Here is a 51,140-nt window from a genome sequence, read left to right on the forward strand (position 1 = left end):
GGGCCGGCTGCTGGTGTCGTGCGCGCTCAGGCGTCCTTGTCGCTCTGCCAGGTGTAGAACTGCGTGGCCATCGCGTCCTTCGGGCTCCGCCAGGTCTGCGGATCGTAGGGACTGACGAAGGCCGCAAGGCGTTCGCTGACGTCCCGGAACGCGGCGTGCTCGGTCACCTTGGCGATCGCCGGCCCGGGGGGCCGGTCGGCCTCGATGAGGTGGAGGTACACGTCGCCGAACTGGAACAGGCTGCGCCGCCGGACGCCGACGAGGTGCGGCAGTTCACCGCTGTCGGAGGCCGCGAACACCTCGGCGATGTCCGGCGCGGACCCGGGTGCCATACGGGCGACGATCAGTGCTTGGTGCATCGGGGGCGTCCCTTCGGATGCCGTCGGGGGGAAAGGGCCGTCAGTTCGGCGTGACCGGAGCGGTCTCGCGGACGCGGGCACGCTGCTCGATGCGGTCCCGGATCAGAGCCATCTGGATGCGGGAGTTGCGGTTGATGTTGTCGGTCATCCACGCGTCGTCCACGGGAGCGTCCGGCTTCATCGCGAAGTCCTGCGTCCAGTGCATCCGGACGCCCTGCGGCGTCTCGGCGTACGTCCACAGGATGTTCATGAACTCGAACGGTCCGGTCTCCACGCGCTTGGCGCGCACCGTGAGAGCCGCCCGGTCCGCCTCGCGCTCCGAGACCCAGCTCCAGACCTTGCCGTTCTCGTCCGGGTACATGGTCAGCCGGAACACCGTCCGGTTGCCGTCCCGTTCGAGCACCTCCACGGAGGCGTACTCGGTGAACAGCTGTGGCCAGTGGTCCACGTCGTTGGTCACCTCCCAGACCAGGTCCAGGGGCGCGTCGATGACGATCTCGTTCTCGGTGTGCCCGGCCATTTCAGGCTCCTGCCATCAGAGTGTCGTTGACGAGGTCGAGGAACTCGCGCGGTGTCTTGCAGCGGTCGGCCTCCACCGGGAGCGCCCGGCCGTACCGGTTCTCCAGCTCGCCGACGATGCCGAGCAGGCCGAGCGAGTCGAGGCCGTACGCCTCGAACGGGATGTCCGGGTTGCTGTCCATCTGGGCCGGGTCGACGGATATGCCGGCGCCCTTCTTCATCAGCGCGGACAGCTCCTCGACGGTCAGTTGTGCGGTCATGCGATCCTCCTTCACGAGAGGTTGTCGGCGTCGCGCCGGAGCACGAGCGCCGCGTTGGAACCCATCAGTCCCCGGCTCAGCACCAGTGCCGTGCGCAGCGCGGCGGGCCGTGCCGTGCCCGTCACCAGAGAGATGTCGTGACAGACGTCGAACACATGGGGGGTGGGCGGGACCAGGCCGTGCTCCAGTGAGAGCACCGCGGCGGCGACGTCGAGCACCGGCGCTCCGCAGTAGGCCCGGCCGGTGCCGGTCTTGGGCGCCGTCACCGGCACCCTGCTGCCGTGCGGGCCGAGGGCGTCGACGAGGGCCAGCGCCTCGGCGCGGTCCGCGTCCGGCAGCCCCAGCGCGTCCGCGAAGACCACGTCGATCTCCTCCGGCGCGCAGCCCGCCTCGTCGAGCGCCCCGCGGATCGCCCGGGCGAGCCCCTCGCGGGACTCCTCCCAGCGCGAGGCGCCGGTGAACGTCGCGCAGTGCCCGGCCACCTCGGCGCGCACGACCGCGCCGCGCGCGACGGCGGCGGCCTCGTCCTCGACGACGAGCATGGCGCCGCCCTCCGCGGGCACGAACCCGCACGCGTGCGCCGTGAACGGGCGGTACGCCCGATCCGGTTCGTCGGACGTGCTGAGCTCCCGGTAGCCGAGCTGGCAGACGACCGAGTACGGCGCGAGCGGCGCCTCGGCCGCGCCGACGACCACGCTGTCGGTGCCGCGCCGTACGGCCCCGGCGGCGTGCGCCAGGGCGTCGAGCCCGCCGGCCTCGTCACTGGCGACGACACCGCACGGCCCCTTGAAGCCGCCGCGAATCGAGATCTGGCCGGTGCTCGCCGCGTAGAACCAGGCGATGGACTGGTACGGGCCCACGTACGTCGAGCCCTGGCCCCACAGCCGCTGCAGCTCGCGCTGGCCGAACTCGCCTCCGCCCGACCCGGCCGCCGTGACGACCCCGACGGCGAACGGCTCCTCCTGACTCCCGGGGTTCAGCCGCGCGTCCGCCAGCGCCATGTCGGCGGCCGCCATCGCGAAGTGGGTGAACCGGTCCGTCTGGACCAGGAACCGCTGCTCGACCAGCGCCTGCGGGTCGAAACCCCGCACCTCGCCCGCGACGCGCAGCGGCAGGTGTTCGCAGCCCTCGCGGGTGACGCGGTCGAGCGCGCTGATCCCCTCGCGCGTGGCCTTCCAGAAGGCGTCGGTGCCCACGCCGCCGGGGGCGACGACTCCGATGCCGCTGATGACGGGGCGACGGCTCTGACGAGGGCTCATGGTGTCCTCCCACCTGGCCTGGTGAGCACCACCGCGGACTGGAATCCGCCGAACCCGCTGCCGACCGACAGCACGGTGCGCAGCTTCGCCTCGCGTGCCGTGCGTGGCACGTAGTCCAGGTCGCACTCGGGGTCGGGCGTCTCGTAGTTCGCTGTGGGCGGCACCGTCTGGTGGACGAGTGCCAGGACGCAGGCGACGACCTCGATCGCGCCGATCGCGCCCAGCGAGTGGCCCACCATGGATTTGATGGAGCTCATCGGCACCTCGTACGCGTGCTGCCCGAGCGACCTCTTGACCGCGGCGGTCTCGTGCCGGTCGTTCTGCTGCGTCCCGGAACCGTGGGCGTTGACGTAGTCGACGTCCGACCCGCCCAGCCGGGCGTGGTCCAGGGCGTGGTTGATGGCGCGCGCCATCTCCAGGCCCTCGCGAGTGAGACCGGTCATGTGGTGGGCGTTGCCGAAGGTGGCGTAGCCGCCGATCTCGCAGTAGACGCGGGCACCGCGGGCACGGGCGTGCTCGAGCTCCTCAAGTACGAGGACCGCGCCGCCCTCGCCCATCACGAACCCGTCGCGGTGGGCGTCGAACGGGCGCGATGCGTGCGTCGGGTCGTCGTTGTTCGGCGACGTCGCCTTGATCGCGTCGAAGCACGCCACGGTGATCGGGGAGATCGGCGAGTCCGAGGCGCCGGCGACACAGATGTCGACCCGGCCGTCCTCGATGGCGTGGAACGCGTAACCCACCGCGTCCAGCCCCGACGTGCAGCCCGTGGACACGGTCTGCACCGGTCCGTGCGCGCCTGTCAGTTCGGCTATCTCCGAGGCGAGGGCACTGGGTGAGAACGCCCGGTGGAGATGCGGCCCCGCCTCGCTGTGGTCGACGTCCCAGCGGCGGCCCGTGCTGCTGACCGCCACATAGTCGTGCTCCAGCCGGGTGGTGCCGCCGACCGCGGTGCCCATGGACACCCCGATCCGCCACGGATCCTCCCGTCCCATGTCCAGACCGGCGTCGGCGAGCGCCTCGCGCGCGGCGACCATGGCGAACTGCACGTACCGGTCGGCCCGTTGCACCTGCTGGGCGTCGAGGCCGTGGACCGCGGGATCGAAGTCGACCTCCGCGGCGATACGGGACCTGAAGCCCGCCGGGTCGAACAGGGTGATGCCCCGCGTCGCGGTCCGGCCGTCCGCGAGCAGGCCCCAGAACGCCGGGGCGCCCACGCCTCCGGGTGCGACGATGCCGACACCGGTCACCGCCACACGTCGGTTCACGAAACCGCTCCCGTGGGCTCGGAGGGCCGTCCCGCCGCGGTGCCCTCCGCGGCGGGGGTCTCCTCCGTGTCGACGTGCCCGAGCTCCGGGCGCGGGGCCAGCGGCCCCAGGTGGAAGACCATGCGGGCCTCGGTGCGGCCCACGTTGCGGAACCGGTGGCGCACGTACGGGGGGATCATCAGCCCCTGGTCGGTCCGGATCGGGTGCGTCTCGCCGTCCAGATCGACCTCGAGATCGCCGGCGACCACGTACACGAACTCCTCCGAGTACGGGTGGTAGTGCTCGCCGATGCGGTCTCCGGGTTCGACGATCGCGAGACCCATGAAGCCGCTCGTCGCCCCCACCACGGTGGGCGTGAGCATGGCGCGCAGGTCACCACCGCGCCGGCGGTTGGGCTGGGTCTCGCTGAGGTCGACGATGCGGTGCTTTGTGCTCATGACTGTTTCCTCCACAGGGCCGGAAGTCGGGAGCCGCGGTCTGCGGCGCCCGGCTCCGCTCGGACGGGCGCGGTTCAGGAAGCGTGGCGGTCGGTGATCAGACGCATGTCGGCGCTTTCCAGGAGGCGCGCCGCCACCTTCTCGTCGGTGAGCGACCCGTCCACACCGAGAACTTCGAGATCGAGCAGGCGCGCCAGCACGTCGGCCTTGCGGGGGCCGCGCGCGCCGAGGGCGAGCAGCGGGTCGGTGTCCAGCGGACCGCGTGCGTCGACGAGCCGTACGACGATGTCGTCGCGCTGGAAGACGGTGCTGCTGTCGATGAGCCCTGCGGGAACGTCCGCGGCGGCCTCGTCCTGCTGGGCCAGCAGCTTGGCCAGCGCCATGCCGCACCCCTTCTTGGCCGGGTAGTACAGGCCGTGCCGCACGACGTCCTGCGGCCTGCCGCCGGTCGTGGCCAGGTGGTGGACGGCAGGGAGAGCCGCGCGCGTGAAGAACACGCGTGCCGACTTCGGGTCGTCGAGGTCGCGGTCCTGCTCCAGATACGGGTTGATGGCCTCTTCCACCGCCCGCACCTCGGGCTGGCGGGCCACGTGCCGCAGTGCCGCCAGCAGGTCACCCTGCACCTCCACGGTCCGCACGACGCGGTTGCCGTGCATGAAGAGGGAGGTGCGGCGCAGCCGGGTGGTGTCGTCGACCCGGGCCTCGGGCGAGGTGTATCCCGCGAGGATCTCGGCGACCTTGTGCTCGCAGTCCGGCCTGACCGTGAAGGTGAGGGCGTGGCGTACCACGCCGTCACCGACGCGGGGCGCCGGCTGCGTGCCCGTGCGGCGCTTTTGCGAGACCGGGGTGCGTGCCCCGTCCGTCTCGCGCAGCACGCTGTAACGGAAGGACCGGGTATCGCGCACACAGTCGTGGAGCGGCTGGACGGTCTCCAGGTGCTCCTCGCTGTTCACCCAGGCGAGGAACGGCGGAGCGCTCTCCCATTCGCTGGTGATCAGCCATTGGGACGGGTTCTCTATGGACTGGCACAGTTGGTCGGAGATGTGGCCGGGGACGGACGCCACCTGGTGCCGCATGTGCTCGTAGGCGGCGAGGAACTGCTGCTGTGCCCCGTCGTAAAGATCGAGCATCAGTACCACGCGCAGCCGGGAGCCGTCGAAGGCCGACTGGGATATACGTTCGGACAGCGTCGTCATGGTCACGCCTCTCCTTGGACAGTGAGCCCGCCACACCCGCGTACGACATCGGTCCTCGGAAGATCCCGAGCATGAGATCCGGTGCGTACGGTCCGTCGATCGCCGTCAACGGCTGTGGCGGTCCGGTCTCGATCCTCGCCACGTACCACCGGTGGCGCGAGATGTGTGAACCAGGTGGGTGAAGCGGCGACCCGAAGCGCCTTCCCGCGGGCATGGAAACGTCGTTACTTCCCGGCGGCCGCAGCAGGAGCTGATCGATGCAACAACAGGCTGAAGTACGCGTCCCTGTCCTCGTCGTGGGCGGCTCCCTGGTGGGCCTGTCCACGTCCCTCTTCCTCGGCCGGCTCGGCATCGAGCACATGCTGGTCGAGCGACATGCGGGCACCTCGATGCACCCACGCGGCCGCGGCAACAACGTGCGCACCATGGAGCTGTTCCGCACGGCCGGCGTGGACGATCCCATCCGTGAAGCCGGCCGGGTCCTCGCCGAGAACCACGGCATCCTCCAGACGCCCTCGCTGACCGGCGGTGGCGGCGAATGGCTGATCAAGGAGGTGCAGCACAGCAGCGGCGCGTCCCGCTTCAGCCCGGCCCCCTGGTGCGTGTGCAGCCAGAACGACCTGGAGCCGGTGCTCCTGGAGTACGCCACGAAGTACGGCGGCGATCTGCGGTTCTCCACCGAACTGCGCTCCTTCGAACAGGACGACGGGGGCGTCACGGCGGTCGTCGAGGACCGGATGACGGGCCGGCTCGGCACCGTGCGCGCGGACTACCTCGTCGCCGCCGACGGGCCGCGCAGCCCGGTGCGCGAACGGCTCGGCATCGGCCGGTCGGGGCCGGGCGACCTGTTCCACAACGTGAGCATCACATTCCGCTCGCGCGGCCTCGCGGCCGTGGTCGGGGACCGCCGCTTCATCGTCTGCTACCTCACCGACCCGGCGGCCGACGGCGCCCTGCTGCCGGTGGACAACGCCGAGAGCTGGGTGTTCCACGCGCCGTGGCAGCCCCAGACCGGCGAGACGCTCGAGGACTTCACCGACGAGCGCTGCATCGCGCACATCCGCCGCGCCACCGGCGCCCTCGACCTGGACGTCGAGATCACCGGCAAGGCGCCCTGGCACGCCGCCGAGCGGGTCGCCGAACGGTACGCCGACCGCCGTGTCTTCCTCGCGGGCGACTCCGCGCACGAGATGTCCCCGACCGGCGCGTTCGGCTCCAACACCGGTATCCAGGACGCCCACAACCTCGCCTGGAAACTCGCCGCCGTCCTGCGCGGCCACGCGGGCCCCGGCCTGCTGGACACCTACGACGCCGAGCGCCGGCCGGTCGCGGTGGCCACCAGCAAGCGGGCCTCCGTCCGCTCCGAGGAGCACAGCCACCCCGGCTACGCGCCCGCCCCCGGCGGCGGCGGAAAGCAGAGCGGAATGCTGACGGTCGCCCTCGGCTACCGCTACCGCAGCGGTGCGGTCCTGGGCGCCGACCCCGAAGTGCCCATCGTTCCCCAGGGGCTGCAGCTCACGGGTGAACCCGGCAGCCGCGCACCGCACCTGTGGGTGCGCCGCGGCGGCGAGAGCGGCATGGTGTCCACCCTCGACCTCTACGAGCGCTCCTTCGTCCTGCTGACGGACGCGGGCCCCGGCGGCGGCGCCTGGCACGCGGCCGGGGTGGACGCCGCCGCCCGGCTGCGCGTCCCGCTCGACGTGTACCGCATCGGCGAGGGCCCCGGTGCCGACCTGGTGCCCGAGACCGGCGTCGACTGGCGGGCCGCGCACGGTACGACCGGCGAAGGAGCCCTCCTCGTACGGCCGGACGGCTTCGTCGCCTGGCGCTCGCCGGGCTCCGTACCCGACCCCGAAGCCGTGCTGTCCGACGTGCTGGAGTCGGTGCTCCACCGTTCGCCGACGGGGCGTGGCTGAGCCGCGCACGCCTGATAGCGTCCGAGGGGAGGCGGCTTGCCGCCTCCCCTTTCCCGTGCCGGAGCCCGGCCGGAAGGGCACCCGGCAAGGAGCCGGGGACTGTTCCGCGGGTCCCGCCCGCGTGAACACCCGGGGCCGTACGGCCGTACTCCTCGCCGGCAACGACACCGGACCACCGTCCCGGCCGGGCACCGACCGCGCCGGCCGGGCAGGAAGGGACACGCTGTGACAGCTTCACCCGCGAAGGACCGGCAGGCCGCCCTCCGCACCGAACTGGAACGCCGCAACCCGGGCGAGCCCGAGTTCCACCAGGCGGCCCGGGAGGTTCTGGAGAGCCTGGACCCCGTGTTCGCCGCGCGTCCCGAGTGCGCGGAGCCGGGGCTCGTCGAGCGGCTCTGCGAGCCCGAGCGGCAGATCATGTTCCGGGTGCCCTGGCAGGACGATCACGGCGCGGTCCACGTGAACCGGGGATTCCGGGTGGAGTTCAACAGCGCGCTCGGCCCGTACAAGGGCGGGCTGCGCTTCCACCCCTCGGTCAACCTCGGTGTCGTGAAGTTCCTCGGCTTCGAGCAGATCTTCAAGAACGCCCTCACCGGACTCGGCATCGGCGGCGGCAAGGGCGGCAGCGACTTCGACCCGCGCGGCCGCTCGGACGCCGAAGTCATGCGCTTCTGTCAGTCGTTCATGACGGAACTCCACCGGCACATCGGCGAGCACACCGATGTGCCGGCGGGTGACATCGGGGTGGGCACCCGCGAGATCGGCTACCTCTTCGGCCAGTACCGGCGCATCACCAACCGCTGGGAGGCGGGGGTGCTCACCGGCAAGGGACTCGCGTGGGGCGGCTCCGCGTTCCGCACCGAGGCGACCGGCTACGGCAGCGTGCTGTTCGCCGCCGAGATGCTGAGCCTGCGCGGCGAGGAACTCGCGGGCCTGACGGCTGTGGTCTCCGGCTCCGGCAACGTCGCCGTCCACACGATCGAGAAGCTGACGAGCAGCGGCGCGCACCCGGTCACCTGCTCCGACTCCCAGGGCTGCGTCGTCGACGAGAAGGGCATCGACGTCGAACTCCTCAAGCAGGTCAAGGAGGTCGAACGGGGACGCGTCAGCGACTACGCGGACCGCCGCGGGTCCTCCGCCCGCTATGTGCCCGGCGGCAGCGTGTGGGACGTGCCGGCCGACATCGCGTTCCCCTCGGCCACCCAGAACGAACTGGACGCGCAGCACGCCCTCACGCTCGTCCGCAACGGCGTGCGCGCGGTCTCCGAAGGCGCCAACATGCCCTGCACCCCCGAGGCGGTGCGCATCCTCCAGGACGCGGGTGTCGCCCTCGGCCCCGGCAAGGCGGCCAACGCCGGCGGCGTCGCGGTCAGCGCCCTGGAGATGCGCCAGAACGCCTCCCGCGACTCCTGGACGCCCGCGCGCATGGAGAAGGAACTCGGCCTGATCATGAGCGACATCCACCGCATCTGCTACGAGACGTCCGAGCGCTATGGCGTCCCCGGCGACTACGTGACCGGCGCGAACATCGCGGGCTTCGAGCGCGTCGCGGACGCGATGCTGGCCCAGGGCCTGGTCTGATCCGTCCGGGGCTCGGCCCCCGGCCCGCCAGATGCAGGAGGCGGGCCTGGGGCGGAGCACCCGGTTCGGCGGAGTTCAGCAGGTTTCGCGGACGTGACCCGGCTCGCCCGCGGGGTGCACGTCGCGGTCGCGCAGCACGACGGACAGGCGCGGCCATGTGCGGCACGCGGTGGCGAAGTCCTCCTGCTCGTACTCGACGTCGAACACGCGACCGTCGTACGCGCGCGTGAAGCGGGGGCACTCCTCGTAGCGCGCGCACTCCTCCACGAGCGCGAAGTCGAAGCCGATGTCCTCGTGCCCATCGAGCAGTTCGGCGGTGTTCTTCTGGGCGATCGCGAGCCCCCGCGCGTGGGCCCGGTCCGCCAGCAGCCGGGCGAAGGCGATGGCGTCGGCCTCGCTGAGGAGGCCGTCCGAGCGGGTGTACGAGTCGAGGTTGTCGGGCTCGACCGCGTCGAATCCGCGCTCTGCGCAACCGTCGATCCACGGCCCCACGACACCGAGCAGCGAGCGGCGCTTGGCGGCCGAGGAGAGGTCGAGCAGCGGCTCGTCCCAGTCCTCGTCGACGACCAACTCGCCGTCGCGCCCGTGCAGCAGCAGGTCCGGGTGCTTCTTCCGCCACCAGGCGACGGCGGCCCCGGGTTGTGTCTGGAAGGCGTTGACGTAGCAGATGTTGTACAGGCCCGGCACGGGCTCGGCGCCCCGGTCGCGGGAGACGGCCTCGACGTCGTCGGTCGGCCGATAGGCGCCGCCCAACTGGTAGTCGAACACCGCGCCCGCCGCCGGACGGCGGACGCCGTCCTCGTCGGGACCGGGCGCCGTGGGACGCGGACGGGGGTCCGTGGTCGCGGAGCACGCGCTCAGCAGCATCAGCAGGACGGCGGCGGTGGCCGCGGCGCGGGTCCTGGGCAACGGGCGCATCAGTTCCCTGCTCCGGGGTCCGCGGCTCGACCAGCGGGCATGATCCCCGGCTGCGCGACGAGCGCGAGCACCTCGGCCTCCGCCTGCCCTGCGGGCACTCCCGCCGCGATGAGCGTCGTGACGGCGGTCGCCCGCCCGTCGTCCTTCCAGGCACCGGTGTTGACGCTCTCCAGCAGCGAGAGTGTCAGGGACTCGAGGGCCGCGCTCAGCGCGGGCGCCGGGACGGGGGAGGGGAACACCCCGGCCGCCCGGCCACGTTCCAGGATCGTCTGCACCGTCGTGCGCGTGGGGGACAGGATCCCGGTGACACGCTCGACGCCCAGGTCACGCCGTGCCAGGGCGATCAGCATGCGGTAGCGGTCGCCGACCGGCCACATCGTCAGCACGAAACGGGCGAGCGCGCGCTCCGCGGTCTCGCCCGGGGCGCTCGTCGCCGCGAACGTACCGACCGCCTCCCGCAGTGCCGCGGCGGCCTCGTCGGCGAGCGCCTCGAGCAGCGCCCGGCGGCCGGGGAAGTGGCCGTAGACGGTGCGGCGCACGACACCCGCGGCCCGCGCGATCTCCTCGAGCGTGGTGTCCGGGCTGAAGCCCAGTTCGCTGCGTGCGACGGCGAGGATGCGGGCGCGGTTGGAGCGGGAATTGCGCCTCAGCGGCTCGCGGGCGGCGGGCTTCGTCACAGCAGTACCTCGGGGCCAAGGTCGCGCGGCGGGTCCCGCGGACGGATCTTCATGGTGGCACGGGCGGGGCGGCCGCCCAAGAAGCCCACCGCCGCCCGCAGACGGTTCCGGCGCATGCGGCGGCCGGCCGGCACCGGGCCACGGAGATGTCCGGGCGGCCCGTGATCGTCACGGTCTTCCGGCGGACGGCAAACGGCGGCCGGACGACGGGCGTCGCCGGCGTTGTCGGAGTCGACGTGGGAGACCGGCTCGTCGGGGGCCGGAGCCGTACACGAGGCCGCGCGCCGCCCTCGGGCGGGGCCGCTCACCGGTCGGAGCCGGACCTCTTCGTTCCGGACGCCGTCGAACCGCGGACCACCAGCTCGGGCATGAACACGAACTCGCTGTGGGGAGCCGGCGTCCCGCCGACCTCCTCCAGCAGCGCACGGACCGCGGCCTGGCCCATGGCCTGAACGGGCTGGCGGATCGTGGTCAGCGGGGGATCGGTGAACGCTATGAGCGGCGAGTCGTCGAAGCCGACCACCGAGATGTCCTTCGGCACGTGCAGCCCCTGCTGCCGCGCCGCTCGGATCGCGCCGAGCGCCATCATGTCGCTCGCGCACACGATGGCCGTGCAGCCGCGCGCGATGAGCCCGGAGGCAGCCGCCTGGCCGCCCTCCAGCGTGTAGAGCGAGTGCTGGATCAGCTCCTGCGACTCCTCGGGGGACAGGCCCAGCCGCTCCTTCATCGCCGTCTGGAAGCCCTCTATCTTGCGCAGCACGGGCACGAACCGCCTGGGGCCGAGGGCCAGGCCGATCCGGGTGTGGCCGAGCGAGACGAGGTGGGTGACCGCCAGCTGCATGGCGGCCCGGTCGTCGGGAGAGACGAAGGGCGCCTGCACCTTGGAGGAGAAGCCGTTTACCAGGACGTACGGCACGCCCTGGGCGCGCAGCCGGTCGTAGCGCTCCATGTCGGCGGTGGTGTCGGCGTGCAGGCCGGAGACGAAGATGATCCCGGAGACGCCCCGGTCGACCAGCATCTCGGTCAGCTCGTCCTCGGTGGAGCCGCCGGGCGTCTGGGTGGCGAGGACGGGGGTGTACCCCTGGCGGGTCAGCGCCTGGCCGATCACCTGCGCCAGGGCGGGGAAGATGGGGTTGTCCAGCTCGGGGGTTATCAGGCCGACCAGGCCCGCGCTGCGCTGGCGCAGCCGCACGGGCCGTTCGTAGCCGAGCACGTCGAGTGCGGCAAGGACGGACTCACGGGTGGCCGCGGCCACACCGGGCTTGCCGTTGAGCACGCGGCTGACTGTGGCTTCACTGACCCCCGCCTGGGCTGCGATGTCGGCGAGCCGCGCGGTCATGTCAGGACTGTACCGGTCGTATGGAGGATTGCCCACCACGCACGGGATTCAGTCGGTTCCGGGGCGACGACGCAAGAACCGGATCAGGGACCTGCAAAGCCTTGCGGGCCCCTTGCGGATGCCTTGCAGTGGGGCGCACCCTGTGTCGGGACCGGCGTCAAGCGATCCGACGGCAACTCTCCGGACACGCGAATGTAACGATCACCCGTCCTTGCAGAAATTTGCCGCAAGGTCTTTCCGATGCTTTTCAGCCCTGTTACGTTCCTGGCAACCCGGCGCCGCGAGGGAGCGGTCGGCGGGAGGCGCGACATCGCCTCCGCCCTTCCCGGGCAGAGTTGAAGGAGTTCACATGCGGCGTGGCATAGCGGCCACCGCGCTGGTAGCGGCACTGGCCCTCTCGGCGACGGCGTGCGGCGGGGGCAGCGGAGAGAGCAAGGCAGAGGGCCCGGTCACCATCACATGGTGGGACACCTCGAACGCGACCAACGAGGCGCCCAACTACAAGGCCCTCATCAAGGAGTTCGAGGCGGCCAACAAGGACATCACGGTCAAGTACGTGAACGTCCCCTTCGACCAGGCCCAGAACAAGTTCCAGACCGCTGCCGGCAGCAAGGGCGCCCCCGACATCATCCGTGCCGACGTCGGCTGGACCGGTGCGTGGGCGAAGCAGCAGTTCCTCGCCCCGCTCGACGGCACCGAGGCCCTGAAGAACTCCGAGGACATCACGCCCGCCCTGCTGAAGCAGGCGCAGTACGAGGGCAAGACCTACGGCGCGCCGATCGTCACCGACACCCTCGCGCTCATGTGGAACAAGGACCTCCTCAAGAAGGCGGGCTTCGAGGCGGCGCCCACCACCTGGGACGAGCTGAAGAAGGTCTCCAAGGCGGTCGCCGCCAAGACCGACGCCGACGGCTTCTGGCTGAACAAGGCCGGTTACTACCAGATGCCGTTCCTCTACGGCGAGGGCGTCGACCTCATCGACTCCGAGGGCAAGAAGATCACCGTCAACTCGGACAAGGCCGCCAAGGCCGTCGAGACGAGCAAGAGCCTGCTGGCCTCCGACGGTGTGGCCAAGCTCGACGTCTCCGCCGACGCCTACGCGCACATGCAGGACGCCTTCACGACCGGCAAGGTCGCGATGATCGTCCAGGGCCCGTGGGAACTCACCAACATCTACAAGGGCGCCGCGTTCAAGGACGCCGCGAACCTGGGCATCTCCAAGGTGCCCGCCGGCTCGACCGGCACCGCGGGCGCCCCGATCGGCGGTCACAACCTGGCGCTCTACGCCGGTTCCGACGCCGCCCACCAGAAGGCCGCGCAGAAGTTCATCGGATTCATGACCTCCGGTGAGACCCAGGCGAAGACCGCGCTGAAGAACAGCACCCTGCCCACCCGTACCTCCGCCTACACCGCCGAGGTCAAGGCGCTGCCCGGCTTCGCCGACATGCAGACCGTCCTGGCCGAGAGCGGCAAGGCGCGCGGCTCCGACCCGAGCTACAGCTCCCTGTACACCGACTTCGAGACCAACGTCACCAAGATCCTCCAGGACAAGGTGAGCGTGCAGAAGGGCCTGGACGACACCGCCGCGGCCTACAAGAAGCTGCTCCAGGACTACTCCTGAGCCCAGCGGCCGGCCCGCCCTCCTGACGGGGCGGGCCGGCCGCACAGCCGCGTCCCGACCGACTCCCGCAGTCAACTGCCGAGAAGAACGCCGAGAAGGTGCCGAAGATGACCGTCGCCGCTGAGGGCGCAACCGCCGCCGAGCGCGGGCGCGCCCCGCGCCCCGGGCGCCCCGGGCTCTTTGCCCGTATGAAGCTGTCGTACGAGAAGAACTGGTACGCCTGGGCCATGGTGGCCCCGGTCGTCCTCGTGCTCGGCGTGCTGGTGCTGTATCCGCTCGTCCGCGGCATCTACCTGTCGATGACGAACGCCGACAGCACGAACATCGGCCGCACCATCGGCGTCAACAAGATCCCGGACTCGTTCTCGTGGGTCGGCCCGGACAACTACACGGAGATCCTCTCGGGCGCCGACGGCCAGTTCTGGCCGCACTTCGTCTGGACGATCGTGTGGACCGTCGTCTGCGTCGCCTTCCACTACGGCATCGGGCTCGGCCTCGCGCTGCTGCTCAACCGCAAGCTGCGCGGCCGCACGTTCTACCGGCTCGTCCTGATCCTGCCGTGGGCCGTGCCCACCTTCGTCACCGTCTTCTCCTGGCGGCTGATCCTCGCCGACGAGGGCGGCATCCTGAACACCGCGCTCGGCTGGCTCGATCTGCCGCAGCCCGGCTGGCTCAGCGACGTCTTCTGGCAGCGGACCTCCGCCGTCATGGTCAACGTCTGGGTCGGCGTGCCCTTCATGATGGTCTCGCTGCTCGGCGGACTCCAGTCCATCAACGGCGACCTGTACGAGGCGGCCGAGATGGACGGCGCGAGCGCCTGGCAGCGCTTCCGCCACGTCACGCTGCCCGGTCTGCGCTCGGTCAGCTCCACCGTGATCCTGCTCGGCGTCATCTGGACCTTCAACCAGTTCGTCGTGATCTTCCTGCTCTTCGGCGCGACCGGCGCGCCCGAGGCGCAGATCCTCGTCACCTGGGCGTACCGCCTCGGCTTCGGTCAGGACCCGCGCGACTACGCCGGCTCGGCCGCGTACGGCGTGATCATCCTGTCGATGCTCATCGTCTTCGCCTCCTTCTACCGGCGCTGGCTCGCTCGCCACGAGCAGTCCGCCGCCTGATGCCGACAAGGACACCACCGACATGAGCACCCTCACCGAACGCCCCGCCGCAGCCCCGTCGAAGCGCCCCGCCCGTCCCGCCGACCGGGCGGGCGCCCGCCGCCGCGGCGAGCGCAGCCGCGGCGCCTCGATCGCCGTCCACGCCACGCTGATCGTCGCGAGCTTCATCGCCTTCTTCCCGGTCGGCTGGATCGCCTGGATCTCGCTCGGCCCGGACAAGACCGACTTCCTGCACCCCGACGAGATCGCCGGGAAGATCAGCTTCGAGAACTACTCGGCCGTGCTCGCCGACACCCAGTTCCTCACCTGGTTCGGCAACTCGATGATCGTGGCCCTCGGGACCTGCGTACTGGGCGTGTTCATCGCCGCCAGCTCCGGATACGCCGTCTCCCGCATGCGCTTCCCCGGCTACCGCCAGCTGATGTGGACCTTCCTGGTCACCCAGATGTTCCCCGTCGCCATCCTGATGGTGCCGCTCTACAAGATCGTTGCCGACCTGGGCCTGCTGGACACCTACGGGGCGCTCATCCTCGTCTACTGCACCACGGCCGTCCCGTACTGCGCCTGGCTGCTCAAGGGATACTTCGACACCATCCCGCACGAGATCGACGAGGCGGGCCGCGTCGACGGGCTCACCCCGTTCGGCACCTTCTACCGGCTGATCCTGCCGCTCGCCCGGCCGGGCCTGGCGGTGGCAGCCTTCTACACCTTCCTCACCGCGTGGGGCGAGGTCGCGTACGCCTCCGTCTTCATGCTCAGCGAGGGCAAGTACACGCTGTCGATCGGTCTGACCACCTTCGTCAGCCAGTACGACACCCAGTGGGACCTGATGGCCGCCACCGCGGTCCTCATCGCCCTGCCCGCGTCGCTCGTCTTCTACCTCGTCCAGCGCCATCTGGTCACCGGCCTCACCGCCGGCGCGGCGAAGTCCTGACGCGCCGCCGACCTTTCCCGTCCGCCATCTCTTACTCAGGGAAGACATGACCCAGCACCTCACTGCCCCCGCGCACACCCTCGACAGCACCCGGCCGGGCTGGTGGCGCGACGCGGTGATCTACCAGGTCTATCCGCGCAGCTTCGCCGACGGGAACGGCGACGGCATGGGCGACCTCGAAGGCGTGCGCAGCCGGCTGCCGTACCTGAAGGACCTCGGCGTCGACGCCGTCTGGCTCAGCCCCTTCTACGCCTCCCCGCAGGCCGACGCCGGGTACGACGTCGCCGACTACCGTGCCATCGACCCCATGTTCGGCTCGCTCCTCGACGCCGACGGGCTCATCCGCGACGCCCACGCCCTGGGCCTGCGCATCATCGTGGACCTCGTCCCCAACCACTCCTCCGACCAGCACGAGTGGTTCAAGCGCGCGCTGCGCGAGGGGCCCGGGTCGCCGCTGCGGGCCCGCTACCACTTCCGCCCCGGCAAGGGGGAGAACGGCGAGCTCCCGCCCAACGACTGGGAGTCCATCTTCGGCGGACCGGCGTGGACGCGCACCGAGGACGGCGAGTGGTACCTCCACCTGTTCGCGCCCGAGCAGCCCGACTTCAACTGGGAACACCCCGCCGTCGCCGACGAGTTCCGCTCCATCCTGCGCTTCTGGCTCGACATGGGCGTCGACGGCTTCCGCGTCGACGTCGCCCACGGTCTGGTCAAGGCCGACGGCCTGCCCGACCTCGGCAGCCACGACCAGCTCAAGCTGCTCGGCAACGACGTCATGCCCTTCTTCGACCAGGACGGCGTGCACGCGATCTACCGCAGCTGGCGCAAGATCCTCGACGAGTACCCCGGCGAGCGGATCGCCGTCGCCGAGGCGTGGACGCCGACCGTGGAGCGCACCGCGAACTACGTGCGCCCCGACGAGCTGCACCAGGCGTTCAACTTCCAGTACCTCGGCACCCCGTGGGACGCCGACGAGCTGCGTGCCGTGATCGACCTCTCGCTGGCGGCCATGCGGCCCGTCGGCGCCCCCGCCACCTGGGTGCTGTCCAACCACGACGTCACCCGGCACACCACCCGCTTCGCCAACCCGGCGGGACTCGGCACCCAGATCCGCACGGCCGGCGACCGTGAGCTGGGCCTGCGCCGGGCCCGCGCGGCGACGCTGCTGATGCTCGCACTGCCCGGCTCCGCGTACATCTACCAGGGCGAGGAGCTGGGTCTGCCCGACGTCACCGACCTGCCCGACGAGGTGCGCCAGGACCCGTCGTTCTTCCGCGCGGCCGGCCAGGACGGTTTCCGCGACGGCTGCCGCGTGCCGATCCCGTGGACCGTCGAGGGCTCCTCGTACGGCTTCGGCAGCGGCGGCAGCTGGCTGCCGCAGCCCGACGGCTGGGCCGCGCTCAGCGTCGAGGCGCAGACCGGCGACCCCGACTCCACGCTGGAGCTGTACCGCAGCGCCCTCGCGGTGCGCCGCGCACGGCCGGAGCTCGGCGCGGGCGACGCGGTGGAGTGGCTGGACGCCCCCGACGGCGTGCTCGTCCTGCGCCGCGGCGGCTTCGTCTGCGTCGCCAACACCACGTCCGAGCCCGTCACTCTGCCGGCCTACGGGCAGTTGCTGCTGGCCAGTTCGACGGTGAAGGTCACCGGCGAGGCGGCCGAGGTGCCCGCCGACACCACCGCCTGGTGGGCGGTGTGACGGTCCCTCCGCCTCGGGGCGACGCCGCGCACGCCGTCCCGAGGCTCGCCGACCTCGCCCTCCAGGCAGGGGTCAGCGAAGCCACCGTCAGCCGGGTGCTCAACGGCAAGGCGGGTGTCGCCGCCACGACCAGGCACCGGGTGCTGGCCGCGCTCGACGTGCTCGGCTACGAGCGGCCCGTGCGGCTCAAGCGGCGCAGCGCCGGACTGGTCGGGCTCGTCATCCCCGAGCTGACCAATCCGATCTTCCCGGCGTTCGCGCAGGTCATCGAGCAGGTACTGGCCGGGCACGGGTACACGCCCGTGCTGTGCACGCAGATGCCGGGCGGTGCCACCGAGGACGAGCTCGTGGAGCAGTTGGAGGAACGCGGCGTCACGGGCATCGTGTTCCTGTCCGGGCTGCACGCCGACACCTCGGCCGACCCGTCGCGCTATGTGCAACTCGCTTCCCGGGGCGTGCCGTTCGTCCTCATCAACGGTTTCAACGAGCGGGTCGACGCGCACTTCGTCTCGCCCGACGACCGCTCGGCGGCGCGCATGGCGGTGCGCCATCTCGTGGAGCTGGGGCACGAACGCATCGGCCTCGCCGTCGGCCCCACCCGGTATGTTCCCTCCCGGCGCAAGGCCGAGGGATTCACGGCGGCCCTCCACTCGCTGCTGGGCATACCCCACGAGGAGGCCCAGCACCTCATACGCCGCACGCTGTTCTCGGTGGAGGGCGGCCAAGTGGCCGCCGGCGCACTGCTCGACGCGGGCTGCACCGGCATCGTGTGCGGCAGCGACCTGATGGCGCTCGGCGCGATCCGCGCCGTGCGCGGGCGCGGCCTCGACGTGCCGCGCGACGTCTCGGTGGTCGGCTTCGACGACTCGCCGCTGATCGCGTTCACGGATCCGCCGCTCACGACGGTGCGTCAGCCCGTGCAGGCGATGGCGACGGCCGCGGTGGACGCGCTGATCGAGGAGATCGACGGAAATCCCGTACAGCGCACGGAGTTCGTCTTCCAGCCGGAGCTCGTGGTGCGCGGCTCCACGGGCGCTCCCTCCGGCCACGGCGCCTGACGGGGGATCGGTCCGGCCGGCCGGGCGCGTAGGGCCCGGCACGGACCGGGACCCCCGGCCGGCGCGAACCCCGTGGAAGCCACCCGCTCGGGGTGACCGCCAGCGGCCCTGCCGGATCCACGGCCCGCGTAAGGGGCCGGTCCGGAGACGTGGTTGAACGTAACACCGCTGCAATGACTTGCGAAAGAGTTTGCGGACACGGAACGGCCACGTTTCCCGGTTGTCACCCCGCCCGTCATGAACCCCTGTCCAGAGGGTTGACCGGGTCGCGCGGCGGGTCGTACGGTCTCGACCGCAACGAGTTTCAGTCTTCTTGCACAAGAATTCTCAAAAGGCCTTGCGGGCACGGCGCGTTGACCGTACGAGGCTGCCCCCTCGCATCCGCACCTCCCTGAAGAGCAGGAGGAATCATGGCCCGCAGAACCGTGGCCGCTGCACTCGCCGTCCTGGCGGGAGCCGCTGCGGCCGTCACGGCCCCCGCACCGGCCCAGGCCGCGCCGCCCGGCGACAAGGACGTCACCGCCGTGATGTTCGAGTGGAAGTTCGCGTCCGTGGCCAAGGCCTGTACGGACCAGCTCGGTCCGGCAGGCTACGGGTACGTCCAGGTCTCGCCGCCCCAGGAGCACGTCCAGGGCCCGCAGTGGTGGACGTCGTACCAGCCCGTCAGCTACAAGATCGCCGGCCGCCTCGGCGACCGGACCGCCTTCAAGAACATGATCGACACGTGTCACGCGGCAGGCGTGAAGGTGGTCGCCGACACCGTGGTCAACCACATGGCGGCCGGCTCGGGCACCGGCACCGGCGGCTCCTCGTACGGGAAGTACGACTACCCGGGGCTGTACTCCTGGTACGACCTGAACAACTGCACCGCGCAGATCAGCAACTACCAGGACCGCTGGAACGTGCAGGAGTGCGAGCTCGTCGGGCTCGCCGACCTGGACACCGGCGAGGAGTACGTCCGCACGAAGATCGCCGGCTACATGAACGACCTGCTGTCGCTCGGTGTCGACGGCTTCCGTATCGACGCCGCCAAGCACATGGCCGCCGGCGACCTCGCGGCCGTCAAGGCCAAGCTGACGAACCCGTCCGTGTACTGGAAGCAGGAGGCCATCCACGGCGCAGGCGAGGCGGTCTCGCCCGCCGAGTACCTCGGCAACGGCGACGTGCAGGAGTTCCGCTACGCACGCGACCTCAAGCGTGTCTTCCAGAACGAGAACCTCGCCTACCTGAAGAACTACGGCGAGGGCTGGGGCTACATGGAGTCCGCCAAGTCCGCCGTCTTCGTCGACAACCACGACACCGAGCGCGGTGGCGACACGCTCAACTACAAGAACGGCGCCGACTACACCCTGGCAGGCGTCTTCATGCTGGCCTGGCCGTATGGGTCGCCCGACGTGCACTCCGGCTACGAGTGGTCGGACAAGGACGCCGGACCGCCGGCCGGCGGGCACGTCAACGCCTGCTGGAGCGACGGCTGGAAGTGCCAGCACGCCTGGCGCGAGATCTCCTCCATGGTCGCCTTCCGCAACGTCTCCCGCGGCCAGTCCGTCACCAACTGGTGGGACAACGGAGGCGACCAGATCGCCTTCGGCCGCGGCTCCAAGGCGTACGTGGCCATCAACCACGAGACCTGGTCGCTCACCCGCACCTTCCAGACCTCGCTGCCGTCGGGCACCTACTGCGACGTCCAGAACAACAGGCCGGTCACGGTGAACGGCTCCGGTCAGTTCACCGCGACCCTCGGCCCCAACACCGCGGTCGCGCTGCACGCCGGCGCACGCTCCTGCGGCTGACGTCCGCACTCCCGCCGCCCCGCTCCTCCTCCCCGGAGCGGGGCGGCACTCCGCACCCGTTCACATCTCATCCAGGAGATCCGCTGTGATACGCCCCCGTATCCGCCTGCGCCCGGGCGCGGCCGCCGTCGCCGCCGCGGCGACGGTCGCGGCGCTCGTCCCCGCCCTGCCGGCGGTGGCCGCGCCGAAGCCGCCACCGCCGCCCTCGGACAGAGCCCTGGCCGCACAGCCGGCCCGCCACGACCTGACCCGCGAGCAGTTCTACTTCGTCCTGCCCGACCGTTTCGCCAACGGTGACACGGGCAACGACCGCGGCGGCCTCACCGGCACCCGGACGACCACCGGCTACGACCCCGCCGACAAGGGCTTCTACCAGGGCGGCGACCTCAAGGGACTGACCGAGAGGCTCGACTACATCAAGGGGCTCGGCACCACCGCCATCTGGATGGCGCCGATCTTCAAGAACCAGCCGGTACAGGGCGAGGGCAAGGACGCGAGCGCCGCCTACCACGGCTACTGGATCACCGACTTCACCCAGGTCGACCCCCACTTCGGCACGAACGCCGACCTGGAGAGGCTGATCGACAAGGCCCACGACAAGGGCATGAAGGTCTTCTTCGACGTCATCACCAACCACACAGCCGACGTCGTCGACTACCAGGAGAAGTCGTACGGCTACCTCTCCAAGGGCGCCTTCCCCTACCTGACGAAGGACGGCGAGCCCTTCGACGACAGCGACTACGCAGACGGGACGCGCCGTTTCCCCGCGACCGACCGGGACTCCTTCCCGCGCACCCCCGTCGTGCCCGCCGCGAAGAAGGACATCAAGGTCCCCGCCTGGCTCAACGACCCGGAGATGTACCACAACAGGGGCGACTCGACCTTCGCGGGCGAGTCCTCCGAGCACGGCGACTTCTCCGGTCTCGACGACCTGTGGACCGAACGGCCCGAGGTCGTCGAGGGCATGACGAAGATCTACCAGCGCTGGGTGCGCGACTTCGACATCGACGGCTTCCGCATCGACACGGTCAAGCACGTCAACATGGAGTTCTGGACGCAGTGGGCGACCGCGCTCGACGCGTACGCCGCCCAGCAGGGCCGGGACGACTTCTTCATGTTCGGCGAGGTCTACTCGGGAGACCCGGCGATCACCTCGCCGTACGTCACGCGGGGCCGCCTCGACGCCACCCTCGACTTCCCGTTCCAGGACGCCGCCCGCGCCTACGCCTCGCAGGGCGCCTCCGCTGACAAGCTCGCGCATCTCTTCGCCCAGGACTACCGCTACACCACGGACAAGGCCAACGCCTACGAGTCCGTACCCTTCCTCGGCAACCACGACATGGGCCGCTTCGGCGCCTTCCTGCGGCAGGACAACCCGAGGGCCGGGGGCGACGAGCTGCTGCGGCGCTACCGGCTCGCCAACGAGCTCATGTTCCTCAGCCGCGGCAACCCCGTGATCTATTACGGCGACGAGCAGGGCTACACCGGCGCGGGCGGCGACAAGGACGCGCGCCAGAGCCTGTTCGCCTCGCGGACCGCCGACTACCTCGACGACGACCAGCTCGGCACCGACCGCACGCACGCCGAGGACGCGTACGACACCTCCCACCCGCTGTACCGGTCCGTCGCCGCGCTGTCGGAGCTCACCAAGGCGCACCCGGCGCTGCGGGACGGCGTGCAGCAGCAGCGCTACGCGGAGGGCTCCGTGTACGCCTTCTCCCGCACGGACGCCGCGGCGAAGACCGAGTACGTCGTGGCCCTGAACAACGCGAGCGCCGCCAAGACGGTCCGTATCCCGACCGGTTCGGCCGGCACGGACTTCACCGCGATCCACGGCGGCGACGCCACGGTCCGCAGTGGAAGCGACCGGACCGTCGAGGTCACCGTCCCGGCGCTCTCGTCGCTCGTGCTCAAGGCCGCGAAGCCGCTCGCCGCGCCCGCCACGAAGCCGTCCGTCGTGCTGAAGGCGCCGGAAGCGGGCGCCACCGGCACCGTGGAGATCTCGGCCGACGCCGACGGCGGGCCGCTCGGCCGGGTCGTGTTCGCCGCGCAGGTGGGCAACGGCCCCTGGCAGGTGCTCGGCTCCGCCGACCACGCCCCCTACAAGGTCACCCAGCACATCACCGCCCCCGCGGGAACCGCCCTGCGCTACAAGGCCGTCGTCGTCGACTCCGAGGGCCGCACCGCGAGCGCCACGGCCGCCACGACCAGCGGCGCACCCGCCGTCGAACAGCCCCCGACCGCGACCCAGCGGGACTACGCGATCGTCCACTACAAGCGCGCCGACGGAGACTACGCCGACTGGGGCCTGTACACCTGGGGCGACATCGCCGAGGGCGAGGGCACGACCTGGCCCGCGGGCAAGCCCTTCACCGGCCGCGACGCGTACGGCGCGTTCGCCTACGTGAAGCTGAAGCCCGGCGCCTCCTCCGTCGGCTTCATCGCCGTGAACAAGGACGGCGTGAAGGACACCGACGCCGATCGCACCATCGACCTGTCGAAGACCGGTGAGGTGTGGATCGAGCAGGGCAGGCCCGGCCTGTCGAACACCGCGCCCGAGGGGGCCTACCCGCCCCAGGACACGTCCAAGGCCGTCCTGCACTACAAGCGCGCCGACGGAGACTACACGGGCTGGGGCCTGCACACCTGGACCGGGGCGGCGAACCCGACCGACTGGTCCAAGCCCCTGGAGCCGGTGCGGACGGACGCGTACGGCGCCGTCTTCGAGGCGCCGCTCGCACCGGGAGCCACCTCGCTCAGTTACATCCTGCACAAGGGCGACCAGAAGGACCTGCCCTCCGACCAGTCCCTCGACCTCAAGGCGAACGGCCACGAGGTGTGGCTCCTGGCCGGCCAGGAGAAGTACCTGCTGCCGCAGCCCAAGGGCGGTGGCGCGGCCCTGGACCTCACCAAGGCGCACGCCGTCTGGATCGACGAAGAGACCGTCGCCTGGAACGGCAGCGACGCCGCCGCGTCCAGCGCCCTGCTCTACTCCCACGAGGGCTCCATCGCCGTCGACAACGGCGCGCTGACGGGTGGCGCGCGAGTGCTGCGGCTGACCAAGGCGTCGCTGACCGACGCGCAGAAGGCGAAGTACCCGCACCTGAAGACCTACACGGCCCACCGCGTCGACGAACGCGACCGCGACCGGGTGCGCGAAGCGCTGCGCGGCCAGGTCGTGGCCGCCCAGTACGCGGCCAACGGCGCCGTCGTCACGGCGACCGGCGTCCAGATCGCCGGAGTCCTCGACGACCTGTACGCGCCGGAGGCCACCAAGGCCTCGCTCGGTGCGACGTTCGACCGCAAGGGCGTGCCCACGCTGCGGCTGTGGGCGCCGACCGCGCAGCACGTCGCGCTGGAGATCGACGGCGAGACCGTCGCCATGCGCCGCGACGACGCGAGCGGCGTCTGGTCGGTGCGCGGAAGGAAGGGCTGGAAGGGGGAGAAGTACCGCTACGCCGTGCGCGTGTGGGCCCCGAGCGTGCAGAAGGTCGTCACCAACAAGGTCACCGACCCCTACTCCGTCGCACTGACGGCGAACTCCGAGCGGAGCATCGTCACCGACCTCTCCGACCCGTCCCTGGCGCCCGCCGGTTGGTCCGCGCTGAAGAAGCCCGCCGCCGTGCCGCTGAAGGACGCCCAGATCCAGGAGCTGCACATCCGCGACTTCTCCGTCGCGGACCCGACGGCCGACCACCGGGGCACGTACCTCGCCTTCGCCGACAAGGACAGCAAGGGCTCGAAGCACCTGCGTGCCCTCGCCGGCGCCGGCACCTCCTACGTCCACCTGCTGCCCGCCTTCGACATCGGCACCATCCCCGAGAAGAAGGCAGACCAGCAGCAGCCCGAGTGCGACCTGAAGATCTACGCGCCCGACTCCGAGGAGCAGCAGGCCTGCGTCGCGAAGGCCGCCGCGAAGGACGCCTACAACTGGGGTTACGACCCCCTGCACTACACGGTCCCCGAGGGCTCGTACGCCACCGACCCGGACGGCACGCGGCGCACGGTCGAGTTCCGGCAGATGGTGAAGTCCCTCAACGACGACGGACTGCGCACCGTCATGGACGTCGTCTACAACCACACCGTCGCGAGCGGCCAGGCCGACAAGTCCGTCCTCGACAGGATCGTGCCCGGCTACTACCAGCGGCTGCTCGCCGACGGCTCGGTGGCGACCTCCACCTGCTGCGCCAACACCGCCCCCGAGAACGCCATGATGGGCAAGCTCGTCGTGGACTCGATCGTGACCTGGGCGCGCGACTACAGGGTCGACGGCTTCCGCTTCGACCTGATGGGCCACCACCCGAAGGCCAACATCCTCGCGGTGCGCAAGGCGCTCGACGAGCTCACCGTGGAGCGCGACGGCGTCGACGGGAAGAAGATCGTGCTGTACGGGGAGGGCTGGAACTTCGGCGAGATCGCCGACGACGCCCGCTTCGTGCAGGCCACCCAGAAGAACATGGCCGGCACCGGCATCGCGACCTTCTCCGACCGTGCGCGCGACGCGGTACGCGGCGGCGGTCCGTTCGACGACGACCCGGGCGTGCAGGGCTTCGCCTCGGGCCTGTACACCGCTCCGAACTCCTCGAAGGCCAACGGCACCGAGGCGGAGCAGAGGGCGCGCCTGCTGCACTACCAGGACCTGATTAAGGTCGGTCTTTCGGGCAACCTCGCCTCGTACTCCTTCACGGACACCCGCGGCCGCGCCGTCAAGGGCTCCGAGGTGGACTACAACGGTGCCCCGGCCGGCTACGCCGCGGCGCCCGGTGACGCGCTCGCCTACGCGGACGCCCACGACAACGAGACGCTGTACGACGCACTCGCCTTCAAGCTCCCGGCCGGTACGTCCGCCGCGGACCGGGCGCGCATGCAGGTGCTCGCGATGGCGACCTCGGCCCTGTCGCAGGGACCCGCGCTCTCCCAGGCGGGCACCGACCTGCTGCGCTCCAAGTCGCTGGACCGCAACTCGTACGACAGCGGCGACTGGTTCAACGCCATCCACTGGGACTGCCGCGACGGCAACGGCTTCGGCCGAGGCCTGCCGCCCGCCGCGGACAACAAGCCCAAGTGGGGATACGCGAAGCCGCTGCTGACAAGCGCGTCGCTCACCGTCGGCTGCGCGCAGATCGACGGGGCCTCGGCCGCCTACCGTGACCTGCTGCGGATCCGGACCACCGAGCCCGTGTTCGGCCTCGCGACCGCCGAGGACGTCCAGTCGGCGCTGTCCTTCCCGCTGTCGGGCACGGACGAGACCCCGGGCGTGATCACCATGCGCCTCGGTGACCTCGTCGTGGTGTTCAACGCCACGCCCGAGCGGCAGACCCAGCGGGTCGCGGACCTCGCGGGCAGCGGCTACGCCCTGCACCCGGTGCAGCGGTCGGGTGCGGACGCGGCCGTCAAGGCCTCGTCGTACGAGCGGAGTTCGGGAACCTTCACGGTGCCGGCCCGCACGGTCGCCGTCTTCGAGCGCGGCTGACCGATTCATGATCCCCCGCTCCTCACCCGTGTCGCTGATGGGCCGAACGGGTGAGGGGCGGGAGGATGGTCCCATGAGTAGGTACGAGAGGTACGACGTCACCGACGAGCAGTGGGAGGGCCTGGCACAGGTGGTGCCGCTGCGCAGTCGCGACGAGTGGCCGTCGCGGGTGGACCACCGGACGGTCCCGCAGGACTACGCGGCGGCCGAGCAGCGTCGTTTCGTCGTGCTGCGGGTGCAGGTCTTCGCCGACGCGCGTGAGGTCGCCGAGTACCTCGTCAACCGCACGCCCGTCCTGCTGGACCTGACCGCAGCCGACACCGAAGTGGCCAAGCGCATCCTGGACTTCAGCAGCGGTGTCGTCTTCGGACTCGGCAGCGCGATGCACCGGGTCGACCGCAACGTGTTCCTCCTCGCGCCGGTGGGCACCGAGGTGGAAGGAGCCGAGCCGGCCGCTGTACCTCATTCGTAGGACAGCCGTCACGACGGAACGGTTCGGCGGTGAGCACGGTGCGTACCGTCCCGACCATGGACGCGAACGCACTGGTCACCGGCCCGAGGACACTGCCCGGACAGGCGGGCGCCGCCCGGCCCGCGGTCACCGAACTACGGCTCTCCGCCTACAGGAGGCACCGAGGGGCGGCGCTCCCCCTCGGTCCCATGACACTCTTCACGGGCGTCAGCGGCAGCGGCAAGTCCAGCGCCCTCGAGGCGTACGAGGCACTCGCCCTGCTCGGCGCCGGACATGATCTGAAGACCGCGTTCCCGCAAGCGGCCGAGTGCGTTCCGGAGGGGGCCCGGCCCGACCGCCAGGGACGCCGCGGCTTTGGGATCGGGTGCACGGTGGACGGCCCCGCGGGCCCGGTGCGCCTCGACCTCGCGGTGGAGGCCGTGCCGCGCCTGCGCGTCGTCGGGGAACGGCTGACGAGCGGCGGACGGACTTTACTCGCCACGGCCCTGCGCGATCCCGGCCGCGCGGAGGTGGAGGCCGCCTGGCACACCTCCGGTGCGGCCGGTGTCACCCGGGGCCGGCTGCCCGGCGACCGGCTCGGCACCGCCCTGCTGCCCCTGCACGTCGCCGGCAGGACGCAGGCGCAGCTGCGTGTGCTGGCCGCGGCCGAGCAGGTGGTGCTCGCCCTGAGGTCCGTCTTCGCCTGCGACCCGCGGCCCCACCGGATGCGCGAGCCCGTCGCCGCGGGACCCGGCAGGCTGCGGCGCGGGTGCGACAACCTTGCCGAGGTCCTGCACCGCACGCGCAGTGAATGCGGCAAGCGGCACGCGCGGCTCGCGGCGGCGGCGCGGGCGGGGTGCGCGGGGACGGTGACGGACCTGTGCGTGGAGGAGCTTCGGGACGGCACCGTCCGGGCACTGCTCGCCCGGGGCGACAGCCGTCCCGGCACGCCCCTCGGACGGCTGGGGGAGGGCGAGTTGAGGTATCTGGCCCTGGCCCTGGTGCTGCTCACGGGGCCGGGCGTGCTGTCCGTGGACCAGGTGGCCGAGGTGCCGGCCGCGTACCAGTCGCTCACGGTGCTCGCGGACGGGTTCGACCGGTGCCTGGATCCGGCTCAGGCGCGCGAACTGGTGGGTCTCGCCGCCGAGATGTGTGCGCGGGGGCACATCCGGCTGGTGGGGGCCGTGTCGGACCCGTCGTGCGCGCGGGGGACCGAGGGCGTGTCGGTGGTAGACCTGATGCCGTGACGAGAGACGACGGGCTGGACGTGGCGGGACTGCAGCGCAGACTGGCGGAGTTCGCGGCGGCACGCGACTGGCAGCCCTACCACACCCCGAAGAACCTGGCGGTGGCGCTGAGCGTCGAGTCCGCCGAACTGGTCGAGATCTTCCAGTGGCTGACGCCCGAGCAGTCGGCCCGGGTGATGGAGGAGGAGGACACGGCGGACCGCGTCCGCGACGAGGTCGCGGACGTGCTCGCCTATCTGCTCCAGTTCTGCGAGGTGCTCGGGATCGACGTGCTGCAGGCCCTGTCCGACAAGATCGACCGCAACGAGCGGCGTTTCCCGGCGCAGTAGAGCCGGGGCGCCGTGAACGGGCGCGCAGGGGTGACCGAGGGCCGTTTCGACACCCATTCGTCACTCTTCGGAGTTGCTGAGTTATCCACAACAGCCTTGGTGTCCACAGATTTCCGAATTCCCCTGGCTTTTCTGGTCGAAGACCTTCACTCTGGGTAATGAACTGAGTGGGCAGATAGTCGTGCGAACGGGGGCGCGGTCATGGACGCGTTACGACTCATCGAGATCAGCCGCCACGCGCTGGCACAGAGCCGGTCCGTGCCGGAGACCGTGGCCGAGGCATGGCAGGTCCAGGCGCTTGCCCAGGCGATCGGCAGCCGGCTCGCGGCGAGCGGGCCCGCCGAGCTGAGAGGCGAGGCCCGGGGGCTCGGCGAGATCGGCGGACGGGGGTGCGGGGTGCTCGACCACCCGATGGTGCGCAGCGGCGGGGTCCGGGCCGCCCAGCTCACCGAAGTGGCCGACCCCGAAGCCGTGTTGACCGGGCTGAACGTCCTGCTCGGCGAGGTCGGCATCGCTCTCGTCGCGGTCGCCTGCGCCACGGACGACGAAGGGCTCTACTGGCAGTGCATCGAGACGATAGACACCGCGGACGAGTCGAGCGACCGCGTGCGCGGCATGCTGCGCCGCCTGGCGGAGCACGAGCACGAGCGCCCGCCCGAAGCGGTCCGCGGCCGGGCGGGCCCGGAGCGGCCCGTCGCCGAGATGGACTCCGCGGCCGGCGCGCCGTGACGGGGCTCCACGGGTCGTCTCGTGCGGCCCGTCCGGGGAGGCCTGCCCCAGGCTGCTGTCCCGGGCGGTCGGTCCGTGCGGCCGGTCTCCGGCAAACGGCCCGGAGGCGGCGGCCGTCCCGTGCAGCGGCCCCGTGAAGCCCGTGCCGTGAAACGGCTCCCACGAGGCCCGTCCCGTGCTGCGCGAAGGCGCGGCTGTCCCGGTGCAACCGGCCGGCGCACGGTTCCGCGTGAGAACCTCATCCGCCCCCACGCGACCGGATTGCCCGGCGGTGAAAGGTGCAGGATGGATGCATGGATCTTCGAATCTTCACCGAGCCCCAGCAAGGGGCGAGCTACGAGACCCTCCTGAGCGTCGCCAAGGCCACCGAGGAGCTCGGCTTCGACGCCTTCTTCCGATCCGACCACTACCTGCGCATGGGTTCCGCCGACGGGCTGCCCGGCCCGACCGATGCCTGGATCACCCTGGCCGGTCTGGCCCGCGAGACCAAGCGGATCCGTCTCGGCACCCTGATGACGGCCGGCACCTTCCGGCTCCCCGGCGTGCTCGCCATCCAGGTCGCCCAGGTCGACCAGATGTCGGGCGGCCGCGTCGAACTGGGGCTGGGCGCGGGCTGGTTCGAGGAGGAGCACCGGGCGTACGGCATCCCCTTCCCCAAGGAGAAGTTCGCCCGCCTCGAGGAGCAGCTGGAGATCATCACCGGCCTGTGGGCCACCGAGCCCGGCGAGACCTACACCTTCGAGGGCCACCACTACCGGCTGACGGACTCCCCGGCCCTGCCCAAGCCCGCCCAGACCAAGGTCCCCGTGCTGATCGGCGGCCACGGCGCCACCCGCACCCCCCGCCTCGCCGCGCAGTACGCGGACGAGTTCAATCTGCCGTTCGCCTCCCTCGAGGCCAGCGAGCGCCAGTTCGGCCGCGTCCGTGCCGCCGCCGAGAAGGCCGGCCGCTCCCCGGACGACCTCGTCTACTCGAACGCGCTGGTCGTGTGCGTCGGCAAGGACGACGCGGAGGTGGCCCGCCGTGCGGCGGCGATCGGACGGGAGGTCGACGAGCTCAAGGCGAACGGCCTGGCCGGGTCCCCGGCGGAGGTCGTCGACAAGATCGGCCGCTACGCGGCGACCGGCTCGTCGAGGATCTACCTCCAGGTGCTCGACCTGGACGACCTCGAACACCTGGAGCTCATCTCCTCCCAGGTCCAGTCCCAGTTGAGCTGATCACCGGGAGCCGCTGTGAGACCCGCCCGCACACTCGCCGAAGCGCTCGTCCGGGACGCCCTCGTCCTCGACGGCGGCCTGTCCAACCAGCTGGAGGCGCAGGGCTGCGACCTGTCCGACGCCCTCTGGTCGGCGCGGCTGCTCGCCGACGCTCCGCGGCAGATCGAGGCGGCGCACGCGGCGTACGTGCGCGCGGGTGCGCAGGTGCTCATCACGTCGAGCTACCAGGCCACGTTCGAGGGATTCGCCCGCAGGGGCGTCCGGCCGGAGGCGGCCGCCCGCCTGCTCGGCCGCAGTGTCGCGCTGGCGCGCGCCGCCGCCGACGCGGCGCTCCACGAGGTGTGGGTCGCCGCCTCGGTCGGCCCGTACGGGGCGATGCTCGCCGACGGCAGCGAGTACCGGGGGCGGTACGGGCTCGGCACGGCGCAGCTCGAGCGCTTCCACCGGCCGCGTATCGAGGCCCTCGTCGCCGCGGGGCCCGACGTGCTCGCCCTGGAGACCGTGCCGGACGCCGACGAGGCGGAGGCGCTGCTGCGCGCCGCCGAGGCGTGCGGTGTGCCGGTGTGGCTCTCCTACACCGTCGCGGGCGGGCGGACCCGGGCCGGCCAGGACCTGGCGGAGGCGTTCGCCCTGGCCGCGGACCGGGACGACGTGCTCGCGGTGGGCGTGAACTGCTGCGACCCGCGGGAGGTGGCCGCGGCGGTCGAGACCGCCGCCGCGGTGACCGGCAAGCCCGTCGTCGCGTACCCCAACAGCGGGGAGGGCTGGGACGCCGTCGAGCGGCGCTGGCAGGGCGGGAGTGCGTACGACCCCGCTGCCGCACGCGCCTGGTGCGCCGGGGGAGCACGCCTCGTCGGCGGCTGCTGCCGCGTGGGGCCGCAGGAGATCGGCGCCCTCGCCCGGCTGCTGGGCACGGCCTGACCCCGCGGTGCGAGGAAGGTGTTCCGGGGCCCGGTTGTGACAAAAACCGCTGGTCGGGGCGGACGGACGGGACGATACTCAAACGCGTGTTCCTGACGATCAGTACGACCGGCACCCCAGAGCGTCCCGCGACCGACCTCGGCTTTCTGCTGCACAAGCACCCCGACAAGGCGCAGGCGTTCTCCACCTCGCACGGCACCGCCCATGTCTTCTACCCCGAGGCGTCCGCGGAACGGTGCACGGCCGCACTGCTGCTGGAGGTCGATCCGGTGGCGCTCGTGCGGCGCGGCAAGGGCAAGGGCCGCGGCGGCGCGCCCGATGCCGCGCTCGCGCAGTACGTCAACGACCGCCCCTACGCGGCCTCGTCGCTGCTGGCAGTGGCGCTGAGCACCGTGTTCAAGAGCGCCCTGCGCGGTGTGTGCGCGGCGCTGCCCGGACGGGCCGAGGCCCCGCTGCCGCTGCGCATCGAGGTGCCCGCCGTCGCCGCCCGCGGCGGCGCCGAACTGGTCCGGGCACTCTTCGGACCGCTCGGCTGGACCTCGGTCGAGGCCGAACCGATCGCCCTGGACGAGCAGTTCCCCGAATGGGGCGCGTCGCGCTACGTACGGCTCGTGCTCGAAGGGGAGCTGCGGCTCGCCGACGCGCTGCGCCAGCTCTATGTCCTGCTCCCCGTCCTCGACGACGCCAAGCACTACTGGGTCGCTCCCGACGAGGTCGACAAACTGCTGCGCGCGGGCGAGGGCTGGCTCGCCGAACACCCCGAGCACAAGCTCATCACCAGCCGCTACCTGTCCCGCCGCTGGGGACTGACCCGGCAGGCCATGGAGCGCCTGGAGCTCGTGCGCCTCGCCGAGACCGACGACCTCCGGGTCGAGGACGTGGACAACGCCGTGGACGAGACCACGGACACCGAGGAGCGCCCCGTGCCGCTCGCCGAGCAGCGCAGGGACGCCATCCTCGAAGCGCTGCGCGCCGCCGGTGCGAGCCGGGTACTCGACCTGGGCTGCGGACAGGGCCAATTGGTGCAGGCGCTGCTCAAGGACGTCAGGTTCACCGAGATCGTCGGCGTCGACGTGTCGGTGCGTGCCCTGACCATTGCGGGGCGCCGGCTCAAGCTCGACCGCCTCGGCGAGCGGCAGGCCGCCCGCGTCCGGCTGATCCAGGGCTCGCTCACCTACACCGACAAGCGCCTCACGGGCTACGACGCCGCCGTCCTCAGCGAGGTGATCGAGCACCTCGACCTGCCGAGGCTGCCCGCCCTGGAGTACGCGGTGTTCGGCTCGGCGCGCCCCCGCACCGTGCTCGTGACGACTCCCAACGTCGAGTACAACGTGCGCTGGGAGACGCTCCCCGCCGGACACGTGCGCCACGGCGACCACCGGTTCGAATGGACCCGGAAGGAGTTCCGGACCTGGGCCGAAGGCGTCGCCGGACGCCACGGCTACGCGGTGCGCTTCGTGGCCGTCGGCCCCGACGACCCCGAGGTGGGCCCGCCGACCCAGATGGCGGTGTTCGAGACGACGACGACCGACACGACCGCGAAGCAGGCGACCGCCGCATGACCAGCACCACGGAAACCACCGTCACCGCCCCGGGCCGCCGGCTCCCCGTGACCGACCTGTCCCTCGTGGTCCTCGTCGGGGCCACCGGGTCGGGCAAGTCCACGTTCGCCCGCAAGCACTTCAAGCCCACCGAGGTCGTCTCCTCGGACTTCTGCCGGGGACTCGTCGCCGACGACGAGAACGACCAGAGCGCCAGCGGCGACGCGTTCGACGTCCTGCACTACATCGTGGGCAAGCGGCTCGCCGCCGGACGGCTGACCGTCGTCGATGCCACCAACGTGCAGACAGAGAGCCGCCGGCAGCTCGTACGCCTCGCACGCGAGCACGACGTCCTGCCCATCGCCATCGTCCTGGACCTTCCCGAGGACGTCTGCGCCGCCCGCAACGCGACCCGCCCCGACCGCGCCGGCATGCCCCGCCATGTCATCGCCCGCCACCGCCGCGAACTGCGCCGTTCGCTGCGCGGGCTGCAGCGCGAGGGCTTCCGCAAGGTCCACGTCCTGCGCAGCGCGGCGGAGGCCGACAGCGCGGAGATCGTTCTCGAGCGCCGCTACAACGACCTGCGCCACCTCACCGGACCGTTCGACATCATCGGCGACATCCACGGCTGCAGCTCCGAGCTGGAGACCCTGCTCGTCAAGCTCGGCTACGAGGACGGCGCCCACCCCGAGGGCCGTACCGCGGTCTTCGTCGGCGACCTCGTCGACCGGGGCCCCGACAGCCCCGGCGTGCTGCGCCGTGTGATGGGCATGGTCGCGGCGGGCAACGCCCTGTGCGTCCCGGGCAACCACGAGAACAAGCTCGGCCGTTACCTCAAGGGCCGCAACGTCCAGCACACGCACGGCCTCGCCGAGACCGTCGAGCAGCTGGAGAAGGAGGACGCCAGGGACCCCGAATTCCGCGAGCGGGTACGGGAGTTCATCGACGGCCTCGTCAGTCACTACGTGCTCGACGCGGGCAGGCTCGTCGTCTGCCACGCCGGCCTGCCCGAGAAGTACCACGGCCGCACCTCCGGCCGGGTCCGCTCGCACGCGCTGTACGGCGAGACGACCGGCGAGACCGACGAGTTCGGACTGCCCGTCCGCTACCCGTGGGCCGAGGACTACCGGGGCCGCGCAGCCGTCGTCTACGGACACACGCCCGTGCCCAGCACCTCGTGGATCAACAACACCATCTGCCTGGACACCGGTGCCGTCTTCGGCGGCAGGATGACCGCGCTGCGCTGGCCGGAGCGCGAACTGGTCGACGTTCCGGCCGAGAAGGTCTGGTACGAGCCGGTCAGGCCGCTCCTGACGGAGGCGCCCGGCGCCCGTGAGGGGCGCCCGCTGGACCTCGCCGACGTGGCGGGCCGCCGGGTCGTCGAGACGCGGCACATGGCGCGCATCGCCGTCCGCGAGGAGAACGCGGCGGCGGCGCTGGAGGTCATGAGCCGCTTCGCCGTCGACCCCCGGCTGCTGGTCTACCTGCCGCCGACGATGGCGCCCACCGCGACGTCGCGGGAGGACGCCGGCGGCGGAGCCGCCGACGGCCCCTTCCTGGAGCACCCGGCCGAGGCGTTCGCGCAGTATCGGGCCGACGGCATCGGCAAGGTCGTGTGCGAGGAGAAGCACATGGGGTCGCGTGCGGTGTTGCTCGTGTGCCGGGACGCGGAGGCGGCGCGGGAACGCTTCGGCGTGGTGGGCGCCACGGGTGCTTTGCACACCCGCACCGGGCGGCCTTTCTTCGACGACGGGACGGTCACCGAGGAGATCCTCCAGCGGCTGCGCACGGCCGTCACCGCGGCCGGCCTCTGGGACGAGCTGGGCACCGACTGGCTGCTGCTGGACGGCGAGTTGATGCCCTGGTCGCTCAAGGCGTCCGGGCTGCTGCGCTCCCAGTACGCGGCGGTCGGCGCGGCTTCCGGCGCCGTGCTGCCCAGGGCCGGCGCGGCGCTGGAAGCGGCCGCGGCCCGGGGCGTCGACGTGGAGGGTCTGCTCGGCCGGCAGCGTGAACGGGCCGGCGACGCGTCCGCGTTCACCGACGCCTATCGCCGTTACTGCTGGACGACGGACGGACTCGACGGCGTGCGTCTCGCGCCGTTCCAGGTCCTCGCCTCCCAGGGCCGCTCGCTGGCCGCTGTCCCGCACGACGAGCAGCTCGCCTGGCTGGACCGGCTCGTGGAGCACGACCCGACCGGCCTGTTGCAGGTCACGCGGCGGCTGGTCGTCGACACCGGCGACGAGGAGTCCGTGCGCGCGGGCGTGGACTGGTGGCTGGAGATGACGGGCCGCGGCGGCGAGGGCATGGTCGTCAAGCCGCTGCAGGCGCTCGCCAAGGACGAGAAGGGCCGGCTGGTGCAGCCGGGCATCAAGGTCCGCGGCCGCGAGTACCTGCGCATCGTCTACGGCCCGGAGTACACCCGTCCGCACAATCTGGAGCGGCTGCGCCACAGGTTCCTGAACCACAAGCGCTCGCTCGCCCTGCGCGAGTACGCCCTGGGGCTGGAGGCCCTGGACCGGCTCGCCGACGGGGAACCGCTGTGGCGGGTGCACGAGGCGGTCTTCGCGGTGCTGGCCCTGGAGTCGGAGCCGGTCGACCCCCGGCTCTGACCCCGTCGGGTGCGGCTGCGAGGAGGCACGGCCAGTGCCTGCCCGCAGTACGCGGGTCCGGCGCCGGACAGGACACCGCCGTCGACGCCGCGCGCCCGCGAGCTGCTGGACGAGGTCGGCAGCGCCGAGCGCGAGGAGGGCCGCCGGCACGTCGCGCGCTCCGGCCTGTCCGTGGGCTGCTGCGCCTGCGCGCCGAGCCCCACCCGGCGGGCGATGCCGGCCCCGGTGTCCCGGCGGACCCCACAAGGTCGGCCGTTCGCCGGGTGAACGGCCGTCCGCGCGGCGAGGATGGAGACATGGGATTCCATGTCGACTCCGAGACCGGGCGACTGCGCCAGGTCATCCTCCACCGGCCCGATCTGGAGCTGAAGCGGCTCACGCCGAGCAACAAGGACGCGCTGCTCTTCGACGACGTGCTCTGGGTCCGCCGGGCCCGTCAGGAGCACGACGGCTTCGCGGACGTTCTGCGTGACCGAGGGGTGGAGGTGCATCTCTTCGGCGACCTGCTGCGCGAGTCGCTGGAGATCCCCGAGGCCAGGAAACTGGTGCTGGACCGCGTCTTCGACGAGAAGGAGTACGGACCGCTCGCGACCGACCACCTGCGCGTCGCCTTCGACGCGCTGCCCACGTCCGATCTCGTCGAGGCGCTGGTGGGCGGGATGACCAAGCGGGAGTTCCTCGCGGGACACTCCGAGCCGACGTCGGTCCGCTTCCATGTGATGGACCTGGACGACTTCCTGCTCCAGCCGCTGCCCAATCACCTCTTCACCCGTGACACTTCGGCCTGGATCTACGACGGCGTCTCCATCAACGCGATGCGCTGGCCGGCCCGCCAGCGGGAGACCGTGCACTTCGAGGCCATCTACAAGCACCATCCCCATTTCGTGGGTGCGGAGGCCGAGACGTTCCACCACTGGTCGGAGGGGCAGGACGACTACCCGTCCACCATCGAGGGCGGCGATGTGCTGGTGATCGGAAACGGCGCGGTGCTGATCGGGATGAGCGAGCGCACCACACCGCAGGCCGTGGAGATGCTGGCGCGCGGACTGTTCGCCGCCGGTTCCGCGCGGACGATCGTGGCCCTGGACATGCCCAAGCGCAGGGCGTTCATGCACCTGGACACCGTGATGACCATGGTCGACGGGGACACGTTCACGCAGTACGCGGGGCTCGGCATGCTCCGCTCGTACACCATCGAACCGGCCGACGGCTTCGGCGCGCTCAAGGTCAGTGACCATCCGCCGGAGCAGATGCACGACGCGATCGCGGCGGCGCTCGGGCTGAAGGACATACGGGTGCTGACCGCGACCCAGGACGTGCACGCGGCCGAGCGCGAGCAGTGGGACGACGGCTGCAACGTGCTCGCCGTCGAACCGGGTGTCGTCGTGGCCTACGAGCGCAACGTCACGACCAACACCCATCTGCGCAAGCAGGGCATCGAGGTGATCGAGATACCCGGCAGCGAACTGGGCCGGGGCAGGGGCGGCCCGCGCTGCATGAGCTGCCCTGTGGAGCGCGAGGCTGTATAGCGATGCATTGAGTCGTATAGACTTCCATTGTCACCGCCTTCCGCGACCCAGGAGCAGCCACCATGGCGATACATCTCGAAGGCCGCCACTGCCTCAAGGAGCTGGACTTCACGGCCGAGGAGTTCCGCGGCCTGATCGGTCTGGCCGCCGACCTCAAGGCCGCCAAGCGGGCAGGGACCGAGGTCCAGCGGCTGCGCGGCAAGAACATCGCACTGATCTTCGAGAAGTCGTCGACCCGTACGCGCTGCTCCTTCGAGGTCGCCGCCGCCGACCAGGGCGCGTCCACGACCTACATCGACCCGGCCGGCTCCCACATCGGCAGCAAGGAGTCGGCCAAGGACACCGCCCGGGTGCTGGGCCGCATGTTCGACGCGATCGAGTTCCGCGGTGACGCGCAGGACACCGTCGAGCAGCTGGCCGCGCACGCCGGCGTGCCCGTCTACAACGGGCTCACCGACGACTGGCACCCGACCCAGATGCTCGCCGACGTGCTGACCATGACCGAGCACACCGACAAGCCGCTGGAGAGCGTCTCCTTCGCCTACCTCGGTGACGCCCGCTTCAACATGGGCAACTCCTACCTGGTCACCGGCGCCCTGCTCGGCATGGACGTGCGCATCGTCGCACCCGAGGCGTACTGGCCGGCCGAGGAGATCGTCGCCACGGCCCGCCGGGTGGCCGAGGAGAGCGGTGCGCGGATCACGCTCACCGAGGACATCGCCGAGGGCGTGCGAGGCGCCGACTTCGTCGCCACCGACGTCTGGGTCTCGATGGGCGAGCCCAAGGAGGTGTGGGACGAGCGGATCAAGGCGCTCGCTCCCTATGCGGTGACCATGGACGTGCTGCGCGCGACGGGCAACGCGGACGTCAAGTTCCTGCACTGCCTGCCGGCCTTCCACGATCTCGGCACCGCGGTGGCGCGCGAGATCCACGAGCGCCACGGCCTCACGGAGCTGGAGGTGACCGACGAGGTCTTCGAGTCGGCCCACTCCGTCGTCTTCGACGAGGCCGAGAACCGTATGCACACGATCAAGGCGGTCATGGTGGCCACCCTCTCCGCCGCTGAATAGCCATGTGCCCGATCGGGTGACCGTTCGCGGTCTTCCTGCCGGTGGGCGCAGTCGTCTCCGCGCTCTACGGCCGGCGCCACTCGCGGCCGGCCCCGGGCGGACGACGCGGACGGCCGGAACGATCTGGTCGGCGCCGCCTCGGTGGAGTGAGCCCCGGCGCGCCGGTCAGCGCCGGGCGGGCAGCGTGAACCAGACCGCCTTGCCCCGCTCCGTCGGGCGGTGCCCGCAGTCCGAGCTGAGCGTGCGGACGAGCAGCAGCCCGCGCCCGTGCTCCTGCCACGGGTCGGGCGCATGAGCCGGCGCCGCCGGTGAGAGATCGCCGGGCGGCGCCGGATCGGCGTCGTGCACCTCCACCTGGCAGCCCGTGGGCAGCAGCTCGATCACCAGCTGTATGGGCACCCCGCACCGGGTGTGCTCCACCGCGTTGGCCACCAGCTCCGCCGTGAGCAGCTCTGCCGTGTCGCTGTCCGCGGACGCCTCGATGTCCGCCAGCGCTGCGCGGACCACCGCACGGGCCATGGGCACCGCTGCCGTGGTGTGCGGCAGCGCGATGCGCCAGGAGGCGGTCTCGGCGGAGTCGGCGGCTTCGGGCAAGGCGTATGTCCGTTCGGTGGCGGTGGTGTGTTCACCCTACGAACAGCCGGAGGCCGGTCCAGGCCCCGGGGGGCTGCCGCCGTGACCTGTGCCGGAAACGGGACGGGATCCCAGCACTGTCACAACACGGATATCGCGCACTCGTGACGGCAGTCACAGATGAGTGATAACTTCGAGAGGCAGGCAGCAGGCCGACCGCCCGCCGAAGGAGGCCCCACTCCATGAGCCCCTTTTCCGGTTCCGCGACGCGCACCGAGCGCTGGCGCCATCTGCGGCTGACGCTCCAGGACGGCGTGGCGAGCGTGACGCTCGACCGGCCCGACAAGCTCAACGCCCTCACCTTCGGCGCCTACGCCGACCTGCGCGATCTGCTCGCCGAGCTCTCCCGGGAGCGGTCGGTGCGGGCCCTCGTGCTCGGCGGCGAGGGCCGTGGCTTCTGCTCGGGCGGCGACGTCGACGAGATCATCGGCGCGACCCTGTCGATGGACACCGCGCAGCTCCTCGACTTCAACCGGATGACGGGACAGGTCGTCCGCGCGATCCGCGAGTGCCCCTTCCCGGTGATCGCCGCGGTCCACGGCGTCGCCGCCGGAGCGGGTGCGGTGCTGGCGCTGGCCGCCGACTTCCGGATCGCCGACGCGTCGGCGAGGTTCGCCTTCCTGTTCACCAAGGTCGGGCTGTCGGGCGGCGACATGGGAGCGGCGTACCTGCTGCCCCGGGTGGTCGGGCTGGGCCACGCCACGCGGCTCCTCATGCTCGGCGAGCCGGTGCGCGCACCCGAGGCCGAACGGATCGGCCTCCTGAGCGAGCTCGTCGACGAGGGCCAGGCGGACCGGCGCGCCGCCGAGCTGGCCCGGCGTCTCGCCGACGGCCCGGCCCTGGCGTACGCCCAGACCAAGGCGCTGCTCACCGCGGAACTGGACATGCCGCTCGCCGCGGCGGTCGAGATGGACGCGGCCACGCAGGCGCTCCTGATGAACGGCGAGGACTACGCGGAGTTCCACGCCGCGTTCACGGAGAAGCGCCCGCCCAAGTGGCAGGGCCGCTGACATGGCTGCCGCCTCCCTGCCGTTGCCGGACCCCGGCCCGTCCCCCGGCGGCCCGCTCCCCGCCGGTGCGGGTGACGCCGTCGCCCCCGAGACATCCCCCGGACCGGCCCTCGCCGCGGCCGCCGCCGTCGCCCCCGTGCCGCCGTCGGCATCGGGACCGGGCCCAGCCCCCGCCACGCCCGCGTCCGGAGCTCCGCACGCCGACGCGCCCGAGGGAGGCCCCGTCCCGTCGGACGCTCACCCCCTGCGCGTCGCCGTCATCGGCGGCGGCCCCGGAGGGCTGTACGCCGCCGCGCTGCTCAAGCGGCTCGACCCGGCCCGCGACATCACCGTCTACGAACGCAACGCGCCCGACGACACCTTCGGCTTCGGCGTCGTCCTGTCCGACGAGACGCTCGGCGGCATCGAGCACGCCGACCCCGTGGTCTACGGCGCCCTGCAGGACGAGTTCGTCCGCTGGGACGACATCGACATCGTCCACCGCGGACACTCGCTCACCTCCGGCGGGCACGGCTTCGCCGCTCTCGGCCGGCGCCGTCTGCTGGAGATCCTCCACGAGCGCTGCGCGTCCCTCGGCGTCCGTCTCCGCTTCCGCACCCCCGCGCCGCCCGCCGCGGAACTCGCCGCCGGCCACGACCTCGTCATCGCCGCCGACGGTGTCCACAGCGCGACCCGCGACGCCCACGCCGACGTCTTCGGGCCCCGGATCACCACTCACCGCTGCCGCTACATCTGGCTCGCCGCCGACTTCGCCTTCCCCTCCTTCCGGTTCGAGGTCGCCGAGACCGAGTACGGCGTCATGCAGCTGCACGGCTACCCGTTCTCCGCCGACGCCTCCACCGTCATCGTCGAGATGCGCGAGGAGGTCTGGCGCGCCGCGGGCTTCGACGAACTCGGTGAGCAGGAATCCGCCGCCCGCTGCGCCAAGGTCTTCGCCGAGGCGCTCGACGGCCGCCCCCTGCGCGGCAACTCCTCCGCCTGGATCGCCTTCCGCACCGTCGTCAACGACCGCTGGTCGCACGGCAACACCGTGCTCCTCGGCGACGCCGCCCACACCGCGCACTTCTCCATCGGCTCGGGCACCAAGCTCGCCGTCGAGGACGCCCTCGCCCTCGTCGCCTGCGTCCAGGAGCAGCCCGACCTGCCCGCGGCCCTCGCCGCGTACGAGAGCGAGCGCCGCCCCGTCGTCGAGTCCACCCAGCGGGCGGCGGCCGCGAGCCTGCGTTGGTTCGAGGAGCTCGCGACCTACCTCGACCAGCCTCCCCGGCAGTTCGCCTTCAACCTCCTCACCCGCAGCCGCCGCGTGACCCACGACAACCTGCGGCTGCGCGACCCCGCCTTCACCGGGGCCGTCGAGCGGGACTTCGGCTGCCCGCCGGGCACACCGCCCATGTTCACCCCCTTCCGCCTGCGCGGACTGACTATGCGCAACCGCGTCGTCGTCTCGCCCATGGACCTGTACGTCGCCGAGGACGGACTCCCCGGCGACTTCCACCTCGTCCACCTCGGTTCCCGCGCACTGGGCGGCGCGGGCCTGGTGATGACCGAGATGGTGTGCGTGAGCCCCGAGGGCCGGATCACCCCGGGCTGCACCGGGCTCTACACCGCCGAACAGGCCACCGCATGGCGCCGCGTCACCGACTTCGTCCACCAACGGGCAACGGGCGCGGCGATCGGCGTCCAGCTCGGCCACTCCGGCCGCAAGGGCTCCACCAAGCTCATGTGGGAAGGCATCGACCAGCCCCTGGAACAGGGCAACTGGCCCGTGTCCGCCGCCTCCCCGATCCCGTACAGGCACGGCGTCAACCAGATCCCGCACGCGCTCGACCGCGCGGGACTGGCCGAGATCCGGGCCCAGTTCGCCGAAGCCGCCCGCCGCGCCGCCGACAGCGGCTTCGACCTCCTCGAACTCCACTGCGCGCACGGCTACCTGCTCTCCGGCTTCCTCTCGCCGCTGACCAACCACCGCACGGACGCCTACGGCGGTTCCCTGGAGAACCGGCTGCGCTTTCCCCTCGAAGTCTTCGACGCCGTGCGGGAGATCTGGCCCGAGGAGCGGCCCATGACCGTTCGCATCTCGGCCACCGACTGGGCGGACGGCGGCACCACAGCCGAGGACTCCGTGGCCGTGGCCCGCGCCTTCGCCGCCCACGGAGCCGACGCCATCGACGTCTCCACCGGCCAGGTCGTACCCGACGAACGCCCCGAGTACGGCCGCTCCTACCAGACCCCGTACGCGGACCGCATCCGCAACGAGGCCGGAGTGCCGGTCATCGCCGTGGGCGCCATCTCCTCCTGGGACGACGTCAACTCGATCCTGCTCGCGGGCCGGGCCGACCTCTGCGCCCTGGCCAGACCCCACCTCTACGACCCCCACTGGACCCTGCACGCGGCGGCCGACCAGGACTACCAGGGCGACGCGGCCCCCTGGCCGCTCCCGTACCGCGCGGGCAGCCGCAAGCCCCCGACGGGCCGCACCGACGCGCCCAGGCCCCGGCTCACGCTCGGCTGATCAGGCCCTGTCGCCGAGCACGAACGCCGCCCCGGCGTCCCGCAGCCGCGCGTGCAGCCGGGCGAACACGTCCGCCGAGCGTCCGCCCGGCCAGCCCTGGGGCAGCAGCTCGGCGGGCAGGCCCGGGTCCGCGTACGGCAGCCGGCGCCAGGAGTCCAGGGCCGGCAGGTAGTCCCGGTAGGCGTCCTCGGCCGGGGTGTCGTCCCGGGCCTCCCAGGAGCGCAGCACCGGCTCATGCAGATCGAGGAACTCCTCGTGCTGCTTGGCGATCGCCGCCAGGTCCCACCAGCGCGAGACCGCCTCCGCCGTCGGGGTGAAGCCGAGGTGCTCGCCGCGGAACAGGTCCACGTACGTGTCGAGCTGGAGGCGGCGCAGGGTGTGCTGCGTCTCGTCGAACAGGCGGGCAGGAGCGATCCACACCCCCGGCGCCGCAGCCCCGAAGCCCAGCCTGACCAGCCGGGAGCGCAGCAGATGGCGCTTGTGACGTTCCGCCTCGGGCACCGAGAACACGGCGATGACCCAGCCGTCCGCGAGGTCGGCGGACGAGCCCGCGTAGATCCGCCGGTCGCCGTCGTCGAGGAGCTGACGGGCGTCGGCGGACAGGGTGTAACCGGCGGCGCCGTCCTCCGTGCGCTCGGGCACCAGCAGACCGCGGCGCTTGAGCCGGGACACCGAGGAGCGTACCGACGGCGCGTCCACGCCGAGGACGCCCAGCAGCCGGATGAGCTCGGCCACGGCGAGGGAGCCCGTGTGCTCGCGCCCGTAGGCGCCGTACAGGGTGACGATCAGGGATCGCGGGGTGTGCTGCTCGGCCACGCGATCACTCTAGAGCGCGCAGGCGGAAGCGCTGCAGCTTGCCGGTCGGTGTACGCGGCAGGGCGTCGAGGAAGACGATCTCGCGCGGACACTTGAACGGCGCGAGGCGCTGCTTGACCGACGCGGTCAGCGCCTCGGCCGTGCCGTCGCCGCGCACCGCGCCGTCGCGCAGCACCACGTAGGCGACCACGACCTGGCCGCGCAGATCGTCCGGGCGTCCGACGACCGCCGCCTCGGCCACGTCCGGGTGGTGCAGCAGGGCGTCCTCCACCTCGGGACCCGCGATGTTGTAACCGGCCGAGATGATCATGTCGTCGGCGCGTGCGACGTAGCGGAACCAGCCGTCCGGCTCGCGCACGTAGGTGTCGCCCGTGATGTTCCAGCCGCGCCTGACGTACTCCGTCTGCCGCGGGTCGGACAGGTAGCGGCAGCCGACCGGTCCGCGCACGGCCAGCAGCCCCGGCTCGCCGTCGGGCAGCGGGTCGCCCTCTGCGTCCACCACGCGCGCCTGCCAGCCCGGCACGGGGACCCCGGTGGTGCCCGGCCGGATCGCGTCGTCGGCCGCGGAGATGAAGATGTGCAGCAGTTCGGTGGCGCCGATGCCGTTGATGAGGCGCACACCCGTCCGCTCGTGCCAGGACTGCCAGGTGGCCGCGGGCAGGTTCTCACCGGCCGACACGCAGCGCCGCAGAGAGCGGATGTCGTGCCCGTCGAGGTGGTCCAGCATCACGCGGTAGGCGGTGGGCGCCGTGAACAGGACCGACACCCGGTGCTCCGCGACGGCCGGCAGCAGCTGAAGGGGGCCGGCCTGTTCCAGCAGCAGCGTGGACGCCCCGGCCCGCATCGGGAACACCACGAGCCCGCCGAGGCCGAAGGTGAACCCCAGCGGGGGACTGCCCGCGAACACGTCGTCCGCCTGGGGCCGCAGCACGTGGGCCGAGAAGGTGTCGGCGATCGCGAGGACGTCCCGGTGGAAGTGCATGCACCCTTTGGGACGGCCCGTGGTCCCGGAGGTGAAGGCGATCAGCGCCACGTCGTCGGCCGCCGTCGCGACAGCCGCGTACGGCTCGGGGGGCCGCGCCGCGGCCCGCCGCAGCAGGTCGTCGGGCGCGTCACCGCCGTACGTGGTGATCCGCAGCCCCGGCACCTCGGCCTTGACCAGGTCGTCGACCGACCGGATGTCGCACAGGGCGTGGCCGGCCCGCGCGATCTCGCACACCGTGGCCAGTTCCTTCGACCGCTGCTGGGCCAGGACGGTGACCGCGACGGCGCCCGCCTTGAGGACGGCGAGCCAGCAGGCCGCGAGATAGGGGGTGGTCGGCCCGCGCAGCAGGACCCGGTTGCCGGGGACCACGCCCAGTTCGCAGGTGAGGACGTGCGCGATGCGGTCGACCTGTTCGCGCAGCTCACCGTACGTCCAGACCGCGCCCTCGCCGGTACGGAAGACGGGCCGGTCCGCGCCGTGGCGCCCGATCGTGCCGTCCAGGAGCTCCGCCGCGCAGTTGAGATGCCGCGGGTAGCGGAGCGAGGGCAGGTCCAAGAGGATGTCCGGCCACTCCCCGGCGGGCGGCAGATGGTCGCGCGCAAAGGTGTCCAGGTGGGCCGAGGGTGTCAGCTCCATGGGGTCGCCCCTCTTCTGGTGGTGGGGTCGCGAAACGAGCGTATCGTGATGGTGACGACAGTCAACGGTGCGCGATACTGTGCTTTTCGCCGGGGAACACCCCGCGCCTCCGGCCGTCCGAAGTGGGGAGCGAATGCCCGTATTCTCACTCGATCCGGTACATACCGCCTGGTGCGCCGAGCTGCGCGCCACGGCCATGACCCGATTGGCTCCGCTCGCCGAGAAGGGCGAACCGGGCCACGTCAACCGCCCCTTGGTGACCGCCCTCGGCGAACTCGGCCTGCTGGAGCGCCTCTTCACGGCGGGCGCCCTCGAACTGTGCCTGCTGCGCGAGTCCCTGGCGTACGGCTCCACGGAGGCCGAGACCGCCCTCGCGCTCCAGGGCCTCGGCACCTCTCCCCTCGTCCAGGCGGGTACCGAGGAGCAGCGCCGGCGCTGGCTGCCCGAGGTCGTCGCCGGACGGGCCGTCGCGGCCTTCGCGCTGAGCGAGCCCGACGCCGGTTCGGACGCCGCCGCGCTCATGCTGAAGGCGGTGCCCGACGGCCGCGGCTGGCGCCTGAGCGGCGAGAAGCGCTGGATCTCCAACGCACCGGAGGCCGACTTCTACTCCGTCTTCGCACGGACCACCGAGGGCGCGGGAGCCCGCGGCGTCACCGCGTTCCTCGTCCCCGCCGACCGTCCCGGACTGAGCGGCACGCCGCTCGACATGCTCTCCCCGCACCCGATCGGCGCCCTGGCCTTCGACGACGTCCCCGTGACCGCCGACGACCTGCTCGGCGAGCCGGACCGCGGCTTCCGCGTCGCGATGAACACGCTCAACCTCTTCCGGCCCAGTGTCGGAGCGTTCGCGGTGGGCATGGCGCGCGCGGCCCTGGACGCGACCCTCACGCACACCGCGCACCGCAGAGCCTTCGGCGGCACGCTGGGCGACCTGCAGTCGGTGTCCCACACGGTCGCCGAGATGGCCACGCGTACCGAGGCCGCCCGCCTGATGGTGTACGCGGCGGCCTGCGCGTACGACGAGGGGGCGGCCGACGTGCCGACGCGGTCCGCGATGGCGAAACTGCTCGCGACCGAGACCGCCCAGTACGTCGTCGACTCGGCCGTCCAACTGCACGGCGCCCGCGCCCTCCAGCGCGGCCACCTGCTCGAACACCTCTACCGAGAGGTCCGCGCGCCCCGGATCTACGAGGGCGCGACCGAGGTCCAGCGCACGATCATCGCCAAGGAGCTGTACGCCGAGGAGGCCGCCCGATGAGCCTGCAACGGCACAACCCGGCCGAGCTGTCGCCCCCCACCGGCTTCTCCCACGCCGTCACCGCGTCCGGTACGCGGCTGGTGTTCCTGGCCGGTCAGACCGCTCTGGACACCGAGGGCAAGGTCGTGGGGACCACGCTGCCCGAGCAGTTCGAGACGGCCCTGACCAACCTGCTCGCCGCTCTCGCCGCGGCCGGCGGCACCCCGCACGACCTCGCCCGCGTCACCGTCTACGCCACCGACGTGGCCGACTACCGGGCCCACGCCGTCGAACTGGGCCGCATCTGGCGCCGTCTGGCGGGCCGCGACTACCCGGCGATGGCCGTGATCGGCGTGGTCAGGCTGTGGGACGACGCCTGCCTGGTCGAGGTGGACGGGACGGCCGTACTGCCCTGACGGCGACCCCGCGTCCCTGGTGGCGGGCGCATCCGCTGCAATAACATCGTTATCCACCATGGGAGACACCCATCGATGGGAGACGCGATGCCCGAGATCGAACTCGGCGCCGGGAGGATCCCCTACGAGGACACCGGCGGCAGCGGCCCCGTCGTCCTCCTGCTGCACGGCCTCGTGCACGACGCGACCGTCTGGCGCAAGGTCGTAGCCGACCTGCGGCGCGACCACCGGTGCATCGCCCCGACCCTTCCGTACGGCTCGCACCGCACCCCGATGCGCAGCGACGTCCCGCTCACGCCCGACGCCGTCAACGCGCTCGTCGTCGAGTTCATGGAGCGTCTCGGCCTGCGCGACGTCACGCTCGTCGAGAGCGACTGCGGACGGGCGCAGACCGTCGCCGCGAGGCACCCCGAGCGCCTCGCCCGGCTGGTCCTCATCTCCTGCGAGGCGTTCGACAACTACCCGCCCGGCGTTCCCGGCAAGATGATCTCCCTTGTCTGCAAGGTGCCCGGCGGCGTCGCGCTGATGGTGAGGGTGCTGGGGCTCAAGGCGTTGCGCAGGCTGCCGGTCGGCATCGGCGCCCTCGTGAAGCACCCGGTCCCGGACGACATCGTGGACGGATGGCTGCGGCCGCTGCGCACCGACAAGGCCATCAGGGAGGACTTCCGCCGCTACAACGCGGGCGTGCGCCGCACCGAACTGCTCGAAGCGGCCGAGGAACTGTCCTCCTTCGACAGGCCGGCCCTGGTGGTCTGGGCGGCCGACGACCGCATGATGCCGCGCGAGCACGGCCGCCGACTGGCCGAACTGCTGCCGCGCGGACGGCTGTTGGAGATCGAGGACAGCTGCACGCTGGTGGCGGAGGACCAACCGGAGAAACTGGCCGCCGCACTGCGGTCCTTCGTCGCCGAACGGGCCGGCGACCGCCCATGATCGAGTGGTGACCGCCCAAGGGCCGGGCTTAACGTCGAAACAGTGGACTGAACCGCTTTAAACCTGCCGAACGGGTGATATCCGCACAGGATTCCCCACCACAGAGGCACGATGCGCCATGACGACCCCGCAGCCGACACCAGCCCTCTCGGACAGCACTCCCGACAAGGGCGGCGGCGGAAACAGGATGGCGCTTGTGGTCATCGCCTCCTGCCAGCTGATGGTGGTCCTCGACATCACCATCGTGAACATCGCCCTGCCGCACATCCAGACCTCGCTGGACTTCTCCACCACCACCCTGTCGTGGGTGCTCAACGCCTACACGCTGACCTTCGGCGGGCTGCTGCTGCTCGGCGGGCGCGCCGGTGACATCCTCGGCCGTCGCCGCGTGCTCGTCTCCGGCATCCTGCTGTTCGTCGTCGCCTCGCTGCTCGGCGGGCTGGCGCAGAACGGCGGACAGCTCCTCGCCGCCCGTGCCCTCCAAGGCGTCGGCGGCGCGATCGCCTCGCCCACCTCGCTGGCGCTGATCAGCACCACCTTCAAGGAGGGCCCGGAGCGCAACCGGGCCTTCGGCGTCTTCGCGGCCGTCTCGGCCGGCGGCGGCGCGATCGGCCTGCTGGCGGGCGGCATGCTCGTCGAATGGCTCGACTGGCGCTGGGTGCTGTTCGTCAACGTGCCGATAGGTCTGCTGATCGCCATCGCCGCACCGCGCTGGATCAGGGAGTCCGAGCGGCACCCGGGCCACTTCGACCTCCTCGGCGCCCTGACCTCCACCCTCGGCATGACGGCGCTCGTCTACGGGTTCATCCGCGCGGCGCAGGAGGGCTGGCGCGACGCGCTCACCCTGGCGTCCTTCGGGGCGGCCCTGGTGATGCTCGCAGCCTTCGTCACCGTCGAGCGGCGCTCGAAACAGCCGATCATCCCGCTGCACATGTTCGCCGACCGCAACCGGGCGGGCACGTACAGCATCATGCTGTGCCTCGCGGCGGCGATCTTCGGGATGTTCTTCTTCCTCACCCTCTTCGTCCAGAACGTACTGGACTTCAGCCCTCTCCAGGCCGGACTCGCCTTCCTGCCGGTCAGCGCCGTGATCGCGGTCGGCGCCGGACTCGCCTCGCACCTGCTGCCGAAATACGGCCCGAAGCCGTTCATGGTGACCGGTGCGCTCCTGGCCGCGGCCGGGCTGGCGTGGCTGACACTGACCGATGTCCACTCCACGTACGCCGGCAGCGTCCTCGGGCCGATGCTGGTCTTCAGTCTCGGCATGGGCATGCAGTTCGTCTCGATCACCCTGATGGCGCTCTCCCGGGTCCCGAGGCACGAGTCCGGCGCGGCCTCCGGCCTGCTGAACACCACGCAGCAGGTGGGCGGTTCCCTCGGACTGTCCATCCTCGTCACCGTCTTCGGCACGGCGAGCGCCAACGAGGCCAAGGACCAGATCCCCCGCTTCATGGCCCAGGCGACACCGGCGGAACGGATCCGCTTCGAGCGCACCGGGCAGCTGCCGGCGCCGTGGAGCGACGAGATCCTGACCTCGGGTGTGTCCGCCGCCTTCATCGTGGCCGCCGTCTTCGCCGCCCTCGGCGCGGTGCTCGCGCTGCTCGTCATCCAGGTCCGCCCCGACGACCTGGAGCGCCTCAAGGGCCGGGTGAAGCCCGAGCCCTGAGCCTCCCGGGCCGGCCCGGTCAGGACCGGCGGCCGGAGCCTCGAACGGCCCGTGCGAGGGCCCCGGCACATCCTCGTGCCGGGGCCCTCGTCCGAGTGGTCGCGACAGGCTCAGCTCATCGCAGAGGGACCCAGGCTGCGTCCGCGTCCGCGCTCGCCCCGGGCACCGACTGCCATGGCCAGGGCGCAGAGCAGGGCGACAACGCCGACGATCACGTTGTTGACGACGGTCCGCGTGGTGTCGACGTTTCCGGCGACGACCCACGGCGCGATGATCGTGAAGGCGCCTATGGCGCATCCTGCCCATGCCATGGCGTGGGTGCGTTCGTACGCCGATCCCAGGCCGCCCATGCAGGCTGCGTAGGCGATACCGAGGATCAGGTTGGTCACCGCGAGGGCGGTGAGGCCGCTGAATCCGGCTATCCACGGCGATGCCGCCAGGTAGACGCCGGTCAGCAGTGCCAGGGCTTCGACGGCCTGGGCCGCGGGATTGGTCGTCGCCCGCTCGAAGCGGGAACGCATCTCGGCCAGGTCCGGGTGTTGTGTGATGTCTGAACGGGTGGTCATGGTGGGCCGCCTCCTGTCAGCAGCCTTATCTGTCCTTTATGTCCATGGAACGCCTGTCGGACCGCGAGGTCAATGGGTAACTTTCCGGTGCCCCGGCCCCACGGGCACCGCGTCGGAGCTCCTCAGGCCGGAGGTCTGTCGTCCGTCCCGCCGGATCCCCGGCCGGGGCCGACATCGTTGCCGTACCGGCTCTCGCGGGCAGTTCGCCCCTCCGCGCCCGCGGCTTCGCCGTCGCTCTCGTGAGCTGCGGCCCCGGCGTCGCCGAGCAGGCCGGAGCTGGCCAGCAGGAAGCCCAGCTGGGCACGGCTGCTGCTGTCGAAGCGCTCCGAGACCTTGCGGATGTGGGCGACGACGGTGCGGCGGCTCAACCCGATCCTGCGGGCGATGCGTTCGTCCGTCTCGCCGGCGACCATGGCCCGCAGGATGACGCGCTGGATGTCGTCCGTCACGGGAGTGTCCCGGGGACCGGCCGCCGACGGGTCGACCGGTGCGGCCCGGGCCCAGTGCCGCTCGAACATGACGGTGAGGTACCGGATCAGGGCGGGATGCCGTACCGCCATCGCCGCGTCGGCCGTCTCCTCCCCGATGGGGATGAAGGCGACGTCCTGGTCGCAGATGATCAGGCGGTCGAAGAACTCGGCAAGCGTGCGGACTTCGGCGCCCTCGGCGGTGATCTGCTCGATGTAGGCCAGGGTCGGCTTGTGTGTCCGCACCGAGTGCTGATACAGCGTCCGCTGCCGTACGCCGCGAGCCAGCAGCGGCAGGCTCCGTCCCAGCGCCTCGTGCAGCAGCTCGACCGATCGCCCGCCCCCCGGCTGGGCGGTGATGAGTTCTTCGCGGCAGGCGTTCACGGCGGCCTCCAGCGCGGCACTGATGGCGCGCATGCCGCGGATGACGGTGAGCGACTGTTCTTCCCGGCCTCTGGCCTCGGAATAGACGGCGTCGTACGCCCCCACGGCGGCGCGGATCTCCGCCGCTTCCCTCTGGAGGCGTGTCATCGCCTCCTCGAGCGGGCGGAGGGCGGCCTCGGCGGCGACGGACGGCGGCACCGGGAAGGCCAGGCCGTTGGAGTTCTGCGACTCGATGACGAGGTGAAGTCTCTTCAGGCAATCCGGCACGGCCTCGAAAAAGATATCTCCTTCAACTACCGCTCGGCGGTAGTGCTCCTTTGCCCAGTCACAGGGCTCCGCCGCGTCAACTATGCCGCACTTGGGCGCCCTTGAGCAGATTTGATGTCGCTTCACAGATGTGAAATGTAACATCACGCAGCCGGTCCAATCCGACTTTTCGCTCCGGGTTCGGTAAGGATCAATGATGAGGATCGCTGCTGGGGGGAAGCGGTCACGCTTTGCCCTCGGTCCGGTCCGTGCAGTCTCACATCACATCAGCACGGTAAGGAATTCCCATGCGCAGTCTTTGTCAGACCATGTTCGGTGCCGCGGTGCTCGCCGCGGCGCTCGCGGTCTTCATCGGTGGGCCGGCGGCCTCCGCCGGGGCGTCCGCACCGCTCCCGGCCGGCCCCACGGCCGTCGACGGAGACCCGGCCTGGGGCTGAGAAGCGATCATGCGCCGGGAGCGATGAGGCCCCGGCGCATGTCCGTGCCCGCGGTTCATCACAAGGTTTCGAACGGGGGAGTGAAGTGGACGGTGCTCTCGAACTTCATGTAGGTGCATATGTGGACATTCCTGTATCGATAGAGCTCCTTCCGGGGCTGTCGGTCCTCTCGGCCCTGGCGGACGTACTCGGCATCCCGCAGGGCGTGCCCGTGAGCCGGCGCAGACTTCTGCGGAAGGACTGCCCCGAGCAGCTGATGGAGGCCATGGGGCCCCTCGCCGCTTCGGGGTCCCTTCGCGTTCTCGCCGTGCTCTCGATGGGGGGCTCCCCGGGGGCTGACGGCATGCGGGACGAGATCCGGAGAGTTGCCGACATCCCGTCGGATTCACTGCTCGCCGATCTGGAGCGGACGTTCGGCGGGGAAGTGCCGCCCGCGTGGCGTAAAGTCGCCGATAATCCGGCTGATTTCCTTGCCGTTTACCGTCGTACGGCCGAAACGGTATGGGACTCGATCGCTCCTGTGTGGCGGAGCGGAAAGCCCTTGCTGGAACGGGAAATCGAGCGAGTCGGTGTGGCCTCGGTCACGGGGACCATGAGTGCTCTTCTCGCCAATCTGAGCCCGAGGATCAGATTTGTCGACGGAAATGTACTGCTTCCCGGCAACGCACCGAGAAGCAATGGCGTCGCGGTCCGGAAAATGACACTCATGCCCCTGGTCTCGGGCACGCGCGCGTGTGTCCATCGCGTCGACAGGGACGGCCACGCGTACATCGGCTATCCCGTCGCCGGGCTCTCTCCGCTCCTCCAGGGAGAGAAGGCGAGGACCGGACTGGGGGCCGACGCGCTCGCCATGACGCTCGGCGAGCTGCGGGCCGTCATCCTGCGCAAGGGCAATCAGCCCGTCTCCATGGGGAAGTTGGCCGACCTGCTGCACTGCACCGCCGGCACCGTGACCTACCACTGCCGGCAGCTGGAACAGGCCGGCCTGCTCTTCCGCGAACGGCAGGGGCGAGAGGTCCGGATACTGCGCACGCTCAGAGGAGACGCACTGGTGGACGCCCTGTCATGACAGCCGACAAGAAGGCGGATCTCGTCGTCCTGGTCTCCGGATCGGGG

General features: G+C 71.4%; 41 protein-coding genes and 1 pseudogene. 27 read left to right on the forward strand and 15 right to left on the reverse strand.

Features of this window, described 5'->3' with window-relative positions; genetic code table 11:
- Window positions 1–26: 26 nt before the first annotated feature.
- The 7 genes from HW130_RS26570 to HW130_RS26600 all read right to left on the reverse strand — a co-directional run bounded on the left by HW130_RS26570 (window position 27) and on the right by HW130_RS26600 (window position 5,295).
- Window positions 27–359, reverse strand: coding sequence for a TcmI family type II polyketide cyclase (locus HW130_RS26570; protein WP_177152252.1), 333 nt, complete (start codon window positions 357–359; stop codon window positions 27–29).
- A 40-nt stretch (window positions 360–399) separates the two neighbouring features.
- Window positions 400–879: an SRPBCC family protein gene (locus HW130_RS26575; protein WP_177152253.1), complete on the reverse strand. Its 480-nt coding sequence runs from the start codon at window positions 877–879 to the stop codon at window positions 400–402.
- A gap of 1 nt (window position 880) precedes the next feature.
- Entirely contained in the window at window positions 881–1,138 is a 258-nt protein-coding gene (locus HW130_RS26580) for an acyl carrier protein (RefSeq protein ID WP_177152254.1), read from the reverse strand.
- Window positions 1,139–1,149: 11 nt separating this feature from the next.
- Complete coding sequence (locus HW130_RS26585) at window positions 1,150–2,397, reverse strand: ketosynthase chain-length factor (protein WP_177152255.1); 1,248 nt, start codon at window positions 2,395–2,397, stop codon at window positions 1,150–1,152.
- On the reverse strand, window positions 2,394–3,662 hold the full coding sequence (locus HW130_RS26590; RefSeq protein ID WP_177152256.1) for a beta-ketoacyl synthase: 1,269 nt from the start codon (window positions 3,660–3,662) through the stop codon (window positions 2,394–2,396). Before HW130_RS26590 ends, HW130_RS26585 begins: the two co-directional genes overlap by 4 nt.
- Window positions 3,659–4,099, reverse strand: coding sequence for a cupin domain-containing protein (locus HW130_RS26595; RefSeq protein WP_177152257.1), 441 nt, complete (start codon window positions 4,097–4,099; stop codon window positions 3,659–3,661). Before HW130_RS26595 ends, HW130_RS26590 begins: the two co-directional genes overlap by 4 nt.
- Before the next feature lie 74 nt (window positions 4,100–4,173).
- Window positions 4,174–5,295, reverse strand: coding sequence for a SchA/CurD-like domain-containing protein (locus HW130_RS26600; protein ID WP_177152258.1), 1,122 nt, complete (start codon window positions 5,293–5,295; stop codon window positions 4,174–4,176).
- Window positions 5,296–5,552: 257 nt separating this feature from the next.
- Here HW130_RS26600 and HW130_RS26605 point away from each other — a divergent pair, with 257 nt between their 5' ends.
- Window positions 5,553–7,211: an FAD-dependent monooxygenase gene (locus HW130_RS26605; protein WP_177152259.1), complete on the forward strand. Its 1,659-nt coding sequence runs from the start codon at window positions 5,553–5,555 to the stop codon at window positions 7,209–7,211.
- A 225-nt stretch (window positions 7,212–7,436) separates the two neighbouring features.
- Complete coding sequence (gene gdhA / locus HW130_RS26610; protein ID WP_177152260.1) at window positions 7,437–8,792, forward strand: NADP-specific glutamate dehydrogenase; 1,356 nt, start codon at window positions 7,437–7,439, stop codon at window positions 8,790–8,792.
- 75 nt (window positions 8,793–8,867) lie between these two features.
- Here gdhA and HW130_RS26615 read toward each other — a convergent pair whose 3' ends face one another.
- The 3 genes from HW130_RS26615 to HW130_RS26625 all read right to left on the reverse strand — a co-directional run bounded on the left by HW130_RS26615 (window position 8,868) and on the right by HW130_RS26625 (window position 11,726).
- Window positions 8,868–9,710 (reverse strand): endo alpha-1,4 polygalactosaminidase, encoded by an 843-nt coding sequence (locus HW130_RS26615; RefSeq protein WP_177152261.1) that lies wholly within the window; start codon window positions 9,708–9,710, stop codon window positions 8,868–8,870.
- Window positions 9,710–10,387 carry a TetR/AcrR family transcriptional regulator gene (locus tag HW130_RS26620; protein WP_177152262.1) on the reverse strand — a complete coding sequence of 226 codons (678 nt, stop codon included), beginning with the start codon at window positions 10,385–10,387 and terminating at the stop codon, window positions 9,710–9,712. The genes HW130_RS26615 and HW130_RS26620 overlap by 1 nt, the downstream gene beginning before the upstream one ends.
- Window positions 10,388–10,691: 304 nt before the next feature.
- Window positions 10,692–11,726 (reverse strand): LacI family DNA-binding transcriptional regulator, encoded by a 1,035-nt coding sequence (locus HW130_RS26625; protein ID WP_177152263.1) that lies wholly within the window; start codon window positions 11,724–11,726, stop codon window positions 10,692–10,694.
- 349 nt (window positions 11,727–12,075) lie between these two features.
- Here HW130_RS26625 and HW130_RS26630 point away from each other — a divergent pair, with 349 nt between their 5' ends.
- The 17 genes and pseudogenes from HW130_RS26630 (at window position 12,076) to argF (ending at window position 37,059) form a co-directional block, all read left to right on the forward strand.
- On the forward strand, window positions 12,076–13,347 hold the full coding sequence (locus HW130_RS26630; protein ID WP_177152264.1) for an extracellular solute-binding protein: 1,272 nt from the start codon (window positions 12,076–12,078) through the stop codon (window positions 13,345–13,347).
- A 107-nt stretch (window positions 13,348–13,454) separates the two neighbouring features.
- Window positions 13,455–14,462 (forward strand): carbohydrate ABC transporter permease, encoded by a 1,008-nt coding sequence (locus tag HW130_RS26635; RefSeq protein ID WP_177152265.1) that lies wholly within the window; start codon window positions 13,455–13,457, stop codon window positions 14,460–14,462.
- 22 nt (window positions 14,463–14,484) lie between these two features.
- Window positions 14,485–15,396: a sugar ABC transporter permease gene (locus tag HW130_RS26640; protein ID WP_177152266.1), complete on the forward strand. Its 912-nt coding sequence runs from the start codon at window positions 14,485–14,487 to the stop codon at window positions 15,394–15,396.
- 46 nt (window positions 15,397–15,442) lie between these two features.
- A complete protein-coding gene (locus HW130_RS26645) occupies window positions 15,443–17,092 on the forward strand; it encodes a glycoside hydrolase family 13 protein (RefSeq protein WP_177152267.1) in 1,650 nt (549 codons plus the stop codon).
- On the forward strand, window positions 17,080–18,150 hold the full coding sequence (locus HW130_RS26650) for a LacI family DNA-binding transcriptional regulator (protein WP_177152268.1): 1,071 nt from the start codon (window positions 17,080–17,082) through the stop codon (window positions 18,148–18,150). Before HW130_RS26645 ends, HW130_RS26650 begins: the two co-directional genes overlap by 13 nt.
- A 410-nt stretch (window positions 18,151–18,560) precedes the next feature.
- Window positions 18,561–19,937: pseudogene (locus HW130_RS26655) on the forward strand (alpha-amylase family protein); the annotation flags it as partial.
- Between the two features lie 91 nt (window positions 19,938–20,028).
- Window positions 20,029–25,416: a pullulanase-type alpha-1,6-glucosidase gene (gene pulA, locus HW130_RS26660; RefSeq protein WP_177152270.1), complete on the forward strand. Its 5,388-nt coding sequence runs from the start codon at window positions 20,029–20,031 to the stop codon at window positions 25,414–25,416.
- A gap of 73 nt (window positions 25,417–25,489) precedes the next feature.
- Entirely contained in the window at window positions 25,490–25,888 is a 399-nt protein-coding gene (locus tag HW130_RS26665; protein WP_177152271.1) for a cell division protein SepF, read from the forward strand.
- A 56-nt stretch (window positions 25,889–25,944) separates the two neighbouring features.
- Complete coding sequence (locus tag HW130_RS26670; protein ID WP_177152272.1) at window positions 25,945–27,114, forward strand: ATP-binding protein; 1,170 nt, start codon at window positions 25,945–25,947, stop codon at window positions 27,112–27,114.
- On the forward strand, window positions 27,111–27,443 hold the full coding sequence (locus tag HW130_RS26675) for a nucleotide pyrophosphohydrolase (RefSeq protein ID WP_177152273.1): 333 nt from the start codon (window positions 27,111–27,113) through the stop codon (window positions 27,441–27,443). Before HW130_RS26670 ends, HW130_RS26675 begins: the two co-directional genes overlap by 4 nt.
- Window positions 27,444–27,644: 201 nt before the next feature.
- Window positions 27,645–28,172, forward strand: a complete 528-nt coding sequence (locus HW130_RS26680; protein ID WP_177152274.1) for a DUF6099 family protein — start codon at window positions 27,645–27,647, stop codon at window positions 28,170–28,172.
- 293 nt (window positions 28,173–28,465) lie between these two features.
- Window positions 28,466–29,389 (forward strand): LLM class F420-dependent oxidoreductase, encoded by a 924-nt coding sequence (locus HW130_RS26685; protein ID WP_177152275.1) that lies wholly within the window; start codon window positions 28,466–28,468, stop codon window positions 29,387–29,389.
- A 15-nt stretch (window positions 29,390–29,404) separates the two neighbouring features.
- Window positions 29,405–30,310, forward strand: a complete 906-nt coding sequence (gene mmuM, locus HW130_RS26690) for a homocysteine S-methyltransferase (protein ID WP_177152276.1) — start codon at window positions 29,405–29,407, stop codon at window positions 30,308–30,310.
- Between the two features lie 86 nt (window positions 30,311–30,396).
- A complete protein-coding gene (locus HW130_RS26695) occupies window positions 30,397–31,872 on the forward strand; it encodes a 3' terminal RNA ribose 2'-O-methyltransferase Hen1 (RefSeq protein WP_177152277.1) in 1,476 nt (491 codons plus the stop codon).
- Window positions 31,869–34,460 (forward strand): polynucleotide kinase-phosphatase, encoded by a 2,592-nt coding sequence (locus HW130_RS26700; protein WP_177152278.1) that lies wholly within the window; start codon window positions 31,869–31,871, stop codon window positions 34,458–34,460. The genes HW130_RS26695 and HW130_RS26700 overlap by 4 nt, the downstream gene beginning before the upstream one ends.
- A gap of 296 nt (window positions 34,461–34,756) precedes the next feature.
- The gene (locus HW130_RS26705; RefSeq protein WP_177152279.1) at window positions 34,757–35,989 is read left to right on the forward strand and encodes an arginine deiminase; all 1,233 of its coding nucleotides are present in this window, start codon (window positions 34,757–34,759) and stop codon (window positions 35,987–35,989) included.
- A 62-nt stretch (window positions 35,990–36,051) separates the two neighbouring features.
- Entirely contained in the window at window positions 36,052–37,059 is a 1,008-nt protein-coding gene (gene argF / locus HW130_RS26710) for an ornithine carbamoyltransferase (protein WP_177152280.1), read from the forward strand.
- Window positions 37,060–37,224: 165 nt separating this feature from the next.
- On the opposite strand, the gene HW130_RS26715 is transcribed toward argF, so the two are convergent.
- Entirely contained in the window at window positions 37,225–37,653 is a 429-nt protein-coding gene (locus HW130_RS26715) for an ATP-binding protein (protein ID WP_177152281.1), read from the reverse strand.
- A gap of 221 nt (window positions 37,654–37,874) precedes the next feature.
- Here HW130_RS26715 and HW130_RS26720 point away from each other — a divergent pair, with 221 nt between their 5' ends.
- Window positions 37,875–38,702, forward strand: coding sequence for an enoyl-CoA hydratase family protein (locus HW130_RS26720; RefSeq protein ID WP_177152282.1), 828 nt, complete (start codon window positions 37,875–37,877; stop codon window positions 38,700–38,702).
- Window position 38,703: 1 nt separating this feature from the next.
- Window positions 38,704–41,214 (forward strand): bifunctional salicylyl-CoA 5-hydroxylase/oxidoreductase, encoded by a 2,511-nt coding sequence (locus HW130_RS26725; protein WP_256356366.1) that lies wholly within the window; start codon window positions 38,704–38,706, stop codon window positions 41,212–41,214.
- Here HW130_RS26725 and HW130_RS26730 read toward each other — a convergent pair whose 3' ends face one another.
- Window positions 41,215–42,030, reverse strand: coding sequence for a PaaX family transcriptional regulator C-terminal domain-containing protein (locus HW130_RS26730; RefSeq protein WP_177152283.1), 816 nt, complete (start codon window positions 42,028–42,030; stop codon window positions 41,215–41,217).
- A 4-nt stretch (window positions 42,031–42,034) separates the two neighbouring features.
- Window positions 42,035–43,651 (reverse strand): AMP-binding protein, encoded by a 1,617-nt coding sequence (locus HW130_RS26735; RefSeq protein ID WP_177152284.1) that lies wholly within the window; start codon window positions 43,649–43,651, stop codon window positions 42,035–42,037.
- Window positions 43,652–43,784: 133 nt separating this feature from the next.
- Here HW130_RS26735 and HW130_RS26740 point away from each other — a divergent pair, with 133 nt between their 5' ends.
- The 4 genes from HW130_RS26740 to HW130_RS26755 all read left to right on the forward strand — a co-directional run bounded on the left by HW130_RS26740 (window position 43,785) and on the right by HW130_RS26755 (window position 47,903).
- The gene (locus HW130_RS26740; RefSeq protein WP_177152285.1) at window positions 43,785–44,909 is read left to right on the forward strand and encodes an acyl-CoA dehydrogenase family protein; all 1,125 of its coding nucleotides are present in this window, start codon (window positions 43,785–43,787) and stop codon (window positions 44,907–44,909) included.
- Entirely contained in the window at window positions 44,906–45,304 is a 399-nt protein-coding gene (locus HW130_RS26745) for a RidA family protein (protein WP_177152286.1), read from the forward strand. The genes HW130_RS26740 and HW130_RS26745 overlap by 4 nt, the downstream gene beginning before the upstream one ends.
- Before the next feature lie 87 nt (window positions 45,305–45,391).
- Window positions 45,392–46,237 (forward strand): alpha/beta fold hydrolase, encoded by an 846-nt coding sequence (locus tag HW130_RS26750; RefSeq protein WP_177152287.1) that lies wholly within the window; start codon window positions 45,392–45,394, stop codon window positions 46,235–46,237.
- A gap of 118 nt (window positions 46,238–46,355) precedes the next feature.
- A complete protein-coding gene (locus tag HW130_RS26755; RefSeq protein ID WP_177152288.1) occupies window positions 46,356–47,903 on the forward strand; it encodes an MFS transporter in 1,548 nt (515 codons plus the stop codon).
- A 110-nt stretch (window positions 47,904–48,013) separates the two neighbouring features.
- Here the strand turns inward: HW130_RS26755 and HW130_RS26760 are convergent, their stop codons facing one another.
- Both HW130_RS26760 and HW130_RS26765 read right to left on the reverse strand, forming a co-directional pair.
- Complete coding sequence (locus HW130_RS26760; RefSeq protein ID WP_177152289.1) at window positions 48,014–48,469, reverse strand: SPW repeat protein; 456 nt, start codon at window positions 48,467–48,469, stop codon at window positions 48,014–48,016.
- Window positions 48,470–48,591: 122 nt separating this feature from the next.
- The gene (locus HW130_RS26765) at window positions 48,592–49,587 is read right to left on the reverse strand and encodes a LuxR C-terminal-related transcriptional regulator (RefSeq protein ID WP_309140586.1); all 996 of its coding nucleotides are present in this window, start codon (window positions 49,585–49,587) and stop codon (window positions 48,592–48,594) included.
- 287 nt (window positions 49,588–49,874) lie between these two features.
- Here HW130_RS26765 and HW130_RS26770 point away from each other — a divergent pair, with 287 nt between their 5' ends.
- Both HW130_RS26770 and HW130_RS36815 read left to right on the forward strand, forming a co-directional pair.
- Window positions 49,875–50,024, forward strand: a complete 150-nt coding sequence (locus tag HW130_RS26770; RefSeq protein ID WP_177152290.1) for a hypothetical protein — start codon at window positions 49,875–49,877, stop codon at window positions 50,022–50,024.
- Window positions 50,025–50,109: 85 nt separating this feature from the next.
- Complete coding sequence (locus tag HW130_RS36815) at window positions 50,110–51,093, forward strand: MarR family transcriptional regulator (RefSeq protein ID WP_177152291.1); 984 nt, start codon at window positions 50,110–50,112, stop codon at window positions 51,091–51,093.
- The last annotated feature ends 47 nt before the right edge of the window (window positions 51,094–51,140 follow it).

The organism is Streptomyces sp. PKU-EA00015 (assembly GCF_013387495.1).
In the GTDB taxonomy this organism is placed as follows: Bacteria; Actinomycetota; Actinomycetes; order Streptomycetales; family Streptomycetaceae; genus Streptomyces.

Bases quoted from the DNA above. Each gene is read 5' to 3' on its own strand.
- HW130_RS26570 (WP_177152252.1), bottom strand. From the start codon at position 359: ATGCACCAAGCACTGATCGTCGCCCGTATGGCACCCGGGTCCGCGCCG.
- HW130_RS26575 (WP_177152253.1), bottom strand. From the start codon at position 879: ATGGCCGGGCACACCGAGAACGAGATCGTCATCGACGCGCCCCTGGAC.
- HW130_RS26580 (WP_177152254.1), bottom strand. From the start codon at position 1,138: ATGACCGCACAACTGACCGTCGAGGAGCTGTCCGCGCTGATGAAGAAG.
- HW130_RS26585 (WP_177152255.1), bottom strand. From the start codon at position 2,397: ATGAGCCCTCGTCAGAGCCGTCGCCCCGTCATCAGCGGCATCGGAGTC.
- HW130_RS26595 (WP_177152257.1), bottom strand. From the start codon at position 4,099: ATGAGCACAAAGCACCGCATCGTCGACCTCAGCGAGACCCAGCCCAAC.
- HW130_RS26600 (WP_177152258.1), bottom strand. From the start codon at position 5,295: ATGACGACGCTGTCCGAACGTATATCCCAGTCGGCCTTCGACGGCTCC.
- HW130_RS26605 (WP_177152259.1), top strand. From the start codon at position 5,553: ATGCAACAACAGGCTGAAGTACGCGTCCCTGTCCTCGTCGTGGGCGGC.
- HW130_RS26615 (WP_177152261.1), bottom strand. From the start codon at position 9,710: ATGCGCCCGTTGCCCAGGACCCGCGCCGCGGCCACCGCCGCCGTCCTG.
- HW130_RS26625 (WP_177152263.1), bottom strand. From the start codon at position 11,726: ATGACCGCGCGGCTCGCCGACATCGCAGCCCAGGCGGGGGTCAGTGAA.
- HW130_RS26630 (WP_177152264.1), top strand. From the start codon at position 12,076: ATGCGGCGTGGCATAGCGGCCACCGCGCTGGTAGCGGCACTGGCCCTC.
- HW130_RS26635 (WP_177152265.1), top strand. From the start codon at position 13,455: ATGACCGTCGCCGCTGAGGGCGCAACCGCCGCCGAGCGCGGGCGCGCC.
- HW130_RS26640 (WP_177152266.1), top strand. From the start codon at position 14,485: ATGAGCACCCTCACCGAACGCCCCGCCGCAGCCCCGTCGAAGCGCCCC.
- HW130_RS26645 (WP_177152267.1), top strand. From the start codon at position 15,443: ATGACCCAGCACCTCACTGCCCCCGCGCACACCCTCGACAGCACCCGG.
- HW130_RS26665 (WP_177152271.1), top strand. From the start codon at position 25,490: ATGAGTAGGTACGAGAGGTACGACGTCACCGACGAGCAGTGGGAGGGC.
- HW130_RS26670 (WP_177152272.1), top strand. From the start codon at position 25,945: ATGGACGCGAACGCACTGGTCACCGGCCCGAGGACACTGCCCGGACAG.
- HW130_RS26680 (WP_177152274.1), top strand. From the start codon at position 27,645: ATGGACGCGTTACGACTCATCGAGATCAGCCGCCACGCGCTGGCACAG.
- HW130_RS26685 (WP_177152275.1), top strand. From the start codon at position 28,466: ATGGATCTTCGAATCTTCACCGAGCCCCAGCAAGGGGCGAGCTACGAG.
- HW130_RS26700 (WP_177152278.1), top strand. From the start codon at position 31,869: ATGACCAGCACCACGGAAACCACCGTCACCGCCCCGGGCCGCCGGCTC.
- HW130_RS26705 (WP_177152279.1), top strand. From the start codon at position 34,757: ATGGGATTCCATGTCGACTCCGAGACCGGGCGACTGCGCCAGGTCATC.
- argF (WP_177152280.1), top strand. From the start codon at position 36,052: ATGGCGATACATCTCGAAGGCCGCCACTGCCTCAAGGAGCTGGACTTC.
- HW130_RS26720 (WP_177152282.1), top strand. From the start codon at position 37,875: ATGAGCCCCTTTTCCGGTTCCGCGACGCGCACCGAGCGCTGGCGCCAT.
- HW130_RS26725 (WP_256356366.1), top strand. From the start codon at position 38,704: ATGGCTGCCGCCTCCCTGCCGTTGCCGGACCCCGGCCCGTCCCCCGGC.
- HW130_RS26735 (WP_177152284.1), bottom strand. From the start codon at position 43,651: ATGGAGCTGACACCCTCGGCCCACCTGGACACCTTTGCGCGCGACCAT.
- HW130_RS26740 (WP_177152285.1), top strand. From the start codon at position 43,785: ATGCCCGTATTCTCACTCGATCCGGTACATACCGCCTGGTGCGCCGAG.
- HW130_RS26745 (WP_177152286.1), top strand. From the start codon at position 44,906: ATGAGCCTGCAACGGCACAACCCGGCCGAGCTGTCGCCCCCCACCGGC.
- HW130_RS26750 (WP_177152287.1), top strand. From the start codon at position 45,392: ATGCCCGAGATCGAACTCGGCGCCGGGAGGATCCCCTACGAGGACACC.
- HW130_RS26755 (WP_177152288.1), top strand. From the start codon at position 46,356: ATGACGACCCCGCAGCCGACACCAGCCCTCTCGGACAGCACTCCCGAC.
- HW130_RS26760 (WP_177152289.1), bottom strand. From the start codon at position 48,469: ATGACCACCCGTTCAGACATCACACAACACCCGGACCTGGCCGAGATG.
- HW130_RS26770 (WP_177152290.1), top strand. From the start codon at position 49,875: ATGCGCAGTCTTTGTCAGACCATGTTCGGTGCCGCGGTGCTCGCCGCG.